This window comes from Massilia timonae CCUG 45783 (assembly GCF_000315425.1).
GTDB lineage: Bacteria > Pseudomonadota > Gammaproteobacteria > Burkholderiales > Burkholderiaceae_D > Telluria > Telluria timonae.
The window spans coordinates 1,086,789-1,144,459 of sequence record NZ_JH992923.1 but is presented as its reverse complement, the minus strand read 5'-3'; the positions used below and the strand labels follow the sequence as shown (position 1 = coordinate 1,144,459).

36 protein-coding genes (1 of these 36 only partly in view) are annotated in these 57,671 nt (G+C 66.4%); 21 read left to right on the top strand and 15 right to left on the bottom strand.

The genetic code is table 11. From position 1 onward, the window contains the following. Positions 1-1,551, top strand: the 3' portion of a protein-coding gene (locus HMPREF9710_RS14855) for a PAS domain-containing hybrid sensor histidine kinase/response regulator (protein ID WP_005667588.1). 396 nt of this gene lie to the left of the window's left edge; only the last 1,551 of its 1,947 coding nucleotides appear in the window; the start codon falls outside the window, past its left edge; it ends in the stop codon at positions 1,549-1,551. A 413-nt stretch (positions 1,552-1,964) separates the two neighbouring features. Here HMPREF9710_RS14855 and HMPREF9710_RS27160 read toward each other — a convergent pair whose 3' ends face one another. The 5 genes from HMPREF9710_RS27160 to HMPREF9710_RS14840 all read right to left on the bottom strand — a co-directional run bounded on the left by HMPREF9710_RS27160 (position 1,965) and on the right by HMPREF9710_RS14840 (position 7,058). After that, positions 1,965-2,195, bottom strand: a complete 231-nt coding sequence (locus HMPREF9710_RS27160; protein WP_218918201.1) for a PEP-CTERM sorting domain-containing protein — start codon at positions 2,193-2,195, stop codon at positions 1,965-1,967. Between the two features lie 53 nt (positions 2,196-2,248). Beyond that, positions 2,249-3,583: an IS4 family transposase gene (locus HMPREF9710_RS14850; RefSeq protein WP_040776319.1), complete on the bottom strand. Its 1,335-nt coding sequence runs from the start codon at positions 3,581-3,583 to the stop codon at positions 2,249-2,251. Positions 3,584-3,668: 85 nt separating this feature from the next. Continuing rightward, positions 3,669-4,076, bottom strand: coding sequence for a hypothetical protein (locus tag HMPREF9710_RS27945; protein WP_157225575.1), 408 nt, complete (start codon positions 4,074-4,076; stop codon positions 3,669-3,671). 770 nt (positions 4,077-4,846) lie between these two features. Beyond that, positions 4,847-5,656: an ethanolamine ammonia-lyase subunit EutC gene (gene eutC / locus HMPREF9710_RS14845; RefSeq protein WP_005667583.1), complete on the bottom strand. Its 810-nt coding sequence runs from the start codon at positions 5,654-5,656 to the stop codon at positions 4,847-4,849. 10 nt (positions 5,657-5,666) lie between these two features. Continuing rightward, positions 5,667-7,058: an ethanolamine ammonia-lyase subunit EutB gene (locus HMPREF9710_RS14840; protein WP_005667581.1), complete on the bottom strand. Its 1,392-nt coding sequence runs from the start codon at positions 7,056-7,058 to the stop codon at positions 5,667-5,669. 415 nt (positions 7,059-7,473) lie between these two features. Here HMPREF9710_RS14840 and HMPREF9710_RS14835 point away from each other — a divergent pair, with 415 nt between their 5' ends. From HMPREF9710_RS14835 to HMPREF9710_RS14825, 3 genes are read left to right on the top strand one after another with little or no spacing between them, the layout of a single operon-like run. Further along, the gene (locus HMPREF9710_RS14835; protein WP_005667579.1) at positions 7,474-8,946 is read left to right on the top strand and encodes a pilus assembly protein TadG-related protein; all 1,473 of its coding nucleotides are present in this window, start codon (positions 7,474-7,476) and stop codon (positions 8,944-8,946) included. Next, positions 8,943-9,422 (top strand): TadE/TadG family type IV pilus assembly protein, encoded by a 480-nt coding sequence (locus HMPREF9710_RS26625; protein WP_005667577.1) that lies wholly within the window; start codon positions 8,943-8,945, stop codon positions 9,420-9,422. The genes HMPREF9710_RS14835 and HMPREF9710_RS26625 overlap by 4 nt, the downstream gene beginning before the upstream one ends. Further along, positions 9,409-10,020, top strand: coding sequence for a TadE/TadG family type IV pilus assembly protein (locus HMPREF9710_RS14825; protein ID WP_040776316.1), 612 nt, complete (start codon positions 9,409-9,411; stop codon positions 10,018-10,020). Before HMPREF9710_RS26625 ends, HMPREF9710_RS14825 begins: the two co-directional genes overlap by 14 nt. Before the next feature lie 69 nt (positions 10,021-10,089). Here HMPREF9710_RS14825 and HMPREF9710_RS14820 read toward each other — a convergent pair whose 3' ends face one another. The 3 genes from HMPREF9710_RS14820 to HMPREF9710_RS14810 all read right to left on the bottom strand — a co-directional run bounded on the left by HMPREF9710_RS14820 (position 10,090) and on the right by HMPREF9710_RS14810 (position 18,573). Beyond that, positions 10,090-10,959 carry a hypothetical protein gene (locus HMPREF9710_RS14820; RefSeq protein WP_040776313.1) on the bottom strand — a complete coding sequence of 290 codons (870 nt, stop codon included), beginning with the start codon at positions 10,957-10,959 and terminating at the stop codon, positions 10,090-10,092. Positions 10,960-11,102: 143 nt separating this feature from the next. Continuing rightward, positions 11,103-16,427: a HAMP domain-containing protein gene (locus HMPREF9710_RS14815; protein ID WP_005667571.1), complete on the bottom strand. Its 5,325-nt coding sequence runs from the start codon at positions 16,425-16,427 to the stop codon at positions 11,103-11,105. Beyond that, positions 16,402-18,573 carry a putative bifunctional diguanylate cyclase/phosphodiesterase gene (locus HMPREF9710_RS14810; RefSeq protein ID WP_005667568.1) on the bottom strand — a complete coding sequence of 724 codons (2,172 nt, stop codon included), beginning with the start codon at positions 18,571-18,573 and terminating at the stop codon, positions 16,402-16,404. Before HMPREF9710_RS14810 ends, HMPREF9710_RS14815 begins: the two co-directional genes overlap by 26 nt. A gap of 244 nt (positions 18,574-18,817) precedes the next feature. Between HMPREF9710_RS14810 and HMPREF9710_RS14805 the strand changes: the two genes are divergently transcribed. After that, on the top strand, positions 18,818-20,263 hold the full coding sequence (locus tag HMPREF9710_RS14805) for an NAD-dependent succinate-semialdehyde dehydrogenase (RefSeq protein ID WP_040776774.1): 1,446 nt from the start codon (positions 18,818-18,820) through the stop codon (positions 20,261-20,263). 1 nt (position 20,264) lies between these two features. On the opposite strand, the gene HMPREF9710_RS14800 is transcribed toward HMPREF9710_RS14805, so the two are convergent. Both HMPREF9710_RS14800 and HMPREF9710_RS28400 read right to left on the bottom strand, forming a co-directional pair. Beyond that, a complete protein-coding gene (locus HMPREF9710_RS14800; protein ID WP_005667565.1) occupies positions 20,265-21,215 on the bottom strand; it encodes a glycoside hydrolase family 43 protein in 951 nt (316 codons plus the stop codon). Continuing rightward, positions 21,212-23,158: a family 43 glycosylhydrolase gene (locus HMPREF9710_RS28400; RefSeq protein WP_005667562.1), complete on the bottom strand. Its 1,947-nt coding sequence runs from the start codon at positions 23,156-23,158 to the stop codon at positions 21,212-21,214. The genes HMPREF9710_RS14800 and HMPREF9710_RS28400 overlap by 4 nt, the downstream gene beginning before the upstream one ends. 194 nt (positions 23,159-23,352) lie before the next feature. Between HMPREF9710_RS28400 and HMPREF9710_RS14785 the strand changes: the two genes are divergently transcribed. The 4 genes from HMPREF9710_RS14785 (at position 23,353) to HMPREF9710_RS14770 (ending at position 31,423) form a co-directional block, all read left to right on the top strand. Then, on the top strand, positions 23,353-24,864 hold the full coding sequence (locus tag HMPREF9710_RS14785) for a family 43 glycosylhydrolase (RefSeq protein ID WP_005667561.1): 1,512 nt from the start codon (positions 23,353-23,355) through the stop codon (positions 24,862-24,864). 11 nt (positions 24,865-24,875) lie between these two features. Further along, positions 24,876-27,212, top strand: coding sequence for a glycoside hydrolase family 2 TIM barrel-domain containing protein (locus tag HMPREF9710_RS14780; protein ID WP_229409800.1), 2,337 nt, complete (start codon positions 24,876-24,878; stop codon positions 27,210-27,212). A gap of 115 nt (positions 27,213-27,327) precedes the next feature. After that, positions 27,328-30,105 carry an exo-rhamnogalacturonan lyase family protein gene (locus HMPREF9710_RS14775; protein ID WP_040776310.1) on the top strand — a complete coding sequence of 926 codons (2,778 nt, stop codon included), beginning with the start codon at positions 27,328-27,330 and terminating at the stop codon, positions 30,103-30,105. A gap of 19 nt (positions 30,106-30,124) precedes the next feature. Then, the gene (locus tag HMPREF9710_RS14770) at positions 30,125-31,423 is read left to right on the top strand and encodes a glycoside hydrolase family 28 protein (RefSeq protein ID WP_005667556.1); all 1,299 of its coding nucleotides are present in this window, start codon (positions 30,125-30,127) and stop codon (positions 31,421-31,423) included. A gap of 3 nt (positions 31,424-31,426) precedes the next feature. Here HMPREF9710_RS14770 and galK read toward each other — a convergent pair whose 3' ends face one another. From galK to HMPREF9710_RS14755, 3 genes are read right to left on the bottom strand one after another with little or no spacing between them, the layout of a single operon-like run. Then, complete coding sequence (gene galK / locus HMPREF9710_RS14765) at positions 31,427-32,593, bottom strand: galactokinase (protein WP_005667554.1); 1,167 nt, start codon at positions 32,591-32,593, stop codon at positions 31,427-31,429. 7 nt (positions 32,594-32,600) lie between these two features. Next, positions 32,601-33,674, bottom strand: coding sequence for a UDP-glucose--hexose-1-phosphate uridylyltransferase (locus tag HMPREF9710_RS14760; protein WP_005667552.1), 1,074 nt, complete (start codon positions 33,672-33,674; stop codon positions 32,601-32,603). Positions 33,675-33,707: 33 nt separating this feature from the next. Further along, a complete protein-coding gene (locus HMPREF9710_RS14755) occupies positions 33,708-35,378 on the bottom strand; it encodes a sodium:solute symporter family transporter (RefSeq protein WP_005667550.1) in 1,671 nt (556 codons plus the stop codon). Positions 35,379-35,681: 303 nt separating this feature from the next. Between HMPREF9710_RS14755 and HMPREF9710_RS14750 the strand changes: the two genes are divergently transcribed. The 7 genes from HMPREF9710_RS14750 (at position 35,682) to HMPREF9710_RS14720 (ending at position 44,608) form a co-directional block, all read left to right on the top strand. Further along, positions 35,682-37,583 (top strand): type VI secretion system Vgr family protein, encoded by a 1,902-nt coding sequence (locus HMPREF9710_RS14750; RefSeq protein WP_005667549.1) that lies wholly within the window; start codon positions 35,682-35,684, stop codon positions 37,581-37,583. A 20-nt stretch (positions 37,584-37,603) separates the two neighbouring features. Beyond that, entirely contained in the window at positions 37,604-38,053 is a 450-nt protein-coding gene (locus HMPREF9710_RS14745; RefSeq protein WP_005667547.1) for a DcrB-related protein, read from the top strand. Between the two features lie 11 nt (positions 38,054-38,064). Then, positions 38,065-42,339, top strand: coding sequence for an RHS repeat-associated core domain-containing protein (locus HMPREF9710_RS14740; RefSeq protein WP_005667546.1), 4,275 nt, complete (start codon positions 38,065-38,067; stop codon positions 42,337-42,339). 38 nt (positions 42,340-42,377) lie between these two features. Then, the gene (locus HMPREF9710_RS14735; protein ID WP_005667545.1) at positions 42,378-43,073 is read left to right on the top strand and encodes an Imm26 family immunity protein; all 696 of its coding nucleotides are present in this window, start codon (positions 42,378-42,380) and stop codon (positions 43,071-43,073) included. A 111-nt stretch (positions 43,074-43,184) separates the two neighbouring features. After that, entirely contained in the window at positions 43,185-43,757 is a 573-nt protein-coding gene (locus HMPREF9710_RS14730; RefSeq protein WP_005667544.1) for a DUF8309 domain-containing protein, read from the top strand. A gap of 9 nt (positions 43,758-43,766) precedes the next feature. Next, positions 43,767-44,033, top strand: a complete 267-nt coding sequence (locus HMPREF9710_RS28255) for a hypothetical protein (protein WP_005667543.1) — start codon at positions 43,767-43,769, stop codon at positions 44,031-44,033. Between the two features lie 56 nt (positions 44,034-44,089). Further along, positions 44,090-44,608 (top strand): hypothetical protein, encoded by a 519-nt coding sequence (locus HMPREF9710_RS14720; RefSeq protein ID WP_005667542.1) that lies wholly within the window; start codon positions 44,090-44,092, stop codon positions 44,606-44,608. A 76-nt stretch (positions 44,609-44,684) separates the two neighbouring features. Here HMPREF9710_RS14720 and HMPREF9710_RS14715 read toward each other — a convergent pair whose 3' ends face one another. After that, positions 44,685-47,459 carry a glycosyl hydrolase 115 family protein gene (locus HMPREF9710_RS14715; protein WP_005667541.1) on the bottom strand — a complete coding sequence of 925 codons (2,775 nt, stop codon included), beginning with the start codon at positions 47,457-47,459 and terminating at the stop codon, positions 44,685-44,687. A gap of 110 nt (positions 47,460-47,569) precedes the next feature. Between HMPREF9710_RS14715 and HMPREF9710_RS14710 the strand changes: the two genes are divergently transcribed. From HMPREF9710_RS14710 to HMPREF9710_RS14690, 5 genes are all read left to right on the top strand, one after another. Then, positions 47,570-47,902: a hypothetical protein gene (locus HMPREF9710_RS14710; RefSeq protein WP_040776302.1), complete on the top strand. Its 333-nt coding sequence runs from the start codon at positions 47,570-47,572 to the stop codon at positions 47,900-47,902. Positions 47,903-48,207: 305 nt separating this feature from the next. Then, the gene (locus HMPREF9710_RS14705; protein ID WP_005667540.1) at positions 48,208-48,816 is read left to right on the top strand and encodes a hypothetical protein; all 609 of its coding nucleotides are present in this window, start codon (positions 48,208-48,210) and stop codon (positions 48,814-48,816) included. A gap of 197 nt (positions 48,817-49,013) precedes the next feature. Then, positions 49,014-52,193, top strand: coding sequence for a TonB-dependent receptor (locus tag HMPREF9710_RS14700; protein WP_005667539.1), 3,180 nt, complete (start codon positions 49,014-49,016; stop codon positions 52,191-52,193). 69 nt (positions 52,194-52,262) lie between these two features. Next, a complete protein-coding gene (locus tag HMPREF9710_RS14695; protein ID WP_005667538.1) occupies positions 52,263-53,294 on the top strand; it encodes a glycoside hydrolase family 43 protein in 1,032 nt (343 codons plus the stop codon). A gap of 31 nt (positions 53,295-53,325) precedes the next feature. Further along, positions 53,326-57,132 carry a beta-galactosidase gene (locus HMPREF9710_RS14690; RefSeq protein ID WP_005667537.1) on the top strand — a complete coding sequence of 1,269 codons (3,807 nt, stop codon included), beginning with the start codon at positions 53,326-53,328 and terminating at the stop codon, positions 57,130-57,132. A 64-nt stretch (positions 57,133-57,196) separates the two neighbouring features. Here the strand turns inward: HMPREF9710_RS14690 and HMPREF9710_RS14685 are convergent. After that, positions 57,197-57,671, bottom strand: a 475-nt coding sequence (locus tag HMPREF9710_RS14685; protein WP_005667536.1) for an IS3 family transposase, incomplete at its 5' end; no start/stop codon positions are given.

Genomic DNA, 57,671 nt, shown 5'->3' with positions numbered 1-57,671 from the left:
GGCAGTGAGCGACAGATGCGCCTCATTGCAGCCAGCACCCGCGACTATGCGATTACCACGATGAACAACGATGGCATCATTACCAGCTGGAACGGTGGTGCCGAGCGGATGTTCGGCTATCCTGCATCCTATATCGTCGGCCATGGCGGCGATATTCTGTACACGCCCGAAGACCGCGATGCCGGCATATTCACTGAAGAACTGCACCGTGCAAGAATGGACGGCCGTTCCGAGGACGACCGCTGGCATGTGCGTCGCAATGGCACGCGCGTCTTCTGCAGTGGTATTACCTCGCCTTTGGTGGACGACGAAATCGGCGGTTTCGTCAAGATTGCCCGGGACATGACCGATTCCAAATGGCGGCACGATCAGCAGGATGCCAGGCTGGAATCGGAAAAACAGGAAAGAATCCGGGCCGAGGAGGCTGCGCGAGTGCGTGATGAATTCTTTGCCGTGCTCTCCCACGAGCTCAAACAACCGCTGAATCTGATTCAGCTGACCGCGGAAATGCTGAGCCGTCTTCCCGAGGCCGCCGCGCTTCCTGTGGTCGCGCGCGGGACTGACACGATCAAGCGCATGGTGAAGGGGCAAGCGCGGATCATCGATGACTTGATGGACCTGTCGCGCTTGCACACTGGCAAGCTGACCCTGACATATTCGCAGCTCGACCTCGCGGAAAGTGTAAGCCAGGTCGTCAAACTGATGGAAGACGAGGCGAAGCAAAAAAAACTGACGCTTCACACCGATGTCTGTACTGGCGAGCTGATCATCCAAGGCGACGTTGTCAGGATTGAGCAGATCGTGTGGAACTTGCTGAGCAATGCATTGAAATTCACCCCACAGGGTGGAACAGTGCGCGTGCAGGTTCGACGTGAATTCGATGATGTAGCATGCATCGAGGTCACGGACACCGGAAGCGGAATTGCCCCAGAACTCCTTCCCCATATCCTTCCCCATATATTTGACATGTTCCGTCAAGGGAACAACGGTACCGCTCGGCAGTACGGGGGCATGGGTATTGGCTTGGCGCTCGTCAAAGAGCTTATCGACAGTCACGGGGGCAGGGTAGAGGCCGAGTCCAAGGGAGTGGGGCTTGGCGCCACGTTCCGCATCTATTTTCCAGTTACGAACCCGCAGTCATCGCTGCCGTCGACCGATACCTTGAAAACAGGAGGCCTGGTCGGCAAGCGTATCCTGCTCGTAGACGATGCCACCGAGACGGTCGAAGCGCTTGCGGCGCTGTTGGAAACCGAAGGGGCGCAAGTGACATCGGCACCTGGCCCTTCCCAGGCCTTGGAACTTGTGGATGGCGCCGCAGAAACCTTTCATTTGATTATTTCGGACATTGGCATGCCGGAGATGGATGGATACGCTTTACTGGCGGCGCTCCGTACATTGCAAGCCACTGCAAGCACCCCGGCGATCGCACTGAGCGGCTTCACCCGCCCCACCGATGTGAGCCATGCGCTCTCCGCAGGATTCGAGACGCATATTCGAAAACCGGTTGATTTTGATCAGTTCATTGCAACGGTAGCCAGGGTCAGCCGATAGACGGCGACGCACAGGTACCGGTGACTATTGTCAATGCTAGCTGGATTCCGCGTTAAGCCAGGATATTGAGACGTGTGAATCGTCATGACAATTGTAGACATTCTTGAACTGTGGAGGTCAAGTAATTTCAGACACGACGATATGTCCTTCCTCTGCCATTTTGCGTTCCTGGACGCCGGGCGGCGGATTGCCCGATACAGAATGCGAGCACTCGCAGTCGTAGAAGCCGGCAGTGTAATGGCAAACGTCCAACTTGGCTTCTGCATGGTTCGCATTCGCACGGCGTGAGGCCTATTTCGTCCAGAATGCAGCTGTACGTCAAACGGGTCAATGACCAAGCAAGACTGGACAGCTGGCTTTGGCGCGCGAGCCTGAGGAATGCGGAGCTCGATATTATTTACCGAACAACGATTCTATCGGGCGAGGCCACTGGGCAAGCGCCGGCGGCGAACTGAGCGAATGATTCCAAGGCCGGCAATCAGCGTTGCCCAGGATGCGGGTTCTGGAACCTCTGCGGGAGAGAGGACGACATTATCAATCGCAAACTCCGGGAATTCTTGTCCGCCGGTGATCGTCAGTGACGAAATGTTGACAAAGTCTTTAAAGTTAAAATTTGAAAATGATTCAGCCAGATTCTCTTCCACGAAGATCGTGTTCGTTACGACGCCATTAAGCCCACCTCGTTATACACAACTCGTCAGTCTCCAAGTTCGCGTAGTGCTTGAAGGGTGAGAGCTGAGGCGCGCACGTCGCGCAGCCCTTCCCAGAGGGTCTTGGCACCAGGTTCGCCATCACCTTTTCGGCCCAAGAAGCCGCCCGCGCGGGCGATCAAGCGTATTACTTCGTTTAACGCCGGGTTGGGCTGGGGGCGTAATTTGTTGAGCAAGTAGGCGCCGCGTATCTCATCGGGATCAAAGAACAAGTGGGCATCCAGGTTCGGGCAGGTACGGCCCATGCGTACCAGATAGGCAATGCGCCAGGCTACGACCAAGTACAGCGCCAGTGCGCGCTCGATGCGCTCGATCGTGCCCAGCTGAAGTTCCTCGACCTTGCAGCCGTTCTTGAGCACATTGAACAGCATTTCAATTTCCCAGCGGGCGCGATACCAGTCGATCAATTCGGCCACCTCGGCCGCGCTGGTGGCGACCCGGTTCGTCAGCAGGCGCCATTCGATCGGCTTGACGCCGGCCGGAGCGCCGTGTTCACGCGCCACGATGCATGTGGCGGTCACCACCTTGCCCTTGCCCGCGTTCAGTTCGACCCGGCGTGCCCACAGCTGCTGGCGCACGATGCGCGCCTTGGCGCCCGGCCGCGCGGCCAGCGCGAACTCGATTTCCCCCAGCGGCGCGCCTTCCGTGGCATGCGGCCACAGCTTCTCGCTGTTGGGCAAGCAGCGGTTGTGCGCGGCGCGCACCAGCCAGTCCACCGGGCAGTCGAGCTGCTGCGCCCGCGCCATCCAGGGCAGCATGTCCGGCTCGCGGTCGGCCACATACACCAAGCGCGTGGCGGGCAGGCGCGGTGCCAGTTCCGCCAGTCTTTCGTAGCCTTCGATCCAGCGCAGGCTTTCCTTGGGGCCGCCGCGCTGGCCGTTGGTGTCGCGCAGCGCGCGCGCCCACATCCACACGTCCAGGATCCCCAGCGGCTCGCGCGCCGTCGTCACCGCGTAGGTGGGGTGGACGTACATGCCGCGCTGCGCTTCATAGCTGAGCGGTCCGAGGCCGCGCGCCTGCTGTCCGTTAAAGTCCAGTTCGGTCGTGTCCTGCAGACACAGCACCACCGACTGCTCGGCCATTCGCTGTTCCGTTTGCTGCCAGTGCGGCTCCAGGATTGCCCGCCAGTCGACGCCGTCATTGTCGAAGAAGCGATACGCGGCCATCGTCTCACCCCAGCCGTTACAGGCCTTTGGCACGCTCGCCGTCGGTGCCCCCGCCATTGTTTCCATCAGTGTCCTCGCTCGCCGGTTCAGGCGCGCGTCGCCCAGGTCGAGTTGCTCAAACTCCGAATCGGTCCATCCCTTCGATTTGCTCGCCAATTGCGCCACGCAAAAGACGAGAGTAAACGCGATTTTGCAAAGGTTTACAAGGGCGCTGGCAAGTCATTGAAAGTAAACGGGATTTTCAGCCGGCGTGGTGAGGCTGGCGGACTTGTGTATAACGAGGTGCATTAAGCCCCATCGCAGTGAGCGTCAGGGTCAAGGGACGACCGTAGCCAAGAAAGGTCTGGGCGACATCCAATGATGTGAAGGAGAACAAGCCTTTGTTCTCGAGATTGAAGGTGATACTACTCCCATTAAAACCATAGAATGCAGTCGTTCCATTTGAAGCGCAGCCGGTGCCGCACATGCCTAAATGGTCAGCGGGGTTATCCATAAGATAAAATCCGAATGGATCGATCGCTGAATAACTAACTTTGAATCCATCTTCAAGAAAGCTGTAGTCGTAGTATCCGTAGCCACCATCCTGAGACTCAAAGTCGATTGTCGCAGCCATTGCGGAATTTGTTAACAGGGCGGCCGTGAAGGCCATTATTAATTTTCGGACCATGGTTGGTTTATTCCTAAGATAAAAAATGAATGAACGAATCTACAACTCTACAACGCATCGGCTAACCTTTCGACGAGGACCATTTCAACAGCAATCCGGGCAGCGAATTATCACTGAGCAACAGAAGGGTATTGAAGGAAATCGCGGCCGCGAAAATTAATGTCTGGTATCCGATCAAGAATTGTCAAATAAATCTTATACCGATAAGTTATTTGAAATTGTATTAATCTGTATGCATAAGAAATTTCAAGGCGCCACACGCATACATTAATTTCGGAAAACATTTATACGCATAGGGCAAGATGAATCCGCGATCGAAACAGCCTTCATGATTGGTCAAGGACAGGAAAAGTGGATGACGTGTGACCGCCCTGTCTTTCTGGACGGACCTGTACCACGGCGCGAGCGCTTTTTTCTCGAGTACCTTTGTTTGCTTGCGGCAACGCATCTGTCGAGCCGCCATAGATCGGTAAGAGGAGGGGGCGCGTCTCGATGATCGCGCGACCCTGACAGGTATTTTTGCGTGTTTTGAAGATTGGGATACCGTGGGAATATTTGCCGCGCGGCCCAGGTTGCGGCAGTGTGCTGACGCGCCGGTCCCGGTCCCACGAATGCAAGCTCAGTGTGACAGCGCGTCCAGGAGGCCGACCTGTGACGGCTGCGCGCGCGCCATCAGATCATCTGGGATCGCGCTTGCGTCGACGCTGCCAACGTCCCCGCTTCCGCGAGCAATCCTCGCGATGACGCAGTGATTAGAGCAGGAAATTGGGCTTTAGCTCGCCATCGAGCGCAACCGTTCCAATGGTTTCGTCCTTGAGCCCCACGCCGGTCAGCTCCCGCCGGCGCGCTTCGGACAGCAGGTAATGGAGCCGCGCCGCGGCCTCGTCATAGGGTTGCCCCGCCGGCCGTACGTTCGAGATGCAGTTGCGCCGTTCGTCAGTCAGGCCGACGGCCGGCGCCCACGTGATGTACAGGCCCATGCTGTCGGGCGAACTCAAGCCTGGACGCTCGCCGATCAGGACGACAACGATCTTGGCGCCGAGCAGTTCTCCCACCTCGTCACCGACCGCCACGCGGCCCTGTAGAACAACGGATGGCGGTGCGACTGCCCAGCGCTGTGCGAGCAGTCGCGTGCGCAGCAGCTGCAAGAATGGCGCGGCGTTCTGTGCGACTGCCAGCGCGGAAAGGCCGTCCGTGATGACGAACGCGACGTCGTAGGGACGGCCTTCGACAGAGGGATCGCGCGTGGCGGCAAGGGCCGCGCTCGCCTCCGGTGCCAGCCGCCGCCCGAGGTCGGGCCGTTGCAGGTACACGTTGCGGTTGGCAGCGGCGCTGTGCAGTACCTTGCACAGGCCCGCTTCCGGCCATGCGGTCTCGATCGCCCGACTCAGCGTATCGGTGTCGAGCGCCAGGTGCACGGCATCGCGCGCGCGCGCGTGCGCCAGCTGGAAATCGAGCTGGGCGGACGTGGGTTGGCTGACGCCGGTGTGGCCGAGCGCAATGCGCGCGGCCGTGAACTGGCGCAGTGCCTGCCAGGGGTTGGGGATGACGGTCTCCGACATCGTGTTCACCTCAGGTAATGCGCGACAGCGCGCGCTGGAATGGCGCCGGCAAGCTGCGGCCCAGCGCGACTTCGCCATCGCCCGCAAAAATGCCCATGTCGCGCAGCCACACATGGAATTCCGGCGCCGGCGCAAGACCGAGCGCCCGCCGCGCGTACAACGCATCATGGAACGAGGTCGTCTGGTAGTTCAGCATGATGTCGTCCGAGCCGGGAATGCCCATCACGAACGTGCAGCCAGCCACACCGAGCATCGTCAGCAGCACGTCCATGTCGTCCTGGTCCGCCTCGGCATGGTTCGTGTAGCACACGTCGCAGCCCATGGGCAGGCCCAGCAGTTTGGCGCAGAAGTGGTCTTCCAGTCCTGCGCGGATGATCTGCTTGCCATCATAAAGGTATTCCGGTCCCATGAACCCGACGACGGTGTTCACCAGCAGCGGCTTGAACTTGCGCGCCACGGCATAGGCGCGCGCCTCGCAGGTCTGCTGGTCGAGGCCGTGGCTGGCGTTGGCCGACAGCGCGCTTCCCTGGCCGGTCTCGAAGTACATCACGTTGTCGCCGACCGTGCCCCGCCCCAGTGACAGGGCGGCCGCCTGCGCTTCGGCCAGCAGCTTGAGGTCGATGCCGAAACTGGCGTTCGCGGCCTGGGTGCCGGCGATCGACTGGAATACCAGGTCTACCGGCGCGCCCCGTTCGATGGCCGCGATCGTGTTGGTCACGTGGGTCAGCACGCACGACTGTGTCGGAACCTGGTAACGGGCGATGATCTCATCGAGCATCCCGACGATGCGGATCGCCTGCTGCACGTTGTCCGTGGCCGGGTTGATGCCGATGACGGCATCGCCATTGCCGTAAAGAAGACCGTCGAGCAGGCTGGCTGCAATGCCGAACGCGTCATCGGTCGGATGGTTCGGCTGCAGGCGCGTCGACAGCGTTCCCGGCAGGCCGATCGTGTTGCGAAACCGCGTGACCGACCGGCATTTGCGCGCGACCAGCACCAGGTCCTGGATTCGCATGATCTTCGACACGGCGGCGGCCATCTCCGGTGTGACTCCCGGGGCGATCTGGCTCAGGGTTGCCGTGTCGGCGTCATCGCCCAGCAGCCAGTTGCGAAAGTCGCCGACAGTCAGGTGGCGGATGCGCTGGAAAGCGCCGGCATCGTGCTCGTCGAGGATCAGGCGAGTCACTTCGTCCGTCTCGTAGGGCACGACGGCCTCGTTCAGGAAGGTCGTGAGAGGGAGAGAGGCCAGGGCCATCTGCGCGGCCACGCGTTCTTCCGCACTGCCGGCCGCGACGCCAGCCAGATGGTCTCCCGAGCGTGCCGGGCTTGCCCTGGCCAGGAGTTCGCGCAGGTCGGCAAAGGTATATGTCCGTTTGCCTACGGTATGAGTAATTTGACTCATGGCTGGTTCCGATCAGTTGCAGATGATGGACATGAAGGCTGTGTAACCTGGTCTATACCAATGACGATCCTGCCACATATTCATGATGAATGCGTGCATGATCAAGCAGCGTCGATGTAAATCGCCCCAAGTCTTGTGGAAACTCCAATTTGAAAAAAGCAAGCGATGAGGATCGGCTGCACCCCGGAGACATTGCGCCGCTGGGTACGCCAGCAAGAGCGCGATGCCGCCCAGCGCCCAGGCCCGACCAAGGTGTGGAGCGCGAGCTGGCCGATACGCGGCGCCAGCCGGCAATTCGGTAATGCCGATTCCCAGAAATCCCGCGCCAACTGCTAGAAATCAATTTGCATAGTCTAAGGACTAATAGACTTGCTGATACGTGTTTCGAAGGCGTGTGGATTCCGGAGGAGGCAGCATGGGCATCAACAGAGGCACGCCCCGCATGCGACGCGCTAGTCCCGTGGCTTTCAGGCGTCCGGGCCGCGAGCATGGCGCAATAGGAATCATGGGCGTTGCAGCCATCATCATCATATGCGGGTTCTGCAGCCTGGCACTGGACCTATCCCGCGTTTACAACCGGAAGATGGAACTCCAGAGCGCCGCCGACGCCGCTGCGGTGAGCGCCGCGATCGAGCTGGACGGCACCAGAGCTGGCCTGACCAAGGCGGCACAGAAGGCAGCCTCGCTGTTTGCGATACCCGTCATGTACGGCGGCCCCAGTTATGGCTACCTGGCGGCAGCGATGGACTGGTCCGACGACGCCATCAGATTCGGGGCTTCACCTGATGGTCCATGGCTCACGAGTGGCGAGGCAGCGGCGAGAAGCGCACCCAACGGCCTTCTGTACGTCCGCATCGATACCGCGGGACTGGATCCGGATTACGGGCAAGTGGAGACCCTGTTTCTGCCAGTTGTCGCGTCCGGCGATACCGTGACCTCGACAAGCGCACGTGCCGTGGCTGGCCCGACTGCGATCGGCGTCATGCCATTCGGGATATGTGCAATGCACGATGATGAGAAGCGTAACCGGAATGGCGAGCTGGAAGAATACGGTTTTCGGCGCGGTGTCGGCTATGACCTCATGCAACTGAACCCCGAATCGGCGGGTGCAGGGCAGACCTTCCTGATCCATCCGTTCGTCGGCCCCGGCGCCGCGTCGTCGGCGGCGGCCGACTTCAATACGGTCGCGCCGTCCGTCTGCACCGGGATGATGGGGATGGCGCGCATATCGGGAGGAAAGGTCTCGGTGCAGTCGCCATTCGCCCTCAGCGAATACTACCAACAATTCAATTCGCGCTTCGATGAATATACCGCGCCATGCACCCCCAGCACCGCGCCGCCCGACAGGAACATCAAACCTTACAAGTTCAATGATGGCAGCGTGCCGTGGATGACGACCACACCACAGGCCCAGGCGTCGGTATTGTATGAGGACCACGACAATCACAAGCGCTGGACCGTGGCGGGGCCTTATCCATCGCCGGCCGGGACGAGTGGCGCGCAGTATGGCCCGCTCTGGTCTTATGCCAGGGCAGTCCGGTTTGCCGATCCCATGCCGTCAGGAGGCTACGCCGCCTTCCCCACATCGAGCTGGAAAGACCTGTACACCCCAGGCGAGCCAACCGCCAAGTCCAGTTATCCGTCATCGCCCCCTTATACGGCCGGCGGCGCGACGTATGGTCTGGCTCCCGTCAACGCTGGCGTGCGCGACCGGCGGGTGCTCAATATTCCCTTGCTCTCGTGTCCCGTATCGGGGGGGCGTGCGACGGTGAAGGGAATCGGCAGATTCTTCATGACCGTGAAGGCCGACGATACCCATCTGTACGCCGAGTTCGCCGGCCTGGCGGATGAACAGACGTTACGTACGCGAGTGAGGCTTTATCCATGAAAGCACGATTCAACCGAGGCGCACGGCGTGCGCAGACCGGCAGCGTCGCTGTCGAGGCGGCGATCATCCTTCCAGTGTTGATCCTGTTCCTGGCGGTTCCCCTTTTTATGGCAAGAATATTCTGGTACTACAGTGTGGCTGAAAAGGCGGCCCACGACGGCGCACGATTCATGTCCCAGGCAACCCGCATGGAAATTCAGGATTCCACTGGCGGCGCGGAACCCGCCGTTGCGGCGCTCGCGAAGGCGATTGTCAACGCCGAGCTCGATGAGATCAGGCCCGGCCTGGTCGGGGTGACGCCGTCGGTCCTGTGTGATGGTCTGATCTGTGGTGGATTGAGCATTCCATCCACGGTACGTGTGGCCGTCCAGATACGTGTTCGTGACGATATCTTTGGATTCGTCACCGCCCCGCTCTTCGGCGAAGACGGGCTGCTCCTGACCGCAGACGTCACGGTGCGCTATGCGGGTAATTGAGCAGCGCCGCACGAGGCCGACGCGCAGCAGGAAGCAGCAGGGCGTTGCTGCCGTCGAGTTCTCGGTCGTGAGCATCGTCTTCTTTCTGCTGTTCTTCGGTATGGTCGAAATGTCGCGCGCGATGTACGTCATCAATACACTGCAGGAGGTGACGCGTCGTGCGGCCGCGCTTGCGACGAATACCGACTTCAGCAATGCCGCAGCCATGCAAGCGGTACGTCAGCGCGCCATCTTCCGCGACTCGCCAGGATTCCTGCTGTTCGCACAGCCGGTCACCGACACGCACATCATCATCGACTACATGTGGATTCAGCGCAGCGGTGGGGTGATGACCATGGTGGCAATTCCATCCGGATCGCTGCCCGCAAGCCCGGCCGCCAATTTTGCGAACTGTCTCGGCGATCCTTACAGTGAAGGCTGCATACGGCTGGTGCGCGTGCGCGTATGCCAGACAGCCAGCGCGGATGACTGCGATCCGGTGAGCTATCGGAGCCTGGTGTCGATGGTGCCGTTCTCGTTCGGGCTGCCGGTATCGATGACGATCGCGACCGCCGAGACATTGGGCATGCCGGCAGGCGTTCCCTGCGCGTGCCCATGATGATCCGGTAGCGCGCCGGCGCCGCCAGTGCCGCGTCGATCGCGTTGCCACAGCGATATTCCGGGCTGCTTAAAACCCTTCCAGCGCCCCGGGTCTGACCAACATGGTTTGCATCAGGGAAATCCTTGCCGTCCTGCTTGCGTCAAGCTGGGCCGGGATGGCCATCCCTTCGGCCGGGCCCATCGCTGCCGGGACTACCATCTGACCACGGCGGGAACTGCGTCCCGCAAACGCCATGGCCTGGACAGTCGCTGCCTTGCGTAGCTTTATATACGGATAAATATCTATCATCGGAAAGACATCGCCAGTATCACTGACACCGATATGGAAGACCTGTAGCTTGGCGAGCGCGCCGGCGGGAATGATCAAGGTTGCGCCAAAGGGTAATGCGGCCACTGTGCGCACGGTCGGCAGGTAACGCACTACATGGCCTTCGGGATGGAAATACATGCTGGCGGCCGCGGTCGGAACATACCGCGTTCGCCCGGGCCATGCCAGCCTGCGCACGGCGATCATGAGCTCGAGCCCCTGGAATCCTTTTTCGACCGCGAGCGGCGTCTCCAGTTTCAGGTGGCCTTGGACGGTCGACATCCCTGCCACATCGGTGAAATAGATATCCGTCACTGTTGTAAACGGTAGTTTCACATCGGCCACGACTTCGGCAACGCCTCGGGATGTGCTTTCGACAGCGACGATACCGGAAGTGCGGGCCCGGTAGCATGCCGAGCGGGAACATAACAGGATATCGCCGATACGCACGTTCCGCTCGGGCTGCTGCGCGTCGCCTGCGATGGTAATGCGCATCCTGATGGTGTCCTTATCTGCCTTGTTGCCAGCTGCAAAATTGTCCAGGACGGTGGTGTACCGCGATTCGATGGCGCCCACGGCGCCCAGGCCGAACATCAACATGAATGCTGCCCCAGGAATAAGCTTCGGCATGGTTGCTCACCAGGATCCCAATGCGTTCGAACGGCCGACCGACTTGATAGTCGGAAGAGCATAGCCGGCTTTCGGATTCCCGGGTTGACGGCGCGCAGCTGCCGGGACCGCCAGCACCAGGGGACGCGGGTTCGAAAGACTGCCTACTCCCGGTCCACCGCCTGCCGATCCAGCCACACCCCCAGCTGCGCCAGCAACTGCCCGCTATCCACCGGCTTCGACGCATAATCCGACGCCCCCGCCGCCAGGCACTTGGCGCGATCCTCCAGCATCGCCTTGGCCGTGAGGGCAATGATGGGCAGGTGGGCGAAGCGGGGATCGGCGCGAATCCGGCGCGTGGTCTCGTAACCGTCCAGGTCCGGCATCATGATGTCCATGAGGACGATGTCGATGCCGGGATGGATGTCGAGCTGCCTGAGCGCCTCCTTGCCCGATTCGACCGCATTGACCATCATGCCGGCGTTCTCGAGCATCCCGGTCAGCGCGAACAGGTTGCGCACGTCGTCGTCGACGATCAGCGCGCACTTGCCGTGCAGGATCTCGGCGGCCTCCGGGCGTGCGGCCGGGTCGGGTGCGGAAGCCTCGACGTCTTCCCTGATCCGTTCCAGGAAGGCGGATACCGCTGCCGTCTTCTCGGCCAGCGACTGTCCGTCATGGCCGAGCACCGCCGCATCCAGCTCGGCTACCTGCTCGAGCGTGGCGGGATCGAGCACGCGCTCGGCGTACAGCACGGCCGGGATGTGCGCCAGGACCGGATCGCCGCGCATCTTGCGCAGCAAATCCATGCCGTTCGCGCCAGCCAGGTCGACGTCGATCACGATGCCCTGATAGGCATGCCGCTCCAGCGCGGCCAGCGCCGCCGCGGCGTCGGCGACCAGGTCGAGCGCCCGTCCTGGCCCGGCCAGCACCTGGCTGATCGCCTCCCGGCGGGCGCGGTTGTCGGCGACCAGCAGCAGGACCCGGATCGGCGGCGCCAGCTGGGCGGTCAGGTCGGCGAACACCTGGGCCAGCGTCGCCAGGTCGGCCGGCTTGGTGGTGTAGCTGGCCACGCCGTGCCGTGCGCCGCGTCCGGGCCGGTCGCGCACCGAGATCACGTGCACCGGAATGGCGCGCGTCGCGTGGTCGGCCTTGAGGCGGTCGGCGACGTCCCAGCCGTCGGTGTCGGGCAGCTCGAGGTCGAGCGTGATCGCATCCGGCCGGTTGCGCTGGGCCAGCATGAAGCCGTCCTCGCCGTTGTCCGCGACCAGCGTGTCGAAGCCGCGCTCGCGCGCCATGTCCTGCAGCGTGCGCGCGAACACCGGGTCGTCCTCGATCACCAGCAGCAGCGGGGCGCTCTGAGGCGCCGGCGCATGCGGGAACGCTGCGGCGGAGGCGCCGTTGGCCTGGCCGGCGGGCGCGCTGTTGTTGCCGTTGCCGCCATTGCGCATGCGATGGTTCAGGCGCTGGCGGATGGCGTCGCCATCCGGCGCAGCGGTCCCCGGGGCCTGCTGCGGCAGGAAGAAGGTTAAGGTGCTGCCCACGCCTTCCTCGCTCTCCACGCTCAGTTCGCCGTCGAGCAGGCGCGCGATCTCGCGGCTGATCGCCAGGCCCAGGCCGGTGCCGCCGTAGCGCCGCGAGGTGCTGGCGTCGGCCTGCTGGAAGGCCTCGAAGATCATCTGGCGCTTGTCCAGCGGGATGCCGATGCCGGTGTCGGTGACGCTGAAGGCCACCACCCGCGGCGCATGTTCCAGCGCCGGCTGGTCGCGCGTCCAGCCGCTGCCGGCGATGCGCGCCGCCAGCGTCACGCCGCCCTTCGAGGTGAACTTCAGGGCGTTGGACAACAGGTTGGTCAGCAACTGCTTGACGCGCTGGCCGTCGGTGCGCAGCAGCGGCGGCAGGTCGGGCGCGAAGTCGATCCGGAACGCCAGCCCCTTGGCCTCGAACTGGTAACGCATGCTTTTCTCCAGGTCGGCCGCCAGCGCGGCCGGCGCGACGTCGGTGAGGTCGAGCGCGACGCTGCCGGCCTCGATCTTCGACAGGTCGAGGATGTCGTTGATCACGTTCAGCAGGTCGCGGCCCGACGAATACATCACCTTCACCATCTCGATCTGCCTGTCGCTCAGGTTGCGCTCGCGGTTCAGGCGCAGCTGCTCGGCCAGCAGGAGCAGGCTGTTCAGGGGCGACCTGAGCTCGTGTGACATATTGGCCAGAAATTCGGACTTGTAGCGCGAGGTCAGCGACAGCTGCTCGGCCTTCTCTTGCAGGCTGCGGCGGGCTTCCTCGATCTGGCGGTTCTTGGCTTCGACCTCGGTATTCTGGTCGGCCAGCTGGTGCGCCTTGCGTTCCAGCTCGGCGTTGATGTCCTTGAGTTCGGTCTGCTGCGACTTGAATTCGTTTTCGAGCTTCTGCGCCTGCTGGCGCAGCAGCATTTCGGTGCCGGACGCCGTCTCGATCGAATTGAACACGATGCCCAGGCCGTCCGACAGCTGGTCCAGGAAGTTCAGGTGGATCGCCTGAAACGCCTCGAACGAGGCCAGCTCGATCACCGCCTTCACCTGGCCCTCGAACAGGATCGGCAGCAGCACGATATTGCGCGGGCTGGCCTGGCCCAGCCCGGACACGATCTGAATGTAGTCGTCAGGCAGGTTGGCGACCAGGATGCGCTGCTTCTCGAAGGCGGCCTGGCCCACCAGGCCTTCGCCGACGCGCCACTCGCGCGACAGGTTCTTGCGCTCCTGGTAGCCGAAGCTGGCCATCAGGGTGAGCATGGGAGTGGAACCTGCGGCGCCCGGCGCCGCCTTGCCGTGGCGCGGCGCCTGCATCAGGTACAGCACCGCGTGCTGGGCCGCGACCAGCGGCGCGAGCTCCGACAGCAGCATGCGCGAGACCGTCATGATGTCGCGCTGGCCCTGCAGCATGCGGTTCAGGCGCGCCAGGTTGGTCTTGAGCCAGTCCTGCTCGGTGTTGCGCTCGGTGGTCTGCTTGAGGTTGCGGATCATCTGGTTGACGTTGTCCTTCAGGTCGGCCACCTCGCCGCGCGCCGCCACCGCGATCGAGCGCCCGAGGTCGCCCTTGGTGACGGCGGTCGCCACTTCGCCGATCGCGCGCACCTGGGTCGACAGGTTGGCGGCCAGCTCGTTGACGTTGTCGACCAGGTCGCGCCAGCTGCCGGCGGCGCCGGGCACGGTCGCCTGGCCGCCCAGGCGGCCCTCGACGCCCACCTCGCGCGCCACCCGCGTCACCTGGTCGCTGAAGGTGGCCAGCGTGTCGACCATGTCGTTGATGGTGTCGGCCAGCGCCGCCACCTCGCCCTTGGCCGGCACCACCATCTTCTGCTTCAGGTTGCCGACGGCGACCCCGGTCACCACCTTGGCCATGCCGCGCACCTGGTCGGTCAGGTTGGCGGCCATCAGGTTGACGCTGTCGGTCAGGTCCTTCCACACGCCCGACACGCCCTTGACCTGGGCCTGGCCGCCCAGCCGGCCCTCGGTGCCCACCTCGCGCGCGACGCGCGTGACTTCGGCGCAGAAGGCGTTGAGCTGGTCGACCATGATGTTGACGGTGTTTTTCAGCTCCAGGATCTCGCCCTGCACGTCCACCGTGATCTTGCGCGACAGGTCGCCGTTGGCCACCGCCGTGGTGACGGTGGCGATATTGCGCACCTGGCCGGTCAGGTTGCTGGCCATCAGGTTCACGTTGTCGGTGAGGTCCTTCCACACGCCGGCCACCGCCGGCACGTAGGCCTGGCCGCCCAGGCGCCCCTCGGTGCCGACCTCGCGCGCCACCCGCGTGACTTCGCCGGCGAAGCCGCGCAATTGGTCGACCATGGTGTTGATGGTCTGCTTGAGCTGCAGCACTTCGCCATGGACGTCGACCGTGATGGTCTTCGACAGGTCGCCGTTGGCCACCGCGGTGGTGACGGTGGCGATGTTGCGCACCTGGTCGGTGAGATTGCTGGCCATCAGGTTGACGCTGTCGGTCAGGTTCTTCCATACGCCCGACACGCCCTCGACCTCGGCCTGGCCGCCGAGCCGGCCCTCGGTGCCGACTTCGACCGCCACCCGCGTGACCTCGCCCGAGAAGCTCTTGAGCTGGTCGACCATCACGTTGATGACGTCCTTGATCTGCAGGATCTCGCCCTGGACCTCGACCGTGATCTTGCGTCCCAGGTCGCCGTTGGCGATCGCCGTGGCGACCTTCGACACGTCGCGCAGCTGCACCGTCAGGTTGCCGGCCATGGCGTTGACGCTGTCGGTCAGGTCCTTCCACACGCCCGACACGTCCTTCACCTCGGCCTGGCCGCCCAGTTTGCCCTCGGTGCCGACCTCGCGCGCCACCCGCGTCACCTCGCTGCAAAAGGCGTTGAGCTGGTCGACCATGATGTTGACCGTGTTCTTCAGCTCGAGCACCTCGCCGCGGGCGTCGGTTGTGATCTTGCGCGACAGGTCGCCGCGCGCCACGGCGGTGGTCACCTCGGCGATGTTGCGCACCTGGCCGGTGACGTTGCTGGCCATGGCGTTGACGCTGTCGGTCAGGTCTTTCCATACGCCGCCCACGTCCTTGACCTCGGCCTGGCCCCCCAGCTTGCCTTCAAGGCCGACCTCGCGCGCCACCCGCGTGACTTCACCCGCGAAGCCGTTCAGCTGGTCCACCATCAGGTTGATGGTGTCCTTCAGGCGCAGGATCTCGCCGCTGACGTCGACCGTGATCTTGCGCGACAGGTCGCCCTCGGCCACGGCGGTGGTCACTTCGGCGATATTGCGCACCTGGCCGGTGAGGTTGCTGGCCATGCGGTTGACGTTGTCGGTGAGGTCGCGCCACACGCCCGAGGCGCCCTCGACCTGGGCCTGGCCGCCCAGCTTGCCGTCGGTGCCGACTTCGCGCGCCACCCGCGACACCTCGCTCGAGAAATTGTTGAGCTGGTCGAGCATGGTGTTGATCGTATTGGCGTTCCTGAGGAATTCGCCGCGCAGCGGACGGCCTTCGATCTCGAGCAGCATGCTCTCGGTGAGCACGCCGCGCGCGACGGCGCCGATCACCCGGCCGACCTCGCGCACCGGCTGCACCAGGTTGTCGATCATCGAATTGATGGCGTCGACCTCGTCGCCCCAGGCGCCGTCGGTCTTGTCGAGCATCATGCGCTGGCCCAGGCGGCCCTCGATACCGACCGCCACCGACACCTGCTCGACCGCGCCGGCCAGCTTGCCGTGGGTGGCGACGATGTCGTTGACGGCGTCGGCGATCTTGCCGTCGATGCCGGTCCAGTCGTGCGGCAGGCGCACGCTGAAGTCGCCCGCGCGCAAGGCCATCAGCGCGTCCAGCAGCAGCGCCTGGGACGGCGCGCCGCCCGCGCCGTCGGGCGCGCTGATGCCGATGCCGGCCCCGGCGCGCCCGCCGCGGCGTTCGTGGGCGGCGGCGTCGAGCGCACGCCGGCCCGGCGTGCGACGCGCCTTGACGCGGCGCTCAGGCGCCGCCTGCTCGGTTGTCATCGTGTTCCCCGGTGGCCTCGATGCGGAACGGTCCGCGCCTGAGCAGGCCGACCGCATCTTCGTTGGAAACCGCGGCGCTGAAGTAGTTCCCCTGCAATTCGTCGCAGCCGTGGGCGACCAGGAAGTCCACCTGTTCCCGGGTTTCGACCCCTTCGGCGATCACGGTCAGCTCGAGCACGTGGGCCAGGCCGATGATGGCCAGCACGATCGCGGCGTCGCTGGGGTCGGTGGCGATGTCGCGCACGAAGGAGGCGTCGATCTTGAGCTTGTCGATCGGAAAGCGCTTCAGGTAGGCGAGCGAAGAGTAGCCGGTGCCGAAGTCGTCGATCGCGATCGTCATGCCCAGCGCGTGGATCTGGTGCAGGGTCTCGATCGCCTGGGCCGGGTTGCTCATCACGCCCGATTCGGTCAGCTCGACCTCGAGCATGGCCGGCTCGATGCGCGCCGCGTCCACCGCGGCGCCCAGGCAGCGCGCTACGTCCTCGCGCCGGAACTGCAGCGCCGAGACATTGACCGCGATCGGGACGTCGGCGAAGCCGAGCCCGGTCCAGCGCTGCAGCTCGGCCGCCACCTGGCGGATCGCCCAGGCGCCGATCGGGTCGATGCGCCCGGTTTCCTCGGCGATCGGGATGAACTGGCTGGGCGAGATCGTGGCCCCGTCGGCCTGCGGCCAGCGGATCAGGGCCTCGAAGCCGATGATGGCGCCGCTGGCGGCCTGCACCTTCGGCTGGTAGTGCATCACGAACTCGTCGTTGCGGATCGCGCGCTGCAGCGCGCTGCCGAGCGCCAGGCGGTGGCTGGCCACCTCCTGCATCTGCGCCGTGAAGAAGCAGTAGTGGGCGCCGCCGTCGCGCTTGGCGTGGTACATCGCGATGTCGGCGTTGCGCAGCAGCGTGTCGGGGTCGCCGCCGTCGCCGGGAAAGATGGCCATCCCGATGCTGGGCACGATGTGCAGCTCGCTGCCCTCGATCTGGCAGGCTTCCGAGACGGCGGAGATGATCTTCTCGGCCACCAGCGCTGCGTCGGCCAGCTGGTGCAGCTCGACCAGCATCACCACGAACTCGTCGCCGCCGACCCGCGCCACCGTATCGCCCTCGCGCACGCTGGCGGCCAGGCGCTCGGCCACCACCTGCAGCAGGCGGTCGCCGGCGGCGTGGCCGAGGGTGTCGTTGACTTCCTTGAAATGGTCGAGGTCGAGAAACAGCACCGCGACCTGGGCGCGCTGGCGTTCGCGCTGGGCCGTGGCCTGGCCCAGGCGGTCGAGCAGCAAGAGCCGGTTCGGCAGGCCGGTCAGGCTGTCGTGGAAGGACTGGTGCAGCACGTAGGCCTCCATTTCCTTGCGCTCGGTGATGTCGCGCGAGATCAGCACCAGTTGCGAGACGGCGCCGTTCGGCGCGCGGATCAGGCTGGCGTCGGATTCGAAATACCGCTCGCTGCGGCCCAGCACGCGGTACTGCAGGCGCCAGTGGGATTCGCCGGCGGGCGGGTGCTCGACCAGGGCGCGCACCCGCTCGCGATCGTCCACCTGCACGATCTCCAGGTAGCGCGCGCCGGGGCCGACGGCGGCGCCGAACTCGGCGCGGTAGCTGGGGCTGGTGTACAGCCAGGCCCCGGCAGGGTCGAGCAGCGCGACGTAGTCGCCCGCGTGCTCGAGGATCAGGCGTTCGATGCCGGCGTCCGGCGCCTCGCCGTGCGCCCCGGGCGCCAGGGCGCGCACGGGGCGCCGCTCGGGCGCGCCATCGAGGAAAGCCTGAACCTTCGCCTTGAGCACTTCGGGCGCCACCGGCATGAACACGTAGTCGCTCGCGCCGACCTCGAAGCCGCGGCTGCGATCGAGGTCGCTCGCGCGGTGCGAAGTCAGGAACACGATCGGCGTGGCGCGCGAGCGCGGCCGGGCACGCACCAGGCGCGCGGTCTCGAAGCCGTCCAGGCCGGCCATCTTGACGTCCATGAGGATGACGCAGAAATCCTGCTTGAGCAGGCGCAGCAGGGCCTGTTCGCCGGAGCTGGCGGTGACGAGGTCGGCGTCGAGGTCGCCAAGCACGCTGCGCAGGGCGAACAGCGCGCCCGGGTCGTCATTGACCAGCAGGACCGCCGGCGCCTCCTGGTTCGCGGCGGGGGCGACGCGGGCTTGGGGGATGAGCATGGCAGGTACTCCGCGGTCCAGCGGGCGCAGGTGTGCACTTTCCGTGGACATCTGAATCAGGTACGAATGCCGGGTGATTCTATGTCACCTGGCCACAAATATCGACCGGGCGCACGATACGCGCTGTCCTGGACAGGACCGTGGCCGGCAAGGGCCGGGCGTGAGCGGCCATATCGTGGCGCTCTCGGCCAACCTTCGCGAAAAGGACTATCATGAACGCTTTACCAACCGGACCTTGATGCTCATGACGACCTCCAGCTATCCCGACATCCGCCTCCTGATCGCCAACGAATGGGTCGACGCCACCGGCGGCAAGACCATTCCCGTGGTCAACCCGGCCACCGGACAGCCGATCGGCAACGTGGCCCATGCCGCCATCGCCGACCTGGACCGCGCGCTGGCCGCCGCCCAGAAAGGTTTCGAGGCCTGGCGCTTCGTTCCCGCCGCCGAGCGCGCCGCCACCATGCGCCGCGCCGCCAACCTGCTGCGCGAGCGCGCCGGCGACATCGCGCGCCTCCTGACCCAGGAACAGGGCAAGCCGCTGGCCGAAGCGAAGATGGAAGCCTTGGCCGGCGCCGAGATCATCGACTGGTTCGCCGCAGAAGGCATGCGCGTGTATGGCCGCATCGTCCCATCGCGCAATCCGGCCGCCCAGCAGTTGGTGCTGAAGGAACCGGTCGGCCCGGTCGCCGCCTTCACGCCGTGGAACTTCCCGATCAACCAGGTCGTGCGCAAGCTGGCCGCGGCGCTGGCCACCGGCTGCTCCTTCCTGTGCAAGGCGCCGGAAGAAACCCCGGCGTCGCCGGCCGCGCTGTTCCAGTGCTTCGTCGACGCCGGCGTGCCGCCGGGCGTGGTCGGCCTGGTGTTCGGCGACCCGGCCGAAATCTCCGGCTACCTGATCCCGCACCCGGTCATCCGCAAGGTCACCTTCACCGGCTCGACCCCGGTCGGCAAGCAGCTGGCCGCCCTGGCGGGCGCCCACATGAAGCGCGTGACCATGGAATTGGGCGGCCATGCGCCGGTGATCGTCGCGGCCGACGCCGACGTCGCGCTGGCCGTCAAGGCCGCCGGCGGCGCCAAGTTCCGCAATGCGGGCCAGGTGTGCATCTCGCCGACCCGCTTCCTGGTGCACAACGCGGTCAAGGACGAGTTTACCCGCGCGCTGGTCAAGCATGCCGAAAGCCTCAAGCTCGGTGACGGCCTGCAGGAAGGCACCACGCTCGGGCCGCTGGCCAATCCACGCCGCCTGACCGCGATGTCGCAGCTGGTGGACGACGCGCGCGCCAAGGGCGCGGTGGTCGCCACCGGCGGCGCGCGCGTCGGCGACGCCGGCAACTTCTTCGCGCCGACCATCCTGGCCGACGTGCCCCTGGAGGCGAGCGTGTTCAACGACGAGCCGTTCGGCCCGGTGGCGGCGATCCGCGGCTTCGACAGCCTCGAGGATGCGATCCAGGAGGCCAACCGCCTGCCGTACGGCCTGGCCGGCTATGCCTTCACCAGCTCGATCAAGAACGCCCAGCTCCTGATGAACCGCGTCGAAGTCGGCATGCTGTGGATCAACCAGCCGGCCACGCCAAGCGCCGAACTGCCGTTCGGCGGCGTCAAGGATTCGGGCTACGGTTCCGAAGGCGGTCCGGAGGCGCTGGAATCCTACCTCAACACCAAGGCCGTTTCGATGGTCGGAGTGTGATCTAGTTGTTGCAGCCCGGCGCCGGATTGGCCGCCGGGCCGGCGCGGGTCTGGGCGATGCGGGGAATCGCGCCGTCCTTCCCGTAGCTGAATTCCTCGACCGCGACCGAACGGCGGTAATCGGCGTTCGATACCATCTCGTTATGGTAGAACACATAGGATTTGCCGTTGAAGTCGGCGAACGCCTGGTGGATCGTGTGCGTCACCTTGTTCTTGTCCATGATCACGCCGCGATAGGTCCAGGGGCCGGTCGGGCTCGGGCCCGTCGCATAGGCGATCACCTCGGGCAGGCCGCTCGCATAGCTCAGGTAGTACACCCCGTCGCGCTTGTGCAGCCAGGGCGCTTCTTCGAAATTGAACAGGCCCACGGTCCGGATCGTGCCATCGAGCTCGATCATGTTCGGCTTGAGCCTGACGTACTTGAGCACCTTGTTTCCGAAGTACATATAGGCCTGGCCGTCGTCGTCCACGAACACGGCCGGGTCGATGTCGTCCCAGCCGTTCGGCGTTTCGCGCGTCATGTCGTTGGTCACCAGGGCCGAGCCGCGCGCATCCCTGAACGGTCCGGTGGGCGTGTCCGACACGCCGACGCCGATCGCGAAGCCGGGGATCGTGGCGTGCTTGACCGGCGCATACAGGTAATATTTTCCCTTGTGCCTGACGACGTCGGCGGCAAACGCATCGGCCTTGGCCCAGGCGAAGGTCTTGACCATGGCGGCGACGCCGTGATCGGTCCAGTTGCGCATATCGCAGGTCGAGAACACGCGCCACTCGTTCATCCTGTAGGTCGTCTCGCCCGGACTGGCTTCGTCGCGGCCCGTGTACAGGTAGAGGCGCTTGCCGTCGACCACCACGGCCGGGTCGGCGGTGAAGATGTCGGTCACGATCGGGTTGGCGGCATGTGCGCCGGCGGCGATGCAGAAGAGGAGGGCGGGCGGCAGGTGGCGCATCATGGCGGGCTCGCTGTGCGTGGCGCGGCAACAGGCCAGCGGGCCATGAGGCGCCGGTATTCGTCGCTGCTGATATTCAGGATAGCGCCGTGGCGCTTCTTGCTGTGGCCATGGTCGATCCTGGCCGGGTCCGCGCGCCGCAAGCGCTCTGGCCGCGTCAGGTCGTCGCTGGTCAGCGCCAGGTAGCCGGCCTTGCGCGCGTACTGGTCGACCCACATGGCCCATTCGCCGCTCTGCGCGACCCTGAACAGGATCGGCCCTTCGACGTCCTTGCCGGTCAGGCCGAGCGGCCGCAGGTCGCCCAGGATGTCCCACTGGCCCAGGAGTTCATTGGCGCCCTCCAGCGTCAGCTGGCCATCGCCGGAAGCGCGGACGTAGCGATACCGTGAGCGCGGATCGTCGATCTTGACGATCTGGGTGTCGATCAGCCCATGCGCGCCGGGACGGTCGATATACAGCGTGGCCGGCGTGAAGCGGACGAAGTCGCGCGTGCGTGAATAATAGATGCGCGGCTTGGTGACGCCGTTGGCCGGCGAAATCGTGGCCCAGTAGACGAGGTAGTCGCCGCTGCGCTCGTCGTAGATGGCTTCGGGCGCCCAGGCGCAGCCGGCATCGGGAATGGCGCCGGCCACGTCCACCAGGCGCGGCGCCGACCAGTCGACCAGGTTGGTCGATTCCCAGATCATCAGTTTCGTGCTGCCCTTGTGCATGGCGGCTTGCCAGCCCTTGCCGTTGGCGATGCGCAGATCGGTGGCGAGAATCCAGAACTTGTCGCCCCGCGGCGAGCGCACGATCGCCGGATCGCGCACGCCCTGTTCGCCCGTCGTGCTGCGCAGGATGGGCTTCGAGCCGTTCAGGTCGGACCAAAGATAGCCGTCCTGGCTGGTGGCAAAGTGGATCTGCTCGCCGTCGGCGGTCTCGCTGGTGAAGTGGGCGAGCAGGTAGTTGGGGCGGCCCGCGGACACGCCGCCGTTCAAGCCCTTGCCGTCGACGATCGGCTCGCCGACATCGCCAGGCTGGAAGGCCGGTTGCATCGGGTCCATCGGCAGGATGTTGCCGTCGGCGTCGAAGCTCATCTTCGCCAGCACGGTCTGGCGCTGGTAGCCGTTGCCGTCCGGGATGGCATGGCGGTGGTAGGCCACATACCAGCGGTCGGTGCCGGGCACCTGGACCACGCTGTGGTGGGCGGTGCCGACCGCCGCGCCGTTCTTTTGCAGGACGATGAAGTTCTTCGTCGCCGCTTTCACCGGTCCCAATGGCGAATCCGCCGTGCCCCAGCCGACCCGGTAATGTGGGCTGCGCGCGTCGTCGATCGACCACATGAAGTAATACTTGCCCTGGCGCTTGAACACCACCACGCCTTCGCGGAAATCCTTCATCGGGATGCGATGCACCTCGCCTTCGACGCTGACCATGTCCGGCTTGAGCTTGTAGGCGTTGGCCTCGATGCCGTTGCCCCAGTACAGATAGGCCTGGCCGTCGTCGTCGATGAAGGGGTAGGGATCGATCGTATTCGTCGTCATCGTGCTGGTGCGCACCAGCAGCGGCGCGCCGAGGGCGTCGACGAACGGTCCGCGCGGCGATTTGGCGGTGGCCACGCCGATCTTGTGGTCGGCGCTGAAGTAGAAATAATACGTGCCGTTGCGCTCGATGGCGTCGGGCGCCCAGGCCTTGATATTCGCCCACTTCACATCGTTGGCGACGTCCAGCACCATCCGCTCCTTCTTCCACTTGACGAGGTCCTTCGAGGACCAGACCGAGAAGTCGGTGGTCATCCAGTTCGGCTTGTCGGACGTCGGGTAAAGATAATACGTGTCGCCGAACACCCGGATCGACGGGTCGGCGGTGAAACCCTCGAGCGCGGGCGCGGGCGCCACGTCCTGCGCCTGCACCGGGAACAGGGCGGTGGCCGCGAATGCGATGATCGATGAGACGAGACGATGCATGCTGGGTCGGGTTCCGTACAGGATGGACAGACTGTCATTATGGGCGGTGTGTCCCAGGCCCGAACGGCAAGCGGAGGATTGCTCAGCATGTTGATCGGAGGATCGTCGCCGCAGGCGGCAGGTGGCTCTTATACTGCCGGACGGAGCGGGAAGGCCCGCATGCCCGGCGCGTCGGGCGCCACACTGGAGAACCGATGATCGAGCATTTCCGCCGCAGCGGCTGGATCGCCTGCCTGGCCCTTGCTGGCGCGACGCACCAGGCAGTCGCCGCCGAAACCACCATCCGTAATGGCGTCTTCTGGAAGGACAGCGCCGGCACGCCGATCTACTCGCAGGGCGGCGGCATGCTCAAGGTCGGCGCGAAGTACTACTGGTATGGCGTGAAGTATGCCGAAGCGGTGCGCTACGCCGACGCGCCCGGACAGGCGTTCGCTCAGCCGCACTTCAGCGCGGTCACCGCCTATTCGTCGACCGACCTGGTGAACTGGACCTTCGAAGGCGACGTTCTCACGCCGCAGGGCCTGGGCGCGCTGCACGATCCGAAGGCCTGGCTGGGACGCATGGGCGTGGTGTACCACAAGGCGACCGGCAAGTACGTGCTGGTCACCCAGTACAGCAGCAAGGGCACGGGCGGCGGCGTGCTGTTCGCCACCAGCGACAGTCCCAACGGCCCCTTCGTGTTCGCACGCCTGCAGGCGAGCATCGAGAACGTCGCCACTCCGACCTCGGGCGACCAGACCGTGTTCACCGACGACGATGGCCAGCCTTACCTGATCTTCAGCAGCAACGGCGACCGGCGCCAGTTGTACGTGGCGCCGCTGCGGCCGTCCGACTTCCTGCAGGTCGACGCGGCCACGAACATCCACAGCGCGCCGGCCGGCGGGCGCGAAGGCAATGCGATGTTCAAGCACCGGGGCCTGTACTATTTCTGCTCGTCCGACCTGCACGGCTGGAACGCCTCGCGCAGCTTCTACATGACGTCGCCGAACATCACCGGCCCGTATACGCCGGAGCGGATCATCGAGGGCACCGAGGCGGATTTTTCTCACGTGTCGCAGAACGGCTTCTTCATCCCGGTCCAGGGCAGCGCCGGCGCCACGGTCCTGTATGCGGGTGACCGCTGGAGCAATTTTGCCGGGAACGGGCTTGGCTACCATGTCTGGGCGCCGCTGTCGTTCGAGGGCACGGCGCCGCGCTTCAACTCGCTCAGCGAATTCACGCTGGACGCCGCGCGCGGCGCCTGGGCCGTCGGCAAAGGCAATAATTACCTGCTCAACCCCGGCTTCGAGGCGGACAGGGTGCGCCAGACGAGCGTCGCCGGATGGATCAGCAGCTGGACCAGCATCAAGGGCGATGCGCCGTTCATGAACGCGCCCGATGGTCGCACCGGGCGCTGGGCCTTGAGCCTGCGCCATGCGGGACAGACGATGGGCAGCGCGATCCAGAACGTCACGCTGCCGAACGGCCGCTACACGCTCAGGGCCTGGGTGAAAAGCGGCGGCGGCCAGCGCGTGGCGCGCCTGTACGCGTCGGGCCACGGCGGCGCAGAGATCGCCCGCTCCCTGCCGGACAAGTTGGCGCAGTGGACCGAGGTGACGCTGTCCGGCATCCAGGTCACTACCGGCAGCGTGCAGATCGGCGTCTACTCGGAAGGGAAGGATGGCGATTGGCTCGCCCTCGACGACTTCAGCCTGGTGCGCGAATGATGAACATTTCCATGATCTTGTTTGGCGCGGCTCGTGCGGCCCTGCTCGTGCTGACGATGGCGCCCGTCGCGCCGGCACAGGCGGCGGAGCTGAACCTGAACGCCTCCTGGCAGTTCTTCCGCGACGAGGGCGGCCAGCTCGCCAGCGCGGACCAGGTGCCAAACGGCGCCTGGACCGAGGTGAACCTCCCGCACGCGGCGCGCATCGAGCCGCGCGTGCCCACGGCGCCGTGGCAGGGCACGGTGTTCTACAGGAAGCGCCTGGACGTCAGGCTGCGGCCGGGCGAGCGCGCCATCCTGCGTTTCGAGGGCGTGATGAACGTGGCCGACGTCTGGCTGAACGGCCGCCACCTGGGACAGCACCTGGGCGGTTACCTGCCGTTCGCCTTCGACGTGACCGACGTTCTGCGTGATACGGGGGCGAACGAGCTCGTGGTGCGCGCCAATAACGAGGACAACCCGATCACCGGCCCCAAGCCGCTCAAGCAGCTCGACTACATCCAGCACGGCGGCATCTACCGCGACGTGCGGCTCGTGATCAAGCCGGCCGTGCACGTCACGGACGAAATGCTCTCGGCCACGCCGGGCGGCGGCGGGGTGTTCGTGACCTATCCGCGCGTCGCCAGGGACGAGGCGCGGGTCGAGGTCAAGGCCGAAGTCAGCAACACGTCGCGGAGCGCGCAGGCGGTCACCGTGCGCCACACGCTGGCATGGGACGGCAGGCAGGTGGCGCAGGCCGAGCAGCAGCTGCGCCTGGCGGCGGGCGAACGCCGCCACGTCACGCTGCCGCTCACCCTGCGCGCGCCGAGACTGTGGTCGCCGCGCTCGCCCAACCTGTACCGGCTGGAGACGAGGGTCGTTGCCGCCGGCAGCGAAGACATGGTCGCGACCCGCATCGGCGTGCGCCGCCTGGCCTTCGAGGACGGGCGCCTGCTGCTCAACGGCGAGCCCGTGCGCCTGCGCGGCGTCAACCGCCACCAGGAATACCCCTACGTCGGCTATGCGCTGTCGGCGCAGGCCGACGCGCGCGATGCGCTGCTGATCAAGCGCTATGGCTTCGACTTCGTGCGCCTGTCGCATTATCCGCAGTCGCCGGCCTTCATGGCGGCGGCCGACGAACTGGGCTTGCTGGTCTTGCCGGCCATCCCCGGCTGGCAGTTCCACAATCCCGACCCGGCCTTCGCGCGCCAGGTGGTGCGCACCTGCGCCGACCTGATCCGGCGCGACCGCAACCATCCCAGTGTCGTGGCCTGGGAATGCTCGCTCAACGAGACCGGCATGCCGGACCCGCTGGTGCAGGCGCTGCACGCCACCGTGCACCAGGAATATCCGGGCGACCAGGCCTGGTCCGCCGGCTGGGTGCCGCAGACCTATGACCTCTACCTGCAGGCGCGCCAGCACAGGATCGGCAGCAAGCACAGGGCGCCGGCCAAGCCGCTGATCGTGTCCGAGTATGGCGACTGGGAATACTATGCGATGAACGCGGGCCTGAACCAGGACGCCTGGGCCGACCTCAAGCCGGCCGACCGTTCGAGCCGCCAGGCGCTGGGCAGCGGCGAAACGCGGTTGCTGCAGCAGGCCCGCAACGTGGCCGAGGCCCACGACGACAATGCCGCCACGCCAGCCTTCGCCGACGGCTACTGGGTGATGTTCGATTATGCGCGCGGCTATGCGCCGGACCTGGAAGAATCGGGCCTCCTGAATATCGAACGCGTGCCGAAGTTCGCGGCTGAATTCTTCCGCTCCCAGCGGAGCAGGGAGGAAAGCTCGCCGCGCTGGGGCGGCGGCCCGATGGTCTTCATCGCCAGCTATTGGCAGGCTGGCTCGAATCCGCGCGTCCGTGTGTTCAGCAATGCCGAGGAAGTCGAGCTGCGCCTGAACGGCAGGCCGATCGGCCGCCAACGAAGCGCGCCCTCAACAGTCCATCCGCGCCTGGCGCATCCGCCGCTCGAATTCGACACCGGCGGCTACGCGCCCGGCGAACTCGTGGCGCTGGCCTATGCGGGCGGGCGGGTCGTGGCCGAGCACCGGGTGCGCACGCCCCGGCAGGCGACGACGCTGGCCCTGGAACTCGACGACCTCGGCGTGCCTGTGGCCGAGGGCGACCTGGTATTCCTGCGCGCGCGCCTGCGCGACGCCGATGGCACTACGGTGCCTTCGAGCGGCGCACAGGTTGCGTTCTCCGGCATCGAAGGCGCCGAGATCGTCGGTAGTCAGGTCGTCGCGACCGAGGCCGGGATCGCCAGCGTGCTGGTGCGCGTGAACGGACCGCGCGCCGGCGTCGACGCCACGGCGCAGGCGGGCGCCCTGCGTGGCGCGCTTGCCGGCGCGCCGGCGTCGACGCGGTGAAGTGGCAGGCCGCTCGCACATGAATCGATCCATTGCTTGATTATTTCTGGTCAGGAAGCCCCAGGCGCTGGTCACGGCCGCATAATCCATCGCACTGAAATATCGGAGACGCCGCTTGCCACCATTCCTCCCTTCCCGCAGGCGTTTCGTGCAGATGGCGGCCGCGCTGGCCGCCGTGCCCGGCGCGCCGATCAATGCCCAGGCCGCGACCGCGAATGTCGGCGGCAAAGGCCAGCCGGTCGCAGGCACCGCGCTGCGCTGGCTCGATGGCCAGCCGCCAGCGCGCTTCGAAGGCGCGACCCTGGGCGTGCCCTGGCCGCGCGGCGCCCTGCGCCTGCCGGCCGACAAGACCCTGCGCTTTACCCTGGGCAGCAACGGGCCGGCGCTGCAATCGTGGCCGCTGGCCTACTGGCCGGACGGCTCGCTCAAGTGGACGGCGCATGCGGTGGCCGGCGGCGTGACCGCCTCCGGCTGGAATCTGGAAGCGGGCGCCGGCGCGGTGAAAGCAGGCGTTTCGGTCAGGCAGTCCGCCGACGCGCTGACGGTGAGTGCAGGCGAACTGACGTGGACCGTGCCGACGAGCGGCGAATACCTGGTCGAACGCGCGACCCGCGCCGGCCGCGTGACGATGCAGCACCTGCGCCTGGTCGCGCTGCGCCAGGACGGCGCCGAGCCGGAAGGCGCGGGCAGCGTGCGCCGCGAACTCTTCACCAGCAAGGTCACGCGCGTCACGCTGGAGCAGGAGGGGCCGGTGCGGGCCGTCGTCAAGCTCGACGGCGTGCACGCGGCGCGCGCGGCGCCCGGGCGCGACTGGCTCCCGTTCTCGGTGCGCCTGTACTTCTATGCCGGTTCGGACAGCGTGCGCATCGTTCACTCCTTCATCTATGACGGCGATCCGGCCCGGGATTTCATCGCAGGACTCGGCGTGACGGCGCGGGTAGCCATGCTCGACGCGACCCACGACCGCCACGTGCGCTTCGCCGGCGAAGGCGTCGGCGTGTGGGGCGAAGCGGTGCGGCCGGTGACCGGCCTGCGGCGCGATCCCGGCCAGGAATACAAGGACGCGCAGGTCGCCGGCAGGGCGCTGCCGCCACTGTCCGGCATGGCCAAGCCGGTGCAGGATGGCCTGCGCTGGATTCCCGAGTGGGGCGATTTTTCGCTCACCCAACCCACGCCGGACGGCTTCGTGCTGCGCAAGCGCACCCGCAGCGGGCATGCCTGGATCGACGCCAATGCCGGCGCACGGACGAAGGGACTGGTGTATGCCGGCGGCGCGACGGGCGGCGTGGCGCTCGGCTTCAAGGACTTCTGGCAGCGCACGCCCAGCCAGCTGGACGTGCGTAACGCTGCGACCGCCATGGCCGACGTCACCGCCTGGCTCTGGTCACCGTCAAGCCCGGCGATGGACATGCGCTCCTACCGCTCGGCCGACGGCATGGACACCTTCGAAGAACAGATCGCGGGCCTGAACATCACCTATGAGGATTACGAGCCGGGTTGGGACGCCTCGCCCGGTGTGGCGCGCACGACCGAGCTGCAATTGTGGGTGCTGGGCGCCACGCCTTCGCACCAGGATTTTTCAGGCATGGCCGAGCAGGTGGCCAATCCGGCCCGGCTGGTGCTGGCGCCGGCCCGCATCCACGCCTGCGGCGTGTTCGGCGACTGGGACGTGGTCGACCGCAGCACGCCGGCGCGCAGGCTGATCGAGGATCATCTCGCATTCAGGCTGGACCAGTACCTGCGCGAAGTCGAGCAGCACCGCTGGTATGGGTTCTGGTCGTACGGCGACGTGATGCACGCCTATGACAACGACCGCCACATGTGGCGCTACGATATCGGCGGCTATGCCTGGGACAATTCGGAGCTGTCGACCGACCTGTGGCTGTGGTACAGCTACCTGCGCACCGGCCGCGCCGACATCTTCAAGTTCGCCGAGGCGATGACGCGGCATACGGGCGAAGTGGACGTGTATCACGCCGGCCCGTTCAAGGGCTTCGGCACGCGCCATGGCGTGCAGCACTGGTCCGATTCGTCCAAGCAGCCGCGCGTGTCGAACGCCGCCTATCGGCGCATCCATTACTTCCTCACCGCCGACGAACGCACGGGCGACCTGATGCGCGAGCTGCTCGATTCCGACGCCGACCTGCACAAGGTCGATATCGGCCGCAAGCTGCGTCCGGGCGCCAAGCCAGGCGCGCTGCCGTCGGCCGGCAGGTCGGCCGATGCGCCGGCGCTGGTCGCCGCCTCGTTCGGCACCGTCTGGGGTTCGCTGGTCGCGGCCTGGCTGGCCGAATGGGAGCGCACGGGCGACACCCGCTGGCGCGACAAGATCGTGAACGGCATGCGCACCATCGGCGCGCTCGAGCGGCGCTGGTTCGCAGCAAGCGCGCCCTACGATCCCAGGACGGGCAAGTTCAGCGGGCCGGGCGACCAGGCCCGCATCTCGCAACTGAACGGCGTGTTCGGCGTGGTCGAGATGAGTTCCGAGCTCCTGACCCTGGTCGACGAACCCGGTTACCGCAAGGCCTGGCTCGAGTACTGTCGCTACTACAACGCACCGAAGGAAGAGTTGATCGCGCTGCTGGGCAGCGAGCCGCGCGGCCGGGCCCAGCCCGATTCGCACTCGCGCCTCTCCGCCTACGCCGCGCATCACGAGCGCGACCGGGCGCTGGCCGTGCGCGCCTGGCGCGAACTGTTCGCGTCCAACTTCATGAAGTCGCACGCGCAGGCTAGAAAGGTCGGGGGCGTCGCGGTCTTGCGCGAGCTCCACGAGCTGCCGAACATCGGCACCAACGGCTCGGCGCAGTGGAGCCTGGCCGCGATCCAGAACATGGCGCTGGTCGGGGACGCGCTGGACGAGGCGGCGCGCGCCGCCGGCCTGGTGGGACCATGACACGCAAGGAGACAAGATCATGCCGCACACGCATTCCACTCGCCGGCGCCTGACGCTCTCGCTCATGGCTGCGCCATTCTGCGCCGGCGCCGCGCCGGCCCTGGCTGCGGGCGCCGAGCGGTCCGACATCACGGCCTACGGCGCCGTGGCCGACGACAAGACCGTCAACACCGCCGCCATCCAGCAGACGATCGATGCGCTGGCCGCGCGCGGCGGCGGGACGGTGGTCGTGCCGCGCGGCGTCTTCGTCAGTGGGGCGTTGTTCTTCAAGCCCGGCGTCCACCTGCACCTGGCCAAGGGGGCGGTCCTCAAGTGCTCGACGGACCTGTCGCATTTTCCGGTCCGGCGCACCCGGATCGAGGGCCACTTCGCCGAGAACTTCAACCCGGCGCTGGTCAATGCCGACGGCTGCGACGGTTTCCATCTCAGCGGCGAGGGCACGCTCGACGGCGCCGGGCGCCCGATCTGGGATCGGTTCTGGACGCTGCGCAAGGCCTACAAGGATCCGGGCAACTTCCCGAACATCAGCGTCCCGCGCGCGCGCCTGGCCCTGATCGAGCGCTCGCGCGGCGTGACGGTCGAGGGCGTGACCTTCAAGGATTCGCAGTTCTGGAACCTGCACCTGTACCGCTGTCAGGACGTGACGGTGAAGCATGCGCGCTTCGTGGTGCCGGACGATTACGAGCAGGCGCCGAGCACCGACGGGATCGACCTCGACAGCTGTCAGCGGGTGACGATCGACGGTTGTTATTTTTCGGTGACCGACGACTGCATCGCCGCCAAGGGCTCCAGGGGACCGTTCGCGCTGCAGGACAAGGACAGCCCGCCGGTGGTCGGCGTCCATGTGCGCAACTGCGAATTCCGGCGCGGCCACAGCGTCATGACGCTGGGCAGCGAAGCGACCCTGGTGCGCGACATCCTGGTCGAGGATTGCCGGGTGACGGGCCACGTGCTCAACGTGGCGGTGCTCAAGCTGCGCCCGGACACGCCCCAGCACTACGAGAACGTCCACCTGCGCAAGCTGAGCCTGCAGTCGGAGCGCGGCGCCATCGTCTCGGTGCAGCCGTGGACGCAGTACGTGGACCTGAAGGGCGCGCCGCCGCCGAAGTCGATCGTGCGCAATATCCGGCTGGAGGACATCGAGGGTCGCTACGGCGGTTTCGGGCGCATCCGGCCGAATCCCGGCCAGACCGAGATCAGCGACATCGTGTTCAAGGACATCGCGCTCGCACTGCGCGACCCCAGGCCCGATATCGCCGGCGCCAGCGGCGTCCGGCTGGACAACGTGATCGTCAACGGCCGGAAGGTCTCGTTGTAGCGCCTACAGGCTGCCGGCGCCGGCCGCCGCGCGGCAGACGTGCACGGTGGCTTGCGCGCCGTTCGGCGCCCGGTAGTCGCGCGCCAGCGCCAGCCGCGCGACCTCCACCAATGCTTCCGGCACCAGCGCCACCACGCAGCCGCCGAAGCCGCCGCCGGTCATGCGCACGCCGCCGGCATCGCCGATCGCGTCCTTGACGATGTCGACCAGGCGGTCGATGGCGGGCACCGTGATCTCGAAATCGTCGCGCATCGACGCATGCGAGGCCGCCATCAGCTCGCCCATGCGCTCCAGGTCGCCGGCGGCCAGCGCCTCTGCCGCCGCGACGACGCGCGCATTCTCGCTGACGACGTGGCGCGCGCGGCGCAGCGCGACCGGATCGAGGCCGTCGCCTTTCTCCGCCAGCGTGGCCAGGTCGACGTCGCGCAGGGCCGGCACGCCGAAGTGGCGCGCCGCTTGCTCGCACTGCGCGCGGCGCGTGTTGTAGGCGCTGTCGACCAGGCCGCGCGTGATGTGCGATTCGACGATCATGATCGCCGCGCCGGCCGGGATCGGCACCGGGCTGACTTGCAGTGAACGGCAGTCGATCAGCAGCGCGTGGTCCTGGACGCCGCAGGCGGAGCTGATCTGGTCCATATTGCCGCACTTGCAGCCGACGAAGTCGTTCTCGGCGCGCTGGGCCACCAGCGCCGCCTCGATCGGGCCCAGGCCCGGGTGGTCGGGCAGGGTGGAGAACAGCGTGCACACCGCCACCGACAGCGAGGCCGAGGACGACAGGCCGGCGCCTTGCGGCACGTCGCCGGCGATGACCATGTCCATGCCGGGCAAGGAGTGGCCCGAGGGCTCGCGCTGCAGCAGCTCGTGCACCACGCCGCGCACGTAATTGGCCCACATCGGCGCGGCCAGGCGTTCGATCGGCGCGTCGAGCGCATATTCGTCGATGGCGTCGTCGTAGTCGGCGGCCACCACCCGCATGCGGCGGTCGGCGCGCGGGCGCGCCACGATCACCGTCCGGTAGCCGATGGCGCAGGGCAGCACCAGGCCGCCGTTGTAGTCGGTATGTTCGCCGATCAGGTTGACCCGGCCCGGGGCCTGGACCCGGATCGTGGCCGGCTGGCCGAAGGCTGCCAGGAAGACGTCGGCCGCTCTGGCCGTCAAAGAATCGTTCATCGTGCGCTCAAGGGTTGGAAGCTGGGGTATCAACGGCGTCGAGGTAGTGCACGTCGTCGGAGACGGCGCGCAGCATGGCGGCCGCCTGTTCCGGCGTCAGGTCGCGCTGGGCCTCGGCCAGCATCTCGAAGCCGACCATGAACTTGCGCACCGAGGCCGAACGCAGCAGCGGCGGATGGAAGTGGGCATGCAGCTGCCAGGCCGGCCCGCCGTCGTCAGCGTCGTCTTGCCCGTAGGGCGCGCCGTGCCAGCCCATCGAATACGGGAACGAGGTCTGGAACAGGTTGTCGTAGCGGGTGGTCAGGCGCTTGAGGGCGAGCGCCAGGTCGGCGCGCTGCGCGTCGTCCAGGTCTTCCAGGCGCGCGACCTTGAAGCGCGGCAGCAGCAGCGTCTCGAACGGCCAGGCCGCCCAGTACGGCACCACGGCCAGCCAGTGCGCGGTCTCGACCACCACCCGCTCCCGCGCCTGCGCCTCGCGCTCCGCGACGTCGAGCAGCAGCGGACGGCCGTGCTCGGCGTGGTAGGCGCGCTGGTGGCGGTCTTCGCGCGCGGGCAGGTCGGGCAGGAAGCTGGTGGCCCAGACCTGGCCATGCGGGTGCGGGTTGGAGCAGCCCATCGCCGCCCCCTTGTTCTCGAACACCTGGACCCAGCGGTACCTGGCGCCCAGCTCGGCGGCTTGCTCGCACCAGGTGTCGACCACCTCGCGCAGCGCCGGCAGGGGCAGCTGCGGCAGCGATTTGGCGTGGTCGGGCGAGAAGCAGATCACGCGGCTGGTGCCGCGCGCGCTCATGTTCTGGAACAGCGGGTCGGCGCCCGGCGGCGCCTCCGGGGTGTCGGGTGTCAGGGCCGCGAAGTCGTTCGCGAACACATACGTGCCCTGGTAGTCGGGATTGCGCTCGCCATTGACGCGCACATTGCCGGCGCACAGGTAGCAGCCCGGGTCGTGCGCCGGCTTGGGGGCGCGGTCGGGGGCTTCCTGCTGCCCTTGCCAGGGGCGCTTGGCGCGGTGGGGAGACACAAGTACCCAGTCGCCGCCGAGCGGATCGTAACGGCGGTGCGGGTGGTCGGTAGGGTTGAACATCGCTTTCCTCGTCATGGTCGGTTGGCCTTGAGCTTACCACCCGATGCCATAGATGGCGACCAGCAGCACGCAGATCACGGCCGAGCCCAGCGCGAAGCCGCCATCGACGCGGAACAGCGAACGGTCGATGTGCATGCGCTTGAGCGCGCCGTCCTGCTCGGCCATCTTGCTCATCACGACCATGCCGATGACGACCATGATGAACACGATCAGCATGCGGTCGAGGAACGGGATCTCGTAGACACCGGCGCCGTTGTCGACCGCGAAGCCGATCGGCGCCAGGAACGACAGGTCCATCGCCAGCGGCAGGAACTTGAGGAACACCGAGAACACCAGGCCGCCGATGGTGGCGAACATCGCGGCCGCCGCCGTGGTCTTGCGCCAGTAGAAGCCGAGCAGGAACATCGCCAGGATGCCGGGCGAGACGAAGCCGGTGTATTCCTGGATGTACTGGAAGCCGCCTTTCTTGTCGATGCCCATCAGTGGCGCCAGCAGCACGGCAATGGCCATCGAGACTACCACCGACACCCGGCCGATCCACACCATCTTCTGTTCGCTGGCTTCGCGGTTGAAGTGCTTGTTGTAGATGTCGAGCGTGAAGATGGTGGCGATGCTGTTGGCCTTGCCGGCCAGCGAGGCCACCACGGCCGCCGTCAGCGCCGCGAAGGCCAGGCCCTTGATGCCGGCCGGGAGCAGGGCGAGCAGGGTCGGATAGGCGCGGTCCGGATTGAGCTCGCCGCCCGGGCGCATGGCGTCGCCCAGGGTGCCCGAGCGGTCGAGCGCATAGGCGGCGATGCCGGGCAAGACCACGATGATCGGCATCAGCAGTTTAAGGAAGCCGGCGAACAGCAGGCCCTTGCGCGCGGTGTGCAGGTCGGCGCCGAGCGCGCGCTGGATGATGTACTGGTTGCAGCCCCAGTAGTTGAGGTTCACGATCAGCATGCCGCCGATGATGGTCGACAGGCCCGGCAAGTCCATATAGCTCGGATTGTCGCGCGAGAGCACCATGTCGAAATGCTCGCCGGCGCGCACATACAGCTCGCTCATGCCGCGCAAGGCGCCCTGGCCGCCGGCCAGCGCCGCCACCAGGTCGAGCGCGATCCAGGTGGTGACCAGGCCGCCGATCACGAGGCACAGCACCTGCACCACGTCGGTGTAGCCGATCACCTTCATGCCGCCCAGCGTGATCACGGTGGCGAACAGCGCCAGGAACAGCATGCAGGCCATCACGTCCAGGCCCGCGATGCTGCTGATCGCCAGCGCGCCGAGGTAGAGGATGGCGGTGAGGTTCACCACCACGTAGAGGCCCAGCCAGAACACCGCCATGGTGGTGGCCACCGCCTTGCCGTAGCGCTGCTCGAGGAACTGCGGCATCGTGTAGATGCGGTTCTTGAGGTAGACCGGCATGAAGAACACGGCCACGATCACCAGCGTCACGGCCGCCATCAGTTCATAGACGGCGATCGCCATGCCGATGCGGTAGCCGGAGCCGCTCATGCCGATGAACTGCTCGGCCGAGATGTTCGAGGCGATCAGCGAGGCCCCGATCGCCCACCAGGTGAGGGACCCTTCCGCCAGGAAGAAATCGTGGGTGGCCTTGCCGCTGCTGCGCTTCTTGCGCCAGTAGATCCAGATGCCATAGGCCGAGATGGCCACGAAGTAAACCAGGAAGACGAAGGTGTCGAGCGTGGTGAATGGGGTCATGGGTCGATGTCTCTGTGCCGCCGGGGTCGATCGCCCCGGTCGTGTTCTCGATTAATCAGTCAGCCGGGCCCGGCGTTAGCCGCCGTGCCGTCGCCGCCGGCTCCGTAAAGACGCCGGCTCAGCGATAGTACCGCACGGCCGGCCGCCGGTCTGTTCAATCTGGTGATTGATCAGCAGACGGGCGGCAGTTGAGCGGAAGCAAAACTCGCGGTTGCTCACTATACCGTAAAACCTTGTCATAGAACTAATACGATTTTTGCAAGGCGATTACGCTGGGAAGCAGGCCATTGCCGGAGACATGCCATGCGCGATGCAACCCGCTTCCCCGAGCTTGCCAGCACGCTCAGCCAGCACAACCGCATCCTGCGGCTTTCCTTCCCGCATGGGGACGGCCCGGCCGCGCTGCTGCTGGTCGATACGCTGGAAGCGTCCGAAGGCCTGTCGCGGCCCTTCAGCTACACGCTCGGGCTGCTGTCCGACGACGCGCACATTGCGCTGAAAGACCTGCAGGGCAAGCTGCTGTGCGTGGAACTGGTGCGCCGCGACGGCACGCTGCGCCATTTCACGGGACGGGTATTCCGTTTCGCGCTGCTCAAGGTCGACGGTGGCTTCGCCTTCTACGAAGCGCGGCTGGGACCATGGCTCGATTTTCTGGCGCTACGCAAGGACAACTACCTGTTCCACCACGCGAGCCTGTACGACCAGACGCGCAGCGTGTTCGCCGACTATGGCGTGCTGGCCGACTGGGACTGGCGCGTGAGGAGCGAAGAGCGCGTGATGACGCAGGCCTGCCAGTTCGACGAAAGCGACTTGAACTACCTGGCGCGGCGCTGGGCGGCGGCCGGGATCTACTACTGGTTCGAGCATGGCGCCGACGGCCACCGGCTGGTGCTGGCCGACGATTCGACGCGCGCCGCCGCCATCGACGGCGATCCGGCCGTCCCCTACCAGCGCCACGGCGGCGCGGTCGAGGAAGACGGCATCGGCGAGTGGTCGGCGGCGCGCCAACTGGTGCCTTCCAGCGTCGCCGTGAGCAGCTACGACTTCAGGAACGGCCGCGCGGCGCTGGCCTCGACCACGACCCTGAATCGCCAGGGCCAGGTGCCGGCGCTCGAATCCTACGACTATGCGGGAGCCTACGGCTTCGCCGGCCTGGCGGCGGGCGATGCGCTGGCGCGCCTGCGGATGGAGGAAGCCGAGGCGCGCGGCAAGCTGTTCGAGGGGGCGGGCAACAACCGCTGCCTGATGCCGGGCCGCTGGTTCCGCCTCGACGGCCACTTCGATACCGGCGGCGAGGGCGCCAGCGAGTTCCTCGTGCTCGACTGCCACCACCGCGCCACCAACAACTACCTGGCGCAGGACGAGGAACCGGCCTACGAGAACCGCGTCGCCTGCCAGCGCCGCGCGATCCCCTGGCGGCCGGGCCGCGGCTTTCATTGCGACGAGACCCGCATCTACGGCATCCAGAGCGCCACCGTGGTCGGCCCGCGCGGCGAAGAGATCCATACCGACGAATTCGGGCGGGTGCGCGTCCAGTTCCACTGGGACCGTGAAGGCCAACACGACGAGCGTAGCTCGGCCTGGATCCGCGTCGCCACCCCATGGGCCGGTTCCAACTTCGGCATGACCTCGATCCCGCGCATCGGCGCCGAGGTGATCGTGTCCTTCCTGGGCGGCGATCCGGACCGGCCGCTGATCACCGGCATGGTGCCGAACGCGCTGACGATGCCGCCGTGGGAACTCCCGGCCAACAAGACCCAGAGCGGCGTGCTGTCGCGCTCCTCGCCGGGCGGCGGCTACGACAACGCCAATGCGATCCGCTTCGAGGACAAGAAAGGCGGCGAGCAGCTGTGGGTCCAGGCCGAGCGCAACCTCGACACCGTGGTCAAGCACAGCGAAACCCGGACCGTCGGCGCCGACAGCAGCCTGCAGGTCGGCGGTACGCAAACGCAAGGCATCGGTGGGGACCGCACCCTCACGGTCGGCGGCGCGCAGACACACACCATCCGGCGCGACCTGACGCTCAATGTGAGCGAAGGGCGCCACACCAGCACCGTCAAGGGCGACGTGAGCATCACCTCGCTCGACGGCGCGGTCACCGTCGTCTCGCCGCGCAAGATCACCTTCGCCGTCGGCAGCAGCACCATCACGTTGACGCCGGACGAGATCGTGATCAACGCGGGCAAGATTTTCCTCAATCCCTGAACCAGTCGAGCGAGGCATCCATGAGCGAGACGACAGTCCGAATCCACCTGCACGAGGGCAGCGTCGCGCTGCCGCCCGGCTTCGCGGACCGCAGCGCGAACCTGTTCGTGCCAGGCGACCCGCAGCGCCAGCCCAACCTGAGCATCGCGCGCGACTGGCTGGAGCGCGGGGAGACCCTGGGCGCCTACGTCGAGCGCCAGCTCGGCATGCTCAAGGCGCGGCTGCCGGGCCACAAGCTGCTGGCCCGGGACGAGGAGCGCCTCGGCCCGGGGCCACGAGCCCACGCCGGCATGCGCATCGACGCCCAATACCGCAGCGGCGCGCAACAGGTGCGCCAGCGCCAGGCCGCGTTCGACATCGGCGACGGCCGCGTGCTCGTGTTCAGCGCCGCGACGCCGGGCGCGTTCGACGACGCCTTCGAGGCGCTGTGGCGGGCCTGGCTGGATAGCTTCCAGCTCCAGGTGCGCTAGCGGCTGGCGCCATGTTCGAAGCCGCCCGCCTGACCGACCCGATCGCGCATACCTCCGCGCTCGAAGGCTTCCTGGTCGGGGCCGTGATCGGCATTGCGCTGATCGCCGCCGTGGCCTTCGCCACCTTTACCTGCGGCTTCGGCGTGGCGCTGCTGGCCGGCCTGGCCGCCGGGATCGGCGCGACCGCCATTCTCGGACTCGGGGAAGCGATCGGCCGGATGTTCTCGAATCCCTCCGGAACGCTCGGCAGCGCCTCGCCCGACGTCTTCGTCAACCGCCTCGGCGCGGCCTGCACCACCATGAGCACGGCCATCTGCGACAAGCACAATCCGGCGCCACTGGTGGTGGAGGGTTCCGGCTCGGTATTCATCAACGGCTTGCCGGCGGCCCGCAAGGACGACGCCATCACCTGCGGCGCGAAGATCGACGACGGCTCGCACGACGTGTTCATCGGCGGCGGCCGGGTCGGCTACCTGCCGGTCGAGGACGAGGTGCCCGAGTGGCTGCGCACGACGGTCGGCTGGGCCTTCGCCCTGGCGGGCCTGGTCGGCGGGCTGGCCGGACTGGTCAAGGCGGCCGGCGGCCTGTCGCGTGCGGTCGTGCCATGCGCGGCGAAGTTTATCGGCGGCTTCATGCTTGGCGAGGCGGTCGGCCATTATGTCGCCGAACCGGTGGTCAGACGCGTGATGGGAGGACTCTACGGCAGGCCGGTGGAGGTCGCGACCGGCCGCAAGGTGTTGCTGGCCCAGGACGAAGTCGATTTCGTGGTGCCGGGGCCGCTGCCGATCGTGTTGGCGCGCTTCTATGCGAGCGACCTCGCGCTGGATGCGAGCCCGGGTGGCGGCCTGGGCGCCGGCTGGGTGCTGCCATGGGAACTGCGCCTGCAGCGGCGCGACGAGCGGCTCTGGCTGCGCGACGCGCAGGGGCGCGAGACGGGTTTTCCGCCCATGGCGCCCGGACAGGCGCTGTACAGCGCGGGCGAACAGCGCTACCTGGTCCGCGCGCGCGACGGCCGCTACCTCATGGTCGACCTGAACGAGCGCTACTACGACTTCGGCCAGCTCGACCAGGGCCCGGATGCGGTGGCATGGTTGCAGCGCATCGAAGACCGCTGCGGGCAGTGGCAGGCATTCGCGCGCGACGACGCCGGGCGGGTGCGGGCGATCCGCGCCAGCGGTGGCCTGGACCTGCGCCTGGATTACTGCCCCGCGCACCCGGAGCGCCTGGCCGGCATCGTGCGCCTGGACGGCGACCCGCGCCAGCTGGTGCGCTACGACTACGATGCGCTGGGCCAACTGGTCGCGGTGACCGATGCGAACGGGGCGGTCGTGCGCCGCTTCGGCTACCAGAACGGCGTGATGACGAGCCATACGGGCGCCCTGGGCCTGGTCTCGCACTACGCCTGGGCCGACATTGGCGGGCGCCAGCGCGTGGTCGCCTGCTGGTCCAGCGAAGGCGAGCGCGCCGGATTCACCTATGACCTTGAGGCGCGCCAGACCACGGTGCGCGATGAACTGGGCCGCGAGGCGTGCTGGCGCTACGACGAGCAGTTGCGGATCGTGGCCTGCACCGACCTCGATGGCGGCGCCTACCGGATACGCTACGACGACGCCGGCCAGCCCACCCACATCGCGCTGCCGGGCGAACGCAGCGTCGCTTTCGAGTATGACGCGGCGGGCCGGATCGTCCTGGAAACCGACCCGCTCGGACGGCGCACCGCGACCAGCTATGACGGCGACAGCCTGCGCGTCACGCAGACGATCCTGCCGGGCGGCGCGCGCTGGCGCGCCGGGTATGACCATCTCGGGCGCTTGCTGAACACGACCGATCCGCTGGGGCGCGTCGAGCGGCATGAGTACGCGCCGGGTCTTGGTCCGTGGCCGGTGGCGCATGTCGACGCGCGCGGCGCGCGCCGGACGATGGCCTGGAATGCGCTGGGACAGCTGACCGCCTACACGGACTGCTCCGGCAAGACCACCCGCTACGCTTATGATGCCGCCGGCTACCTGGAGACCGTGACGGATGCGTTGGGACAGCAAACGCGCTTCGAGCGCCTGCCGACCGGCGAGCCGGCCAGGATCATCCTGCCGGACGGCAGCGTGCAGGAGTTTGCGTACGACGCGGCCGGCCTGCCCGTCGGGCAGCGCTACAGGGAGGTCTCGATGCGCTGGCGCCGCAATGCGCGCGGCCAGGTGGTCGAGGCGCTCGATCCGGCCGAGCGGCGGCTGAGCTACCGCTACGATCCGCGCGGCCGCTTGGTCGAGCTGGCGTCCGGCCCCGACACCCGGTACGACTTCGCTTACGACAGCGGCGATCGGCTGGTGCGCGAGATAAGGCCGGATGGCGTGGAGCGGCAGCTGGGCTATGACGCCGCGGGCGAGCTGGTCGAACTCGAGAAGCTGGGCGCATCGGCGGGCGATCCGCTCGCCCGCGCGCGCCGCACCATGCGCTTCGAGCGCGACGGGATGGGCAGGCTGCTGCGCCAGACGTGCGCGACCTCGGTGTCCACCTATGCCTGGAACGATGCCGACCGGCTCGTCGCGGCGACCCGGGCGCCGCTCGCCGCCGGCAGCGCGCTTGGGGTGACGTCCAGCAGCGTCGGCTTCGACTACGACGTGGCCGGGCGCCTGCTGGCCGAGCACGGCGCCGAGGGCACGGTGCGTTATGAGCTGGATGAACTCGACAACCTCGCGGCCATCGACCTGCCGCATGGCCAGCGCATCGAGCAACTCTGTTATGGCGCGGGCCACGTGCACCAGGTGCGGGTGGGCGGGCGCGTTGTCAGCGACATCGAGCGCGACGACCTGCACCGCGAAATCCTGCGCACGCAGGGGCGCATCGTGCAGCGCACCGGTTACGACGTGCTCGGGCGGCGCAGCTGGCAGGCTGCGGGCCTGCTCGGTCATGCGCTCGGCCCCGGCGATGGGCAGCTGTGGCGCCGCTACCGCTACGACCTGCAGGGAGAGTTGGGAGAAGTGCACGACAGCGTCCGTGGCCGCATCGACTATCGCTACGACCGCGCCGGCCACCTGCTGCGCCAGAGCCGCGCGGCCGACCTGGAAGACGAGCGGTTCGCGTGGGACGCGGCCGGCAACCTGCTCGACGGCTCAGGGAAGGCGGGCGTGGACGGGAGCCGGGGCCGGGTCGAAGGCACCCGGCTCAAGGTCTGGTGCGATATCCGTTACGAGTACGACCCTTGGGGCAACGTCAGCCACAAGCGCAAGGGCGCGCGCCAGGATCAGCGCTTCACCTTCGACGCCGAGGACCGCCTGACGGGCGTGTGGACCGAGGATGCGCAGGGAGTGGTCGAGACGCGCTTCGAGTACGACCCGCTCGGCCGGCGCATCGCCTGCAGCGAAACACGGCGCGACGCCTCGGGACTGGCGCGCAGCCAGCGCCGGCGCTTCGTCTGGCAAGGGCTGCGCATGGCGCAGGAGGTGCGCGAGGGGAGCGTCAGCAGCTACGTGTACAGCCCGGATGCGATGTACACGCCGCTGGCGCGGGTGGATGCGGTCGTCGCCGGCGCCATCGCAGGTGTGACGATCGACAAGGCGCGCTCGTCGTCGAGGGTGTATCACTTCCACACCGATCCGGTGGGGACGCCGCTGGAGCTGACCGACGAGGCGGGAGAGCTGGCGTGGGCCGGGAAATACGGCGCCTGGGGCCGGGTGGAGCGCGGGGAAGACGCCATGCTGCTGGAGCGCACCGAGCAGCCGCTGCGCTATCCTGGGCAGTATGCGGACAAGGGGACGGGGCTGCATTACAACACGTTCAGGTATTACGATCCGGATGTGGGGAGGTTTGTCAGTCAGGATCCGATTGGGTTGTCAGGCGGTCTGAACCTGTACGCTTATGCGTTGAATCCAACTGCGTGGATCGATCCGTGGGGTTGGATCTCCGAAAGTGCTCCAGGCTACGCGGTATATGGCCTGTATGCGCCGGGCAGCGACAAACCTTACTATGTTGGCGTTACGGATGATCTGCTTCGGAGAAGCCGCGAGCATCGCTTGAGTGGACGAATGCCTGAGGGCGCCAAAATGAGTCCGATCGCAAGGAACGTCACTTATGGCACAGCCCGAGGCATTGAGCAGGCGCACATCGAGTACTTGGGTACCAAGACAGGAACCGTCGGGTTTGATTTGCAACAAGCAGTGACTTATGAACAGCGCGGAAATAAAGTGGCTTCATTCGCGCACGACAACACGACACGGCCTCGCGGTCGACAGGCCTATTTCGAGTCGGCATATCGAAACGCCCGTTCGACACTTGGTGGTGGGTGTGGGTAACCGAATGACCGGCATGGCGTACCAATCACGGAGGGAGTATGGGATGGTGGAGCGCGCAAGGCAGTACGGATGTGGTCATTGGTGACGCAGTGCTGGATTCGGTACGCCACTTTCTACATGATTTCAGTCTGGCGTATCAAGAAGATCTGTCGAGGCGGCCGTCGTTACAGGAACTGGAATACGCATTGGATCTTGCATTCAAGGCAAACCTGGATAACGACGTACTTGCTGGCTTCGACGAACTCGAGGTCAAGCAAGTTTCGATCAAGACGGCCAAGCGAAGGAAGAGGCAGAAAGTAACGCCAGGAGATATTTTCGCCTATAGACTCGACGATGGTAGATTCGGATTTGGCAGGATCGTTGCCAATGTCTCGATCGGCGCGATTGCGGAGATCTTTGATTATTTCTCGCGCCAGCCCATTTTCGACCACAGTAAAGAGAAAACGTGGCTGGTGCCGCCGGTCCCGATCGAGAGCTATTCTTTGTTGGAGGTCGGTGACCTGGGAGACTGGCGGATCATAGAGCACCAGACTGATTTCGTACCTGGGGACGAGTACGCCACACTGCGCTACGTGTATGGTACGCCGCCTTTCGCCCTGACCGTCACGGATATTTATGAGAACGAGAGGGAGATCGATATCCGCGAGGCAGAGGGGCTACCGAAATACGCCGCCTATGATGACTTCAATTTCAAAAAAATGATAGTTGATCATCTGAAAAAGCCAGAAGTTTGAACTCACCGTCGATGATGATTTGATCGAGTGCTTCTTGGGAATCAACGTCGGCGATAATCTCGATGGCCGTCTTGTCAGGCGTGGGGCGTGCATGCTCAGGAGGAATGCGGGATGCTGAAGAAGACCGGTTGCAAAGAAAACGATGTCGTCGTTCTCGAGATCGGTAATGAAGCGTTCACGCTTGCGCAGATGCGCAAGAACGGCATCATGCAGTTCTTCGACATTGTCCAGCCCAGGAACGCATGGGATGGCGTCGATCTGAATGACGTCCCCTCGCTATTTTTCATCTACGTCGCAGAGAAAAATCTGGATTCGCTGATCGTCGTTAAGCTCGGTCAGGCGGGAGTGATCCCGAGTTCCGCTCCTATTCCAATGGTGATGTTGAGCGCGGTGTTCAAGGGCGCCGGGACCTATGGCGCGGATCTGATCCGATTGACCGATCAGTTTTCGTCCTGTGGCGCCGCCATTATCAAGGCCGACCTCGATCCGAGAACGGATCTGGATGTGATTTATCGCCATGAGCTCAGCGGGGTGTATGGAGACGCCGGCAAGATCCGCAAGCGCCTGCGCAGATACTTCGCTACAGGGGTCAACTGGGATGATTCAAAGGAACTTCTGTTCAAGGGAATCGCGCTGCCCCCGCCGCACTATGGACAGTCGTCCGTGAGGCATACCAGTCAGTGAGTTCCTGCAATGGCAATGCAGGCAGAGGGCGAGGTGGCCGACGATGAGCCTTACACTGGTTCTAAATTGGGTGGTAAAGCGGGTCTTCTTCAGGCCGAGCCCCTCGGCTTGAACGACGAGTGTTTCGCGTTACAAATCTATGGAGCCAGGTTTCCTCATCCATTCCGGGGAGCTCTTGGCCTATCCGACGCAGTCGGCTATCTGTTCATCCGCCCGAAAGCAAGCCCGGGCGATCTGGGCAAGGACGCTGGAACATTCTTCGTCCAGACTACCTAGCCTGGTTGCTACAGCGAAGTCAATGTAGCCATATTCCAAAAAAAGGATGGAATCGGATGCAGAACTTTGAACTGATCGTCGACTTCAACGGGATTGTGATATTCGATCCCAGTGTCCTGGCGGGGCATTTTTGCGAGATTAATCTTGGCGATAATCTCTACGCGCGCTTCGTCGGATCGGATGAAGGAGAACGAGTGGTCGAGCAAGGGATCGTCCTGCCTGTTCTCGGCTTGGATGATGGTATCTACTCGATCATCCTGCGGACCGATAAGGAACCTCGAGGGATTGATCCGAAAACCATTATTGTTTCTAACGCTACGTTTCCATTAAAAATCGTCACCAAAGCCGTGATATCGGACATGGCAACGCTTCGAGAATGGGCCCCAGGAGAGAACTGGCGCGAAGTCATGCTCAGGCCAGGGAACTACGCCGTGACGGTCAATGGCTTTCGCGTGATCGCCCGGCGCGAAATCATCGACTTTGGTTTCGAGTTCGTGTTCGAAGAGACAGCAGAGCTACCGACATTGAGCGGAGCGCTCGAGAAGAACATGCAAGTGCTGGAACTGCCCGGCTGAAGCGATCGGTCCGACCTCGGCGCGCCGACACTGGCCGCCATGGTAGCCGCGATTGGCCACACTGCGCCATGCAGCGTCAGTCCATCGGCGGCATCCCATAGTACTCCGGCGCCCCATCCATCACCACGTCGACACGATCCAGCACCACGCCCGGATCGAGCGCATAGATGCGCACGGTGTGCACGCCTGGATCGAGCCGCGCCAGCGTGCTGCTGCGCACCGCCATATTGCCCAGCACATTGCGCTTCCATTCATCGCTGCGGCCGACCGTCGTGTAATCGAAGACCTCGAGCGGCCCATCGTCCAGCTGCACCGCGATGCGCAGGCGGTTCTCGGACGTCAGTGCATGCACGGGCACGGCGACCAGGCGCAGGGTAGCGCCGCCTTCGCTGCGGGTCTGGAAGCGGTACTCGAGCGGCGCCACGCCCGCGAGCGCGTCCACCCCGCGTGAAGGCAGCTCCAGGCGCGCGCGCATGGCCCTGCCGGACGTGCCGAGGCCGGGCAGGGCTTCCCAGTCGGGTGACACCGGCACTGAAGCGCTGGCCGCCGGCAGCACGACGATGCGTTCGCGCTCGCCCGGCAGGCCACCGTCAAGGGCCTGCACCTGCAGGTTCACCTTCAGCGTCTTCGCGCCGCAACGCAGGGTGAGCGCGGGGTTGGCGCTTCCATCGACATGCAGGACCAGGCGCTGCTCGTGGCCGTTGCCGGCGTCGAGCCGGCCCGATGCAAGGTCTGGGCGTATTCCGCGCGCCTCGGGAGCGACCGACCAGGCCACATCCTGGCTGCCATGGCTGACCACCGTCAGCGTGCGGCTGACCGCACGCCCGGCCGGCACCACCAGCTGGTTTGCCTCGACCGAATGCGGCGCCGGGTACACCAGCCCGCAGCCGCGCCGCGTGGACGTGTCGTAGCTCGGGTACAGCGGTTCGGCGAACACCGGCAGCCGGCGCGGCGCGACGTCCATGAAATGGGCCCACTTGCCGTTGGCCAGCGTGTCATAGGCGGCGGCATCGGCCGCGATGGCGGCATGCGCCCGCCGCGCCTGGCGCACGTACAGGTTCGACGAGGGGCGCTGCTGGCGCGCGTACTCGGCGGCCAGATCGAGTTTCAGGATGCGCTCGTTCAGGCTGGCGCTGGAGCGCACCGGGTACAGCACCAGCTGGAAATAGGCGTCGTGCAGCAGCGACGGCAGCCGGGCCTGGAGCGCCTCGGCGCGGCGCACCAGCGCGCGGTAGGCCGCCAGACGCCGCTCGGCTTCCTCGCCGCCGGTGCGGATGTAGTCGGTCGCGCGCACCGGGCGCGTGGGTTCGGTCTGGCTCCAGCCCATGAATTCCGGGCGCCGTTCCCAGGCCAGGCGATAGTATTCGAGCTTGATCGCCGCGATCTCTTCGCCGTGAAAGGCGCCGAATTGCCGTCCGGCCCAGGCGGCCAGGTGGCGCGCCGGGTCCTGGCGCAGCACGCCGGCGTCGAAGGCGGCGTCGAGGAAGTACTCGGCCAGGTACTCGTTGGGCTTGATGTCGCCCACGTTCAGCATCCACAGGCGTTGCGCGCCGGTGGTCCAGGCGCGCTGGAGCTGGTCGCGGATCAGCGCCGGGTGGGTGGTGCCGAGCCACAGGTAGTCGTGCGGGCGGCCCCAGTACGACACGTGGTAATAGATGCCGTTGCCGCCGCCGCGCGCGCGTTCGCGCGCCGTGCCGAGCTGGTTCAGGTAGCCGTAGTTATCCTCCGGCCAGACCAGGGTGACGTCATCCGGCACCCGCAAGCCGCGGTTGTAGTAATCCAGCACCTCCTTGTACATCGTGAACGCTTGCGGGATGCGCTCGGCGCTCCGGCCCAGCGTGTGCGCCAGCATGGCGCGCTGCGATGCGATGACTTCCTCCACCGTGGCGCGGGCCTGGTCCGGTCCGCTGGCGCCTTCCATGGCCGAGTCGTGCACGCCGCGCAGGCCGAGGGTGTAGACGTTCTCGAAGCCCTTCACCTCGTCCACACGCTGCTGCCAGTAGCCCAGCAGCGCATCGCGGTTGGTGAACCAGTTGAACTCCCCGAAGCCCGCTTGCCATTCGCCGACGTTATTGCGCATCATCGGCTCGGCGTGCGAAGTGCCGACCACGATCGCATGGTCGTCGGCCGCCTGGGCGTTGCCGGGGATCGTATAGAAGGCCCTGGTGCTGTCATGCATGGCCGGCCACAGCAGGTTGGCCTTCAGGCGCCACATCAGCTCGAACACGCGGGCATAGGTGTGCGGGCCAATGTCCTTCGCGGGGTCATGCGTCCTGGCGGCCCACGGCTGCAAGCCCCAGTCTTCGTCGTTGATGAAGATGCCGCGCCAGGCTACCGAGGGCGCGGCGGACAGGCGCGGCGCGCCGTCGAGCGCGAGCCCGGTCTTGCGCGCCGGCCTGACGTCGGCCCACCATTCCCACGCCGAGATCCCCAGTTCGCGCGAGGCGTCGACCACGCCATACACGGCGCCGCGCCGGTCGGCGCCAGCGATCAGCAGCACGTCGCGTTCGTCGGCGCGGCCCGTGGAGCGGATGTAGCGCTCGCGTTGCCCGGCCAGCGGCGCCAGGTCGGCGCCGATGGCGCTGGCGACTTCGCGCACCAGCGCGGTGTCGGCGCTACCGACCACGATGCAGCGTTGCGGGCAGTCGCTCAACCCTTCCACGCGCCGGCCGGCGATGCCGGTCAGCGCGGCCAGGTCGCGGATCAGCAGATCGGCCGCCAGGCGAGAGGTGGCGCTGCCGTCGGTGACGAGCACGGGCAGGGCGCCATTGCGGTCCAGCGCGAATGGCCTGGCATGGGCGGCGCCGCTCGCCACCAGTGCGCCAAGCGCGAGCAGGGCGAGTATCTTCATCGACGCCTTATTGCGGATATTTCGGGCCGGTGGTCACGAACGCGCCGCCCTGCAGGAAGGTGCTCAGGTCGTCCTCCGCCGGATAGGCGAACGGCTGGCCGCCATCCAGGGTGAACCGCGCCGAAGTGCAGCTCCGCGTCGACGCTGTCGCACATGCGCATCACCTGCGCGCGGTCGGCCAGGTCGCACTGCACCACTTCCTCGTTCGCCCCGGCGAGGCCGATGTCGGCCACGTCGGCCAGGCGCACGACGTCGGCGAAGTCGTGCAGGCGCTTGCGCAGACGGCGGTCCAGGTTGCCGCCGTGCCGGTGAAGAGGATGCGTTTGAAAGGTTTGCTCATGATCTCGGTGCCGGTAGATGAAAAAGCAGGTCGGTCGGAGCGCCATTACCGGATGATTCAGCGCGCCCGTCAATCCGGCCGGCGCGATCGGTCACGATGTTGAGTGATTCGCGCCCGGGCCGCACAGGCGGGGCCGGATGCTGAACAATACAGGCGCTGGCGTACGAAGACATCAGCTGGACCAGCATCGACGGATGGCGACACGCATGGATCGCACCGCATTGCCCATCCCGGGCGCCTTGGCCCTGGCGGCCCCGTCGATCGCGGCATCGGCATGCCTGCCTGGGCCGCCCGCACCCAGTACGATTTCTCCCCGGCTGGGAGCTGACGGTCGGCGACCCGCCGGCGCCTACCAGCCCGGTTTCCACGACGGCGCCAACCTGGCCCTGGTGCAGGCGGAGGCGGTCGATGCCGCCGGACGGCGCAATCCGGTTAGCGCTCGACAGCGTGCGGTTCGAACTGGCGGGGTCGGCCGAATGGCGCGGCGGCATCGCGCAGAGCGCCGGCAACCACGCGCTGCGGGCGCGCGCCGACGGCCTGGCGCCGGCCGGGCTCGCGCTGGCATCGACACCGGTCGCGGTGCCGGTGGCTGGCAGCACGGCGGCCAGCATCGGCGAGCGCGCCGCGCAGTCTGTGGACGATGACGAGACCACCAGCTGGGCCAACGCGCCCGGTGCGCCGGCCGAGATCACGTATCGCCTGGCGCGCCCGGCGTTGCTGCGCGAGCTGGTGCTGAAGCTGACCGGCTGGCGCGAGCGCAGCTATCCCTTGCGCGTGTTTGCCGCTGGCGCCGAGGTGTACCGGGGCACGACGCCGAAGAACCTCGGTTACGTCACCTTGCCGCTGGCGCCGCGCCACGGCAGCGAGGTGAGGATCGCGCTCGACGGGCAGGCCGATGACGCGGGGGCGATCCGGATGCTCGAAGTGGCCAACCAGGCCAACGCCGACACCGGCGCGCGGCAGGTGGCGCGTTCGCAGCTGTCGATCATCGAGGCCGAATTCTACGAGCTGCCGTGATGCGGGCGGTGCGGCGCGTGCGCCATGCAAACCCAGGGAATCGCTCAATCGCTTGAGCGATTCCAGGTCGAATGCGCCCCTTTCGATCAGGTGCATGATTCTTTCAATGCCATATGGAATCAGGCGACTGTACGCACATAGAATGTTTTCAAGGCCAAGCAGTACACCTATAACAGAGCCCTTGGAGACGACGACAGATGAACCAAGCAACGACACGCACGCACGTGCTTCACCCGACCCGCTGCGCGCGGGCGGTAGCCGCAGTGATCGCCCTCCTGGCCGCGCATGGCGCGCTGGCGCAGGAAGCGGCGCAGACGCCGGCGAATCCAGCCCCGGCTTCGACCGCGCCATCGGCCAGCACCCCGCCAGCCACCATCAGCGACGGCGAGACCGCGCCGGCCGTGGTCTACATCGCCGGCACGCGCCGCTCGGTGGCATCGGCCATCGATCGCAAGCTGCGCGCCAGCACCGTGTCCGATTCGATCGTGGCCGAAGACATCGGCCAGTTCCCCGACAAGAACGTGGGCGAAGCCTTGTCGCGCGTGACCGGCGTGCAGCTGTCGCGCGATTTCGGCGAAGGCTCGCAGATCTCGATCCGCGGCGTCGAGCCGGACCTGAACCGCATCGAGATCAACGGCATGTCGGTGCTGAACACGAGCGGCACCGCGGGCCGCGGCGCCGAGCTGCGCGAGCTGGCGTCGGAGCTGATCGGCTCGATCGACGTTTACAAGGGCATCACCGCGGACATGACCGAAGGCGGCGTCGGCGGCTCGGTGTCGATCAAGACGCGCAAGCCGCTCGACTTCAAGGAGCCGACCATCGGCACCAGCATCTCGGCCGAACACGCGACTTCGCGCGGCGGCGTCCAGCCGCGCGGCAACCTGTACATGGCCGACAAGTACCTGGGCGGCAAGCTGGGCCTGATGGCCAACTTCGTCTACGACGAGGTTCACACCCGCAATGACTACGCGCGCAACACCTCGTGGCGCTTCATCCAGGACTGGGACAAGTCGCCCGAGAAGACCGTGGTCAGCACCGATCCGCGCCTGGCCGCGATCGGCGATGCGGCCAGCTGCGCCACCTCGGGCTTGAGCTCCGCCCAGGCGGATGCCTGCCGGCGCCAGTGGTTCGACTACTCGCCGGGCATTGCGCGCTACGGCATCTGGACCCGCGACCACAAGCGTTCGTCGGGCGAGGTCACTGCGCAGTACGAGTTCAGCAAGAACTTCAACGCCTGGGTGAGCTACCAGGCCAATACCCAGCGTCAGCGCCTGAACGACCGTAACTTCGGCACCGACTTCCCGGATGCGAATCGCCTGGCGAACGCCGGCCAGGCGCCGGTCTACAACCCGGCCACCGGCGTGCCGACCACGGTCGGCACGTGCGTGCCGGCGGCCACGACGCCGGACGATATGGTGATCACGAACCACCACGTCACCTCCTACACCGTCGGCAACTGCCTGTACGCGGCTGGCCGGGGCGGGCAGGGCGCCTTCGGCACCTCGGCGCGCGACTTCCAGCTCGACATCGATTCGCGCTATGCCACCTCGGGCTTCCTCTACAAGCGCGACCGCCTCGAGGTCGAGGGCCTGTTCGGCACCTCGCGCTCGCACTACGACAGCGACAGCAACAACATCGCGCTGACCCAGAATGCGCCGGGGCTGAAAGTGACCCTGGACGACCAGGGCCTGCCGCGCTTTACCTTCCCGTCCGGTTACAGCCCGGATGATCCGGCCTCCTACGTCCAGGCGCAGCTCCAGTACCGCCCGAGCGAGACCAAGAACCAGGAAGACCAGGCCAAGGTCGACCTGCGCTATCGATTGACGACGCCGTTCTTCACCAAGCTGTGGTTCGGCGCCCAGGCGCGCAAGGCCGAATCGACCCAGTACAACGGCGGCGGCTACCTCGCCAGCACTGGCGCCAACCCGGCGTCGACCGCCGACGACATCAATGTGCGCGGCGCCAACATCAACCAGACCGCGATCTACGATCCGTTCTATACCGGCGGCGCGCAGCGTCCGAACGACGCCCAGTCCTTCATCAATTCGGGCTATTCGACCCGCTACATCAACGCCGCGCAAATGGCGCAGCTGATCAGCGCCGTCAGCGGCCGTTCGCCCGGCACCTTCTTCGGCGGCCTGGGGGACGTCAAGGGCATGCCGTCCGGCTGGATGTCGCCGGTGTTCGCGAATGCCTTGCCGTTCTTCGACACGTCGGCCTTCAACCACGACTACCTGTATGACTCGCCCGGCAGCGACGGCAACGTCTATCCGCAGATCCCGGCGTTCGGCGTGGAAGAAAAGATCGCCGCCACCTATCTGCGCCTGGACTGGGCCACGCAGTTGTTCGGCTACGAGGTCGACGGCAATATCGGCATGCGATATACCCGCACCGACAACAAGTCCTCGGGCCTGCAGCGCTATTCGGTGCGTACCGAAACCTCCCCCGGCTCCACGACCTACACCGACGTCGTCATGAGCAACGGGGTCGTCACGGTCGACAACACCTACCACGACTGGCTGCCGAGCTTCAATGGCGCCTTCTGGTTCATCGACAACAAGTTCCTTGCCCGTGTCGGCTGGGCCAAGGCGATGGCGCGCCCGCGCATGGACCTGCTGGCGCCGAACGCCACCTGCGTCCTGGGCAGCGGCAACCCACAGTTCGGCGGCGAAGGCGTCGACACCTGCACCGCCGGCAATCCGGACCTGAAGCCCTACCGCTCGACCAACACCGACTTCAGCCTCGAGTACTACCCGACGCCGGACAGCCAGCTGTCGCTGGCCGTGTTCGAGAAGGACATCTCGAGCTACGTGATCGAGCGCGTGCTCACCCGTGACGTCGACCTGTTCAAGAACGGCCAGCGCTTCAACGTCACCCAAGCCGTCAACGGCGAGGGCGCCACCACCAAGGGCATCGAGCTGGCCGGCCGCACCGCGCTGACGTTCCTGCCGGGCTGGCTGAGCGGCTTCGGCATCGACGCCAACTACACCCGCATGGATTACAAGTACGCGCCGGGCAAGGAGCGCCTGAACCTGCTCGACGACACCGTGCTGCCATATCCCGGCATGTCGAAGACCGCCTACAACCTCTCGCTGTGGTATGACCAGGGCCCGGTCAATGCGCGCCTGGCCTATACCTACCGCGACCGCTTCTTCACCGGCGCCAACGACGTCTCGGGCAACCCGGTATTCCAGGAAAAGACCGGCTTCCTGGACGCGAAGATCCAGTGGCGCTTCAATGACCGCGTGTCGATCGCGCTGGAGGGCAAGAACCTGACCGACGAAGTGCAGCGCAGCGATGCGGGCGACCCGTTCCGGATCAACGAACTGGCCTGGTCTGGACGCCGCTACTTCCTGACCCTGGGCGTCAAGATCTGATCTCGTTCCCGATGTCTGCAGCCAGCCGACCTTGATGGGGTGGCTGGCTTTTTCGCTTGAGAGGACACCATGAAATCCCATGCATTGCCAATCCTGTGCATGCTGCTGGCGCTGGCCGGCTGCCAGGCCCCGGCCGCATCCGACGATGATGCCGGCTTCGCCAACCCCCTGGTGCGCCAGCGCGCCGATCCCCACGTCATCCTGCATCCGGACGGCTGGTACTATTTCACGGCCACGGTGCCCGAGTACGACCGCATCGAGCTGCGCCGCGCGCGCAGCCTCGCCGAACTCGGGAAGGCCGAGGCCCGGGTCGTCTGGCGCAAGCACGCCAGCGGCGAGATGGGCGCCCACATCTGGGCGCCCGAGCTGCACCGCATCGACGGCAAGTGGTATCTGTACTTCAGCGCCGGCCGCGCCGACAAGGTGTGGGAGATCCGGCTCTACGTGCTGGAGAACAGCGCGGAGAATCCGTTCGAGGGCGAATGGATCGAGCGCGGCCAGCTCAAGACCGGCTGGGAGAGCTTCGCGCTCGACGCCACCACCTTTGCGCACCGCGGCCAGCGCTACCTCTCATGGACCCAGGTCGCGCCGGACGGCAGCAAGGGCACCAACATCTACCTGGCGCGGATGGACGGTCCGCTGGCGATCCGCCAGCCGGCCGTGCTGCTGACGCGTCCCGAGCACGCCTGGGAAAGGATCGGCCACTGGGTCAACGAAGCGCCGGCGGTGCTGGTCAAGCATGGCCGCGTCCTGATGACCTATTCGGCCAGCGCCACCGACGCCAACTACGCGCTCGGCCTGCTGTGGGCGCAAGAGGACGCCGACCTGCTCGACCCGGACGCGTGGACCAAGTCGCCGCAGCCGGTCCTGCGCAGCAGCGAGAAGACCGGCCAGTATGGACCTGGCCACAACAGTTTTACCACCAGCCGGGACGGCAAGACCGACATCCTGGTCTACCATGCGCGCGACTATCGCGACATCGTGGGCGAGCCGCTGCGCGACCCGAACCGCCACACGCGCGCGAAGGCGATCATCTGGCGCGACGACGGCATGCCCGACTTCGGCGAGCCGGTCGCAGACAGGGAGGCAGCGAAGCAATGAACAGCGTGGATATGCAGCAAAGGAGTGCGATATGAAGTGGTATCACTCGATGGCGGCGGCCTGCGCCGCCCTGTGCGCGGCAGGCTTGCCCTCGGCCCAGGAGCTCGGCATTCCCCAGGGTTCGGGGATGCAGGCGGCGCGTGACGCCGCCAAGGCAGGCGACAGCGATGGCCGAGTCGTCCTGATGCCGGCGCTGACGGCCGGCGCGGCCAATGCGCTGAGCATCCTGGTCTCGAACGACGGCGCCGATTTTACCTCGCTGGCTTCCGAGACCTGGACTCCGCCCGCCGGCGACCTGCGCGATCCGGCGCTGGCGCGTCACGCCGACGGTCGCTACTACCTGGCGTATGCGAACGGCGCAGGCGGCATCGGACTGGCCCGCTCGCCCGATCTGCGGCAGTGGGAGTTCTTGCGCGACATCCCGCTGGGCGGCGCCGGCCAGTCCGGCAAGCCCGGCTGGGTGCGCGAGCGCGACGGCACTCTCAAGCTCGTGTTCGCGAACGCCGGGGGCGTCCACATGGTCGCGCCGGACGCGCAACTGGCCAACTGGTCGGCGCCACGGCGGCTGGAAGGGCTGGCCGGCCACCTTGACGCGGCCGTTCTGCTCGATGGCGAAGGCTATGTGGCGGTGGCGCGCCACCAGGGCGGCCGGCTGGCGCTGGCGCGCGCCGCCTCCCTGGCCGGCCCATGGAAGGTCGAGGCCACCCTGGACAAGCTCGGCGCCGGCGTGACGGCGGCGGCCCTGGTGCGTCATGGCCTGGCCCTGCGCCTGTACGGCGTCGACGCCGGTCGGCGCGCATGGCACGCCGACAGCCTCGATGGCGGCCGCACCTGGGGCGAACGGCGGCGCCTGACCGGCACCGCGGCGATGGCGTCGGGGTTTGGCGCGTTGGCGGGCGATGCCGGGGAGCTGGTCGGCGTGTCGGCGCCCAAGGGAGCGCCACGGAAGGTGAGCTGGGATCAGTATTCCCTCAAGATCGATGGCAAGCGGGTGGTGGTGTGGTCGGGCGAGATCCACCCGTTCCGCCTGCCCAACCCAGCCCTGTGGCGCGACGTGATGCAGAAGATGAAGGCGCTCGGCTTCAATGGCGTGGCCTTCTATTTTGACTGGGGCTACCATTCGCCGGCGCCCGGGGTCTACGATTTCTCGGGCATCCGCAACGTCGAGCGCGCGCTGCAGATCGCAAAAGAGGAGGGCCTGTACGTCATCGCCCGCACCGGCCCGTACATCAACTCGGAATTGACCGGCGGCGGCTATCCGGGCTGGATGTTCCGCAACCGCGGTGAGGCGCGCACCGACGACCCGGTGTACCTGGCGGCGGTGGACGAGTGGATGACCCAGGTGAACGCGATCATCGCGCGCCACCAGGTCACCGATGGCGGCGGCAACGTGATCGCCTACCAGCTCGAGAACGAACTGGGCAAGGTGGAGCCCAAGCACGTGCGCCAGATGGAGCACCTGGCGCGCAAGGCGCGCCGTGACGGCATCACGGTGCCGTTCTTCCACAACGCCGCCGGCCGCCTGCCCGACTGGACGCCGAAGGACTCGAGCGCGGCGTGGGCCAATCCCGGCCCGACCGACATCTATGCCTTCGACGGCTACCCGGGCGGCAGCTGCGACGTGCACGCCAACCCCGCCGGCGCCAACAAGGCGCCCGACTGGGGCATCCATGGCGCGCCTGGCCCGCGCGCCGGTGCGCTGTCTTCCCCCGGCACGCCGGGCTTCGCGGCGGAACTGGGCGGCGGCTGGTTCGACTACTGGGGCTCGAACGGCACCTATGCCTGCACCGCCGAGCGCCAGGGCAAGGGCTACCAGCGGGTGTTCTATGGGACGAACCTGATCAACCGGATCACGATCCACAACGTCTACATGACCTTCGGCGGCACTTCGTGGGGCTGGCTGGCCGGTCCGGTGGTCTACACCTCGTACGACTACGGCGCGGCGATTGCGGAAGACCGCGGCCTGCGTCCCAAGGCCTATGCGCTCAAGCAGCAGGGCATGTTCGTCCAGGCCGCCGAAGCGGTACTGGCCGAGATGGACAAGGGGCCGCCGCTGGCGCCGGCGGGCGGCAAGGTCAAGGTCTACCACAACGTCAACAAGCGCCTGGGCGCCCACGTGGTGTTCGCGGCCCACAACCCCCTCGATGGCAAGGGCGAGGAGCGCTTCAGCGTCAGGCTCGCCACGCGCGACGGCGAGTACACGATCGCCTCGATTCTGCGCGGGCAGGACGCGCGCATGCTGCTGGCCTCCTACGACATGGAACGCCAGCGCCTGGTGTATTCGACCTCCGAGCTGCAGACGCACCTGCGCGACGGTGAACGCGACATCGTGCTGCTGCACGGACGCGACGGCCTCGAGGGCGAGACCGTGCTGCGCTATGCCGGCGCGCCGCAGGTCGAGGTGCTGGCGGGCCGGGTGCAGTCGCGCTGGGACGCGGCCAGGGGCGACCTGATGCTGAACTACGTGCACGAAGGCCTGGCGCGGGTGCGCATCTCGGGTGGTGGGCGCGCCCCGATGCTGCTCCTGCTGGCGGACGAACAGACCAGCATGCGGTTCTGGACCCAGGACACCGGGGCCGGACGCGCCTTGCAACTGACGCCGGCGCTGGTGCGATCGGCGCGGCTCGCCGACGGCCTGCTTGCCATGACGGGCGATGTCGACCAGGATGGCGCCATCGAGATCTGGGGGCCGGCGTTCGAGACGGCCAGCTTCAACGGACAACCGCTGGCGCTCACGCCCCAGCTGGACGGCAGCGTGCGCGCGGCCGGCCTGAAGGGCCCGGAGGAGGTGCGCGTGCCGGACCTGGCGCGCCTGGCCTGGACCCGGCGCATGGACAGCCTGGAGGCGGCGCCTCGCTTCGACGACAGCGCCTGGGTGCGGGCCGACCGGCGTCCATCGGCGGCCCAGACCTGGACCATGCCGGAACGCGGGCAGCCGACCCTGGCGATGAGCGACTACGGCTTCCACCACGGCGACGTGTGGTATCGCGGTCGCTTCACCACCTCAGACCCGAAGGCCAGCCGGCTCGAGCTGTTCTACGGGGCCGGCGGCGCCGGCATGATCCAGGTATGGATCGACGGCCGCTTCGTCGGCCAGCACGAGCTGGACACCGGGCGCTCGTTCCCGGAGACGACCGACAGCGTCAAGCTCGACCTGGGCACGCTCACGCCGGGCGAGCACATGATCGCGGTCATGGTGCGCAACAACGGCCATAACTGGAATCTGATGGCGGACGATTTCCATCGCGAGGCGCGCGGCCTGATCTCGGCCTCGCTGACGAGCCGTGGCGGCCAGCGCTTCGGCACGCCGATCGCCTGGCGCATCCAGGGCCGCCAGGGCGGCGAGGACTTGGTCGACCGCGTGCGCGGCCCGATGAACAACGGCGGGCTGTATGGCGAGCGCGCCGGCTGGCACCTGCCGACCGCGTCGTCCCAGGGCTGGCAGTCCGCTCGCCCGACCGACGCCCCGCCTGCCGCCGGCACCTATTGGCTGCGCACGCAATTCAAGCTCGACCTGCCGCGCGACCACGACGTCCAGCTCGCCCTGGCCTTCGGCGACACCGACAAGCCACGCTCCGAACGCGACAACCGCGCGCTGATTTTCGTCAACGGCTGGAACATGGGCCAGTTCATCGCCCACATCGGCCCGCAGCGCACCTTCGTCATCCCGCCGGGCATCCTGAACCCGAACGGCGAGAACACGATCGCGCTGGCGGTCACGACCGACGGCCGCCCCGAGAACGCGCTGGAACCCATAAGGCTGGTCACTTTGCGCACGACCCGCGGCGGCGTCCCCGTCGAGATAATGACCGTCCAGGATGGGCAACCCCAAAAATAGCGATCCTTATTCCACCATTAATGAGGGTCGGAGTGAGATGCACCGGATTGGTGGACAGGGTTAATCAGGTACACCTGTGCATTTTTTCCACCTGAGCGGGCGTTCGGTAGCCGAGGGTTTGGTGGAGGCGCTGTTGATTGTAATACACGTCGATGTAATCAGCGATTGCAGCCAATGCTGACTCGTGATTATCGTAGATCGTGTGATGGGTTACTTCGTTCTTCAGGTTCGAAAAGAAGCTCTCTGCCACGGCATTGTCGTGGCAGTTTCCTCGCCTGCTCATGCTTGGTCGCGCCTGCTGATCCTTCAGATAATTTCTGAATATGGCGGAGGCGAACTGCGAGCCTTGATCGGTGTGACAGATCAGACCTGCTTGCGGTTTTTGCTGCTCAAATCCATTCTGCAGCGCTGCGATTGCCAGCTTCGCAGTTTGACTTGCACCGGTGGTCCAGCCGACGACGCGATGTGTGCATAGGTCGATGAATGCGGCCAGATGGAGGGGGCCGTTGCGGGTTGCGATCTGGGTCATGTCGCCTACC

Coding starts and splice junctions, on each gene's coding strand:
- HMPREF9710_RS14835 (WP_005667579.1), top strand. CDS start 7,474: ATGGGCATCAACAGAGGCACGCCCCGCATGCGACGCGCTAGTCCCGTG.
- HMPREF9710_RS14780 (WP_229409800.1), top strand. CDS start 24,876: ATGATCTTGTTTGGCGCGGCTCGTGCGGCCCTGCTCGTGCTGACGATG.
- HMPREF9710_RS14815 (WP_005667571.1), bottom strand. CDS start 16,427: ATGACAACCGAGCAGGCGGCGCCTGAGCGCCGCGTCAAGGCGCGTCGC.
- HMPREF9710_RS14730 (WP_005667544.1), top strand. CDS start 43,185: ATGCTGAAGAAGACCGGTTGCAAAGAAAACGATGTCGTCGTTCTCGAG.
- HMPREF9710_RS14735 (WP_005667545.1), top strand. CDS start 42,378: ATGGGATGGTGGAGCGCGCAAGGCAGTACGGATGTGGTCATTGGTGAC.
- HMPREF9710_RS14840 (WP_005667581.1), bottom strand. CDS start 7,058: ATGAGTCAAATTACTCATACCGTAGGCAAACGGACATATACCTTTGCC.
- HMPREF9710_RS14800 (WP_005667565.1), bottom strand. CDS start 21,215: ATGATGCGCCACCTGCCGCCCGCCCTCCTCTTCTGCATCGCCGCCGGC.
- HMPREF9710_RS27945 (WP_157225575.1), bottom strand. CDS start 4,076: ATGGCCTTCACGGCCGCCCTGTTAACAAATTCCGCAATGGCTGCGACA.
- HMPREF9710_RS14785 (WP_005667561.1), top strand. CDS start 23,353: ATGATCGAGCATTTCCGCCGCAGCGGCTGGATCGCCTGCCTGGCCCTT.
- galK (WP_005667554.1), bottom strand. CDS start 32,593: ATGAACGATTCTTTGACGGCCAGAGCGGCCGACGTCTTCCTGGCAGCC.
- HMPREF9710_RS14825 (WP_040776316.1), top strand. CDS start 9,409: ATGCGGGTAATTGAGCAGCGCCGCACGAGGCCGACGCGCAGCAGGAAG.
- HMPREF9710_RS14820 (WP_040776313.1), bottom strand. CDS start 10,959: ATGCCGAAGCTTATTCCTGGGGCAGCATTCATGTTGATGTTCGGCCTG.
- HMPREF9710_RS14755 (WP_005667550.1), bottom strand. CDS start 35,378: ATGACCCCATTCACCACGCTCGACACCTTCGTCTTCCTGGTTTACTTC.
- HMPREF9710_RS14700 (WP_005667539.1), top strand. CDS start 49,014: ATGAACCAAGCAACGACACGCACGCACGTGCTTCACCCGACCCGCTGC.
- HMPREF9710_RS14745 (WP_005667547.1), top strand. CDS start 37,604: ATGAGCGAGACGACAGTCCGAATCCACCTGCACGAGGGCAGCGTCGCG.
- HMPREF9710_RS14690 (WP_005667537.1), top strand. CDS start 53,326: ATGAAGTGGTATCACTCGATGGCGGCGGCCTGCGCCGCCCTGTGCGCG.
- HMPREF9710_RS14705 (WP_005667540.1), top strand. CDS start 48,208: ATGCCGCCGGACGGCGCAATCCGGTTAGCGCTCGACAGCGTGCGGTTC.
- HMPREF9710_RS14695 (WP_005667538.1), top strand. CDS start 52,263: ATGAAATCCCATGCATTGCCAATCCTGTGCATGCTGCTGGCGCTGGCC.
- HMPREF9710_RS14805 (WP_040776774.1), top strand. CDS start 18,818: ATGACGACCTCCAGCTATCCCGACATCCGCCTCCTGATCGCCAACGAA.
- HMPREF9710_RS14770 (WP_005667556.1), top strand. CDS start 30,125: ATGCCGCACACGCATTCCACTCGCCGGCGCCTGACGCTCTCGCTCATG.
- eutC (WP_005667583.1), bottom strand. CDS start 5,656: ATGTCGGAGACCGTCATCCCCAACCCCTGGCAGGCACTGCGCCAGTTC.
- HMPREF9710_RS14720 (WP_005667542.1), top strand. CDS start 44,090: ATGCAGAACTTTGAACTGATCGTCGACTTCAACGGGATTGTGATATTC.
- HMPREF9710_RS28400 (WP_005667562.1), bottom strand. CDS start 23,158: ATGCATCGTCTCGTCTCATCGATCATCGCATTCGCGGCCACCGCCCTG.
- HMPREF9710_RS14810 (WP_005667568.1), bottom strand. CDS start 18,573: ATGCTCATCCCCCAAGCCCGCGTCGCCCCCGCCGCGAACCAGGAGGCG.
- HMPREF9710_RS14715 (WP_005667541.1), bottom strand. CDS start 47,459: ATGAAGATACTCGCCCTGCTCGCGCTTGGCGCACTGGTGGCGAGCGGC.
- HMPREF9710_RS26625 (WP_005667577.1), top strand. CDS start 8,943: ATGAAAGCACGATTCAACCGAGGCGCACGGCGTGCGCAGACCGGCAGC.
- HMPREF9710_RS14750 (WP_005667549.1), top strand. CDS start 35,682: ATGCGCGATGCAACCCGCTTCCCCGAGCTTGCCAGCACGCTCAGCCAG.
- HMPREF9710_RS28255 (WP_005667543.1), top strand. CDS start 43,767: ATGGCAATGCAGGCAGAGGGCGAGGTGGCCGACGATGAGCCTTACACT.
- HMPREF9710_RS14740 (WP_005667546.1), top strand. CDS start 38,065: ATGTTCGAAGCCGCCCGCCTGACCGACCCGATCGCGCATACCTCCGCG.
- HMPREF9710_RS14760 (WP_005667552.1), bottom strand. CDS start 33,674: ATGTTCAACCCTACCGACCACCCGCACCGCCGTTACGATCCGCTCGGC.